This window comes from Dickeya undicola (genome assembly GCF_000784735.1).
Classification (GTDB): Bacteria; Pseudomonadota; Gammaproteobacteria; order Enterobacterales; family Enterobacteriaceae; genus Dickeya; species Dickeya undicola.
The window spans coordinates 230687-287498 of sequence record NZ_JSYG01000009.1; the positions used below are offsets into that span (position 1 = coordinate 230687).

Annotated in this window: 50 protein-coding genes and 1 tRNA gene (1 of these 51 only partly in view); 34 read left to right on the top strand and 17 right to left on the bottom strand. The window is 54.5% G+C overall.

Annotated features, from left to right (window positions below; translation table 11 throughout):
* Both OB87_RS05450 and OB87_RS05455 read right to left on the bottom strand, forming a co-directional pair.
* Positions 1-28, bottom strand: partial view of a response regulator gene (locus OB87_RS05450; RefSeq protein WP_033568413.1) — the 5' portion only. 698 nt of this gene lie to the left of the window's left edge; only the first 28 of its 726 coding nucleotides appear in the window; its start codon is at positions 26-28; the stop codon falls past the left edge of the window.
* 23 nt (positions 29-51) lie between these two features.
* Positions 52-1647 (bottom strand): ATP-binding protein, encoded by a 1596-nt coding sequence (locus OB87_RS05455; RefSeq protein ID WP_033568414.1) that lies wholly within the window; start codon positions 1645-1647, stop codon positions 52-54.
* Between the two features lie 427 nt (positions 1648-2074).
* On the opposite strand from OB87_RS05455, the gene OB87_RS05460 reads away from it, so the two are divergent.
* The 10 genes from OB87_RS05460 (at position 2075) to OB87_RS05505 (ending at position 12605) form a co-directional block, all read left to right on the top strand.
* On the top strand, positions 2075-3442 hold the full coding sequence (locus OB87_RS05460) for a 2-hydroxycarboxylate transporter family protein (protein WP_033568415.1): 1368 nt from the start codon (positions 2075-2077) through the stop codon (positions 3440-3442).
* 64 nt (positions 3443-3506) lie between these two features.
* Positions 3507-4391 (top strand): fumarylacetoacetate hydrolase family protein, encoded by an 885-nt coding sequence (locus OB87_RS05465; RefSeq protein WP_033568416.1) that lies wholly within the window; start codon positions 3507-3509, stop codon positions 4389-4391.
* A gap of 75 nt (positions 4392-4466) precedes the next feature.
* Positions 4467-5510 carry a [citrate (pro-3S)-lyase] ligase gene (citC, locus tag OB87_RS05470; RefSeq protein ID WP_033568417.1) on the top strand — a complete coding sequence of 348 codons (1044 nt, stop codon included), beginning with the start codon at positions 4467-4469 and terminating at the stop codon, positions 5508-5510.
* 33 nt (positions 5511-5543) lie between these two features.
* Positions 5544-5834, top strand: a complete 291-nt coding sequence (gene citD, locus OB87_RS05475; protein ID WP_033568418.1) for a citrate lyase acyl carrier protein — start codon at positions 5544-5546, stop codon at positions 5832-5834.
* Positions 5834-6724 (top strand): citrate (pro-3S)-lyase subunit beta, encoded by an 891-nt coding sequence (gene citE / locus OB87_RS05480; RefSeq protein ID WP_033568419.1) that lies wholly within the window; start codon positions 5834-5836, stop codon positions 6722-6724. The genes citD and citE overlap by 1 nt, the downstream gene beginning before the upstream one ends.
* Positions 6725-6830: 106 nt before the next feature.
* Positions 6831-8360, top strand: a complete 1530-nt coding sequence (gene citF, locus OB87_RS05485; RefSeq protein WP_033568420.1) for a citrate lyase subunit alpha — start codon at positions 6831-6833, stop codon at positions 8358-8360.
* Entirely contained in the window at positions 8357-8899 is a 543-nt protein-coding gene (gene citX, locus OB87_RS05490) for a citrate lyase holo-[acyl-carrier protein] synthase (RefSeq protein WP_200884272.1), read from the top strand. The genes citF and citX overlap by 4 nt, the downstream gene beginning before the upstream one ends.
* The gene (citG, locus tag OB87_RS05495; RefSeq protein ID WP_033568421.1) at positions 8877-9785 is read left to right on the top strand and encodes a triphosphoribosyl-dephospho-CoA synthase CitG; all 909 of its coding nucleotides are present in this window, start codon (positions 8877-8879) and stop codon (positions 9783-9785) included. Before citX ends, citG begins: the two co-directional genes overlap by 23 nt.
* 225 nt (positions 9786-10010) lie before the next feature.
* Positions 10011-10763, top strand: a complete 753-nt coding sequence (locus tag OB87_RS05500; protein ID WP_033568477.1) for a flagellar brake protein — start codon at positions 10011-10013, stop codon at positions 10761-10763.
* Positions 10764-11246: 483 nt separating this feature from the next.
* The gene (locus tag OB87_RS05505; RefSeq protein WP_033568422.1) at positions 11247-12605 is read left to right on the top strand and encodes an APC family permease; all 1359 of its coding nucleotides are present in this window, start codon (positions 11247-11249) and stop codon (positions 12603-12605) included.
* 130 nt (positions 12606-12735) lie between these two features.
* Here the strand turns inward: OB87_RS05505 and sbcB are convergent, their stop codons facing one another.
* The gene (sbcB, locus tag OB87_RS05510; RefSeq protein WP_033568478.1) at positions 12736-14166 is read right to left on the bottom strand and encodes an exodeoxyribonuclease I; all 1431 of its coding nucleotides are present in this window, start codon (positions 14164-14166) and stop codon (positions 12736-12738) included.
* Positions 14167-14716: 550 nt separating this feature from the next.
* Here sbcB and OB87_RS05515 point away from each other — a divergent pair.
* Complete coding sequence (locus OB87_RS05515; protein WP_033568423.1) at positions 14717-15055, top strand: DUF496 family protein; 339 nt, start codon at positions 14717-14719, stop codon at positions 15053-15055.
* 71 nt (positions 15056-15126) lie between these two features.
* On the opposite strand, the gene OB87_RS05520 is transcribed toward OB87_RS05515, so the two are convergent.
* Positions 15127-15492 carry a hypothetical protein gene (locus tag OB87_RS05520; protein ID WP_033568424.1) on the bottom strand — a complete coding sequence of 122 codons (366 nt, stop codon included), beginning with the start codon at positions 15490-15492 and terminating at the stop codon, positions 15127-15129.
* 348 nt (positions 15493-15840) lie between these two features.
* Between OB87_RS05520 and OB87_RS05525 the strand changes: the two genes are divergently transcribed.
* The 7 genes from OB87_RS05525 to OB87_RS05555 all read left to right on the top strand — a co-directional run bounded on the left by OB87_RS05525 (position 15841) and on the right by OB87_RS05555 (position 24723).
* Positions 15841-18072, top strand: coding sequence for a ComEC family protein (locus tag OB87_RS05525; RefSeq protein WP_235425240.1), 2232 nt, complete (start codon positions 15841-15843; stop codon positions 18070-18072).
* A 38-nt stretch (positions 18073-18110) separates the two neighbouring features.
* Positions 18111-19859 carry a lipid A ABC transporter ATP-binding protein/permease MsbA gene (gene msbA / locus OB87_RS05530; RefSeq protein ID WP_033568426.1) on the top strand — a complete coding sequence of 583 codons (1749 nt, stop codon included), beginning with the start codon at positions 18111-18113 and terminating at the stop codon, positions 19857-19859.
* On the top strand, positions 19856-20869 hold the full coding sequence (gene lpxK / locus OB87_RS05535) for a tetraacyldisaccharide 4'-kinase (protein ID WP_033568427.1): 1014 nt from the start codon (positions 19856-19858) through the stop codon (positions 20867-20869). Before msbA ends, lpxK begins: the two co-directional genes overlap by 4 nt.
* Before the next feature lie 40 nt (positions 20870-20909).
* Positions 20910-21092, top strand: a complete 183-nt coding sequence (locus OB87_RS05540) for a Trm112 family protein (protein WP_033568428.1) — start codon at positions 20910-20912, stop codon at positions 21090-21092.
* The gene (gene kdsB / locus OB87_RS05545; RefSeq protein WP_033568429.1) at positions 21089-21841 is read left to right on the top strand and encodes a 3-deoxy-manno-octulosonate cytidylyltransferase; all 753 of its coding nucleotides are present in this window, start codon (positions 21089-21091) and stop codon (positions 21839-21841) included. The genes OB87_RS05540 and kdsB overlap by 4 nt, the downstream gene beginning before the upstream one ends.
* Positions 21842-22245: 404 nt before the next feature.
* Complete coding sequence (gene pelN, locus OB87_RS05550) at positions 22246-23565, top strand: pectate lyase PelN (protein ID WP_033568430.1); 1320 nt, start codon at positions 22246-22248, stop codon at positions 23563-23565.
* 261 nt (positions 23566-23826) lie between these two features.
* The gene (locus tag OB87_RS05555; protein ID WP_033568431.1) at positions 23827-24723 is read left to right on the top strand and encodes a YcbJ family phosphotransferase; all 897 of its coding nucleotides are present in this window, start codon (positions 23827-23829) and stop codon (positions 24721-24723) included.
* 40 nt (positions 24724-24763) lie between these two features.
* On the opposite strand, the gene elyC is transcribed toward OB87_RS05555, so the two are convergent.
* Positions 24764-25543, bottom strand: coding sequence for an envelope biogenesis factor ElyC (elyC, locus tag OB87_RS05560; RefSeq protein ID WP_033568432.1), 780 nt, complete (start codon positions 25541-25543; stop codon positions 24764-24766).
* A gap of 151 nt (positions 25544-25694) precedes the next feature.
* On the opposite strand from elyC, the gene cmoM reads away from it, so the two are divergent.
* The 6 genes from cmoM (at position 25695) to cueO (ending at position 36231) form a co-directional block, all read left to right on the top strand.
* On the top strand, positions 25695-26516 hold the full coding sequence (gene cmoM / locus OB87_RS05565; RefSeq protein ID WP_033568433.1) for a tRNA uridine 5-oxyacetic acid(34) methyltransferase CmoM: 822 nt from the start codon (positions 25695-25697) through the stop codon (positions 26514-26516).
* Positions 26513-27835 carry a chromosome partition protein MukF gene (gene mukF, locus OB87_RS05570; RefSeq protein WP_033568434.1) on the top strand — a complete coding sequence of 441 codons (1323 nt, stop codon included), beginning with the start codon at positions 26513-26515 and terminating at the stop codon, positions 27833-27835. Before cmoM ends, mukF begins: the two co-directional genes overlap by 4 nt.
* Positions 27816-28550 (top strand): chromosome partition protein MukE, encoded by a 735-nt coding sequence (mukE, locus tag OB87_RS05575; protein ID WP_033568435.1) that lies wholly within the window; start codon positions 27816-27818, stop codon positions 28548-28550. The genes mukF and mukE overlap by 20 nt, the downstream gene beginning before the upstream one ends.
* Entirely contained in the window at positions 28547-32986 is a 4440-nt protein-coding gene (gene mukB / locus OB87_RS05580; protein WP_033568436.1) for a chromosome partition protein MukB, read from the top strand. The genes mukE and mukB overlap by 4 nt, the downstream gene beginning before the upstream one ends.
* A gap of 97 nt (positions 32987-33083) precedes the next feature.
* Positions 33084-34397, top strand: coding sequence for an NAD(P)/FAD-dependent oxidoreductase (locus OB87_RS05585; RefSeq protein ID WP_033568437.1), 1314 nt, complete (start codon positions 33084-33086; stop codon positions 34395-34397).
* Between the two features lie 169 nt (positions 34398-34566).
* The gene (cueO, locus tag OB87_RS05590; protein ID WP_033568438.1) at positions 34567-36231 is read left to right on the top strand and encodes a multicopper oxidase CueO; all 1665 of its coding nucleotides are present in this window, start codon (positions 34567-34569) and stop codon (positions 36229-36231) included.
* 44 nt (positions 36232-36275) lie between these two features.
* On the opposite strand, the gene OB87_RS05595 is transcribed toward cueO, so the two are convergent.
* Positions 36276-36680 (bottom strand): winged helix-turn-helix transcriptional regulator, encoded by a 405-nt coding sequence (locus tag OB87_RS05595; protein ID WP_235425241.1) that lies wholly within the window; start codon positions 36678-36680, stop codon positions 36276-36278.
* A gap of 100 nt (positions 36681-36780) precedes the next feature.
* On the opposite strand from OB87_RS05595, the gene OB87_RS05600 reads away from it, so the two are divergent.
* Positions 36781-37893, top strand: coding sequence for an NADH:flavin oxidoreductase (locus OB87_RS05600; protein ID WP_033568440.1), 1113 nt, complete (start codon positions 36781-36783; stop codon positions 37891-37893).
* 50 nt (positions 37894-37943) lie between these two features.
* On the opposite strand, the gene OB87_RS05605 is transcribed toward OB87_RS05600, so the two are convergent.
* The 4 genes from OB87_RS05605 to OB87_RS05620 form a co-directional block, all read right to left on the bottom strand.
* A complete protein-coding gene (locus OB87_RS05605; RefSeq protein ID WP_033568441.1) occupies positions 37944-38432 on the bottom strand; it encodes an NUDIX hydrolase in 489 nt (162 codons plus the stop codon).
* Between the two features lie 213 nt (positions 38433-38645).
* Positions 38646-39284, bottom strand: coding sequence for a ribonuclease T2 family protein (locus tag OB87_RS05610; protein WP_033568442.1), 639 nt, complete (start codon positions 39282-39284; stop codon positions 38646-38648).
* Between the two features lie 452 nt (positions 39285-39736).
* Positions 39737-40342, bottom strand: coding sequence for a glutathione transferase GstA (gene gstA / locus OB87_RS05615; RefSeq protein WP_033568479.1), 606 nt, complete (start codon positions 40340-40342; stop codon positions 39737-39739).
* A 296-nt stretch (positions 40343-40638) separates the two neighbouring features.
* A complete protein-coding gene (locus OB87_RS05620) occupies positions 40639-41244 on the bottom strand; it encodes an NUDIX domain-containing protein (protein ID WP_033568443.1) in 606 nt (201 codons plus the stop codon).
* A 183-nt stretch (positions 41245-41427) separates the two neighbouring features.
* Here OB87_RS05620 and OB87_RS05625 point away from each other — a divergent pair, with 183 nt between their 5' ends.
* The gene (locus tag OB87_RS05625; protein ID WP_033568444.1) at positions 41428-42183 is read left to right on the top strand and encodes a DeoR/GlpR family DNA-binding transcription regulator; all 756 of its coding nucleotides are present in this window, start codon (positions 41428-41430) and stop codon (positions 42181-42183) included.
* A 136-nt stretch (positions 42184-42319) separates the two neighbouring features.
* Here the strand turns inward: OB87_RS05625 and OB87_RS05630 are convergent, their stop codons facing one another.
* Positions 42320-43222, bottom strand: coding sequence for a DUF6414 family protein (locus OB87_RS05630; protein ID WP_033568445.1), 903 nt, complete (start codon positions 43220-43222; stop codon positions 42320-42322).
* 596 nt (positions 43223-43818) lie between these two features.
* A tRNA-Ser gene (locus tag OB87_RS05635) sits at positions 43819-43908 on the bottom strand.
* Between the two features lie 272 nt (positions 43909-44180).
* On the opposite strand from OB87_RS05635, the gene OB87_RS05640 reads away from it, so the two are divergent.
* Both OB87_RS05640 and OB87_RS05645 read left to right on the top strand, forming a co-directional pair.
* On the top strand, positions 44181-44918 hold the full coding sequence (locus tag OB87_RS05640) for a phosphatase (protein WP_033568446.1): 738 nt from the start codon (positions 44181-44183) through the stop codon (positions 44916-44918).
* Positions 44919-44964: 46 nt separating this feature from the next.
* On the top strand, positions 44965-45540 hold the full coding sequence (locus OB87_RS05645; RefSeq protein WP_033568447.1) for a TorD/DmsD family molecular chaperone: 576 nt from the start codon (positions 44965-44967) through the stop codon (positions 45538-45540).
* A 45-nt stretch (positions 45541-45585) separates the two neighbouring features.
* On the opposite strand, the gene OB87_RS05650 is transcribed toward OB87_RS05645, so the two are convergent.
* The 3 genes from OB87_RS05650 to mdtH form a co-directional block, all read right to left on the bottom strand.
* The gene (locus tag OB87_RS05650; protein WP_033568448.1) at positions 45586-46149 is read right to left on the bottom strand and encodes a lipoprotein; all 564 of its coding nucleotides are present in this window, start codon (positions 46147-46149) and stop codon (positions 45586-45588) included.
* A gap of 134 nt (positions 46150-46283) precedes the next feature.
* Positions 46284-46931 (bottom strand): glutaredoxin 2, encoded by a 648-nt coding sequence (gene grxB, locus OB87_RS05655; RefSeq protein WP_033568449.1) that lies wholly within the window; start codon positions 46929-46931, stop codon positions 46284-46286.
* Positions 46932-47123: 192 nt separating this feature from the next.
* Positions 47124-48329 (bottom strand): multidrug efflux MFS transporter MdtH, encoded by a 1206-nt coding sequence (gene mdtH, locus OB87_RS05660; protein WP_033568450.1) that lies wholly within the window; start codon positions 48327-48329, stop codon positions 47124-47126.
* A gap of 309 nt (positions 48330-48638) precedes the next feature.
* On the opposite strand from mdtH, the gene rimJ reads away from it, so the two are divergent.
* The 3 genes from rimJ to OB87_RS05675 are packed head-to-tail and all read left to right on the top strand — an operon-like array spanning position 48639 to position 50843.
* A complete protein-coding gene (gene rimJ, locus OB87_RS05665; protein WP_033568451.1) occupies positions 48639-49223 on the top strand; it encodes a ribosomal protein S5-alanine N-acetyltransferase in 585 nt (194 codons plus the stop codon).
* 24 nt (positions 49224-49247) lie between these two features.
* Entirely contained in the window at positions 49248-49892 is a 645-nt protein-coding gene (locus OB87_RS05670) for a YceH family protein (protein ID WP_033568452.1), read from the top strand.
* 36 nt (positions 49893-49928) lie between these two features.
* Entirely contained in the window at positions 49929-50843 is a 915-nt protein-coding gene (locus OB87_RS05675; protein WP_033568453.1) for a Gfo/Idh/MocA family protein, read from the top strand.
* Between the two features lie 15 nt (positions 50844-50858).
* Here the strand turns inward: OB87_RS05675 and OB87_RS20820 are convergent, their stop codons facing one another.
* A complete protein-coding gene (locus tag OB87_RS20820; RefSeq protein WP_161783611.1) occupies positions 50859-51020 on the bottom strand; it encodes a hypothetical protein in 162 nt (53 codons plus the stop codon).
* A 30-nt stretch (positions 51021-51050) separates the two neighbouring features.
* Here OB87_RS20820 and murJ point away from each other — a divergent pair, with 30 nt between their 5' ends.
* The gene (murJ, locus tag OB87_RS05680; protein WP_033568454.1) at positions 51051-52586 is read left to right on the top strand and encodes a murein biosynthesis integral membrane protein MurJ; all 1536 of its coding nucleotides are present in this window, start codon (positions 51051-51053) and stop codon (positions 52584-52586) included.
* A gap of 120 nt (positions 52587-52706) precedes the next feature.
* Here murJ and argS read toward each other — a convergent pair whose 3' ends face one another.
* A complete protein-coding gene (argS, locus tag OB87_RS05685; protein WP_033568455.1) occupies positions 52707-54437 on the bottom strand; it encodes an arginine--tRNA ligase in 1731 nt (576 codons plus the stop codon).
* 702 nt (positions 54438-55139) lie between these two features.
* On the opposite strand from argS, the gene OB87_RS05690 reads away from it, so the two are divergent.
* Together OB87_RS05690 and cutC are read left to right on the top strand one after the other, a co-directional pair.
* A complete protein-coding gene (locus OB87_RS05690; RefSeq protein ID WP_033568456.1) occupies positions 55140-55712 on the top strand; it encodes a VOC family protein in 573 nt (190 codons plus the stop codon).
* Positions 55713-55914: 202 nt separating this feature from the next.
* Positions 55915-56679 (top strand): copper homeostasis protein CutC, encoded by a 765-nt coding sequence (gene cutC, locus OB87_RS05695; protein WP_033568457.1) that lies wholly within the window; start codon positions 55915-55917, stop codon positions 56677-56679.
* The last annotated feature ends 133 nt before the right edge of the window (positions 56680-56812 follow it).

The following is a 56812-nucleotide window of genomic DNA, read 5'->3' on the forward strand; positions in this document are numbered from 1 at the left end:
CAGTCGGCATGGTGCTCGCAATCGGCATGTGCTCGTATTCCCTGTTTTTGGTTATATGGTGGTTTTCGGAATGAAAATAGAAAAAATAGCGCCGTGAGGCGAATTGTCAGAAACCTCGATCACACCCTGTGCCTGGCTGACATAGCTGGAAACCAGATGCAGGCCCAACCCGTGATCGCCTTCCTGTTTGCTGGTGACACCCATTTCAAATACCCGATCTGCAATGGTGGGGTCAATCCCTGTACCTTGATCGGCGACTTCAATGACCAGTTCCTGCTCACCATCGTGGATATACACTTCGACCGGATGATAAGTCGGGGTGCTAGCCAGCGTGGCTTCGACGGCATTATCGATTAAATTTCCAATAATTGACATCAACTCGGTTTCACTGAGGGAAGAAGGGATGCCACTGAGCTGGCAGCGTGGATCAAAGTGCAGCTCGATGCCTTTTTCTCGGGCGCTGGCGTATTTACCCAGCAGCAGGCCGCAAAGCGCCGGGGAGCAAAAGCGGCTGGAGATGAAATCCAGCACCACCTGCGCGCCTTCGGACTGTGCCTCTATGTAACGTATGGCTTCATCATAGCGGCGTAAATGCAACAGCCCGGCCAGTGTAGCGGTCCAGTTTAGCTGTTCGTGGCGCAGGATGCGTAGGCTGTTGGCGTAGCGTTTGACCTGGCTGAGCTGCATACTCAGGGTGTGGAGGTCATTTTTGTCGCGAAAGCTGATGACCCAGCCTTGCAGTTCGTCTGCCAGCATAATGCGTACACGGCTGGCAATGACCGTAATCTGGTTGAAACGGCAGATCTCGTCATGAGTATCGTTGAACCAGATATCTTTATTGGAGAAGAACGGCACCGGCGCAATGACATCATCGATAGGTTTGCCGCGTAACTGATATGAGGGCGTCGTCAATCCAAGCAAATCTTTTGCTGCATGATTGATCACCGCGATGTTGCGCTGTTTGTCGATGGCGATCACGCCTTCATAAATGGACTCCAGTAGCGCCTTTTGCTGCCTGACCAGCAGCCTGATTTCCAGCGGTTCCAGTCCGAACATCTGCTTTTTCAGGTTGCGGGAGAACCACCAGGAGAAAAAAAACAGGGCAACCAGCATGGCGACGATCGCCAGGCCGACATGGGCGACTTTGCTGAGTGTCAGGTTGTCGATACGCTTTTTCAGATACCCCACCGAGACAATGCCGATAACCTGGTCGCCTTCCATGATCGGCGCTTTGCTGCGCAGCGAAATGCCGATGGCACCACGGCGTAGCGTGATGGTGCTTTGACCTTCCAGCACTTCTTTGTTATCGCCGCCGATCATTTCGGTGCCGAGCAGCGAGGGCTCTACCGAATGGTAAAGGTGGGTAGCGTTGCGATCACCGATGACAATAAAGCTGGCGTCGCTGCGAGCTTTGATTTGGTCGACCAGGTCATCAATGGTGGCGGTATCGCGGCGTTTTACTGCTTCAATCAACGAGGGAATAATGGCGATTTCACGCGCCTGAATCTGCGCCCGGCTACCCAGCTCATCGTAGAGCTGCAGGTCTACCGCCCGGTAATAGTAAAGCCCTGCGGTGATAAGCAGCAGAGAAAAAAAGATCATCAGGTAGATGAACAGCTTGAGATGAAACGGTAGCCTGACAGTCATAATGTGCTAATCACCGGTCAACCACAGAAACGAAGATGGCTAATTTATCATGAAAGGCGTACAAGAAAGGGGATAAAAAATAGTCTTGTGAAGCGCTCCGCGTAAATTGTGAAAGAAGTATTTTAATTTCTGTGTTTTTAAATAAAGCGTAAATTAAGCATCACGAAGAGAAGACATTTTAATTACTTTTTTTCAACATATAATTCCATTGGCGAAATTGGTGCCATTTGTTCCATAAAAACCATAAAAACCGCAAAAATAACTCCCGCCTCATGTGTTTTTATATTATTGATTTATAGATTAAATTTAATAAAAACCATAAAAACCATAAGTGCCATTAAAACTCATTTTTTAATTTGAAGATTGTCACATAATAATTGGTGTTGACCTCTTACCATGCCTGGGAAAATAACAAGGGGAGAAGGTTATGAGTACCACTGATGATTCTTATATCGTTGTAAAAGATGAGGCCTCTGGGAAGGTTTCATTAAAAGAAAAATGGTGGCATGTTCTGGATAACTATAAAATTGGCGTTATTCCAGTGCCGCTGTTTATCCTTGCCGGGCTATTGATTGCACTGGACTGCTTTGAAGGGAAACTGCCCAGCGATATCGTGGTGATGGTTGCCACGTTGGCGTTCTTCGGTTTTGCCTGTGGTGAGTTCGGTAAACGTTTGCCGCTTATCGGCAAAATGGGTGCGGCGGCCATCTGCGCCACCTTTATTCCGTCCGCACTGGTGTATTACGGCCTGCTGCCGCAGGTGGTTGTGGACTCCACTACCAAGTTCTACAAATCTACCAACATTCTGTATCTGTATATCTGCTGCATTATCGTCGGTAGCATCATGAGCATGAACCGGCAGACGCTGATTCAAGGCTTCCTGCGTATTTTCTTCCCCATGCTGTGTGGTGAAATCGTGGGCATGATTGTCGGTATGGGCGTCGGCATTACGCTGGGTATGGACCCGTTCCAGATCTTCTTCTTCCTGGTACTGCCGATTATGGCGGGCGGTGTCGGTGAAGGGGCGATTCCACTCTCTATCGGTTACGCCACGCTGCTGCACATGGAACAAGGTGTCGCACTGGGCCGCATCCTGCCAATCGTTATGCTGGGCAGCCTGACGGCTATCGTTCTTGCTGGTGTCCTGAATCAACTGGGTAAACGTTATCCGCACCTGACCGGTGAAGGCGACCTGATGCCGAACAAGGCAAACGGCACCGAACAGACGCCGGCCACACTCACCAGCGCACTGAGCGGCAAAATGGACCCGGCCAATCTGGCGGCGGGTGCTCTGCTGGCTATCCTGCTCTACATGATCGGTATGCTGGGCCACAAACTGATTGGTCTGCCTGCACCGGTTGGCATGTTGTTCGCCGCGGTGATCGTAAAATTGCTGAATGGTGCCTCTCCGCGTCTGCTGGAAGGTTCCCAGGTTGTGTATAAATTCTTCCAGACATCAGTAACTTATCCAATTCTTTTCGCAGTAGGTGTTGCTATCACTCCGTGGGAAGAGCTGGTTCATGCGTTTACTCTCACTAACCTGGCCGTCATCGTGTCCACTGTCGTGGCACTGGTTACCACAGGTTTCTTCGTTGGCAAGAAAATCGGTATGCACCCGATTGATGTTGCCATCATCTCCTGCTGCCAGAGCGGGCAGGGCGGTACTGGTGATGTGGCTATTCTCACCGCTGGTAACCGCATGGTGCTGATGCCGTTCGCTCAGATTGCTACTCGTATCGGTGGAGCAATCAACGTCTCCGTGGCCTTGCTGGTTCTTGGCAAGTTCCTGGTGTGACGGTTGTATGACAAAAACAAATAACGCCGCGATAGCACGCGGCCTTATTTAAACGGGAAAGATTATGAAACTTGCAAGTTACCGCCATCACGGCAAAAACAGCTACGGCATCCACACGCCTGCGGGCCTGATTGATTTGGGAAGCCGACTTGGCAACCGCTATCCGGACCTGAAAGCGTTGCTGGCTGGCGATGCGCTCCAGGAAGCCGCGGCTTTCCAGAGTGAGACGCCGGACGTCGCCGTAGCAGACGTGACCTTCCTGCCGGTGATTGTGGCTCCGTCCAAAATCCTGTGTGTCGGCATGAACTACGCCGACAAACGTAAGGAATTTAACGAACAGAACCCGGCACCGACACTGTTTGTGCGCTTCGCCGACTCGCAGACCGGCCACGGCACTCAGGTGCTCAAGCCGCACTACTCCAGCGAGTTCGACTATGAAGGCGAGCTGGCCGTGATCATCGGTAAAGACGGCCAGAACATCAGCCGTGATGAGGCGCTGTCATTTGTCGCCGGTTACAGCTGCTACATGGACGGCTCTGCTCGTGACTGGCAGCACAGCTGGTTTACCGCCGGTAAGAACTGGCAGAAAACCGGTGCATTCGGGCCTTATCTCACTACCCGTGATGAAATCCCGGACCCGCACGCTCTGGCTATTCGTACCTACCTGAACGGCCGCATGGTGCAGGACGACAATACCGCCAGCATGATTCACAAAGTGGCGGACCTGATTGAGTACATCAGCACCTTCACCGCGTTGAGCGCGGGTGATGTGATCATTACCGGTTCACCGGGCGGTGTTGGTAAGAAACGTACTCCGCCGCTGTTTATGAAGCCGGGCGACAGTATTGAAGTGGAAATTGAAAACGTGGGTCACCTGCGAAACACCATTGGTGAAGTCGCCCAGCCGGTGAAAGCCCAGCGAGCGGCACCCGCCGCTGTGGGGCACTGACCGGTATCGCCTCCGGTTCGCCGGAGGCGTCGACCCCATGTGTTATGTGGTACAGCAAATAGCAGGATAACCGTTATGTACGCCGATGAGAGTTTTACGTTTTCCACGCTGGATGTTCGAGTCCAACCCCGTGAAGTGGCTGAAGTTAGTCAATTTCTCGGGATGTGCCAGTTGGGCATGGACAAGGATATCGAGTTCTTTGTGGTGGGCAGGCATAACGGCCAACTGGTTGCCTGTGCCGGGTTGTGTGCAAATACCATCAAGTGCGTGGCGGTAGATCCCGATTATCGTGACCTCAATCTGGGGGTGAAAGTGGTGAACGAGGTGGTACAGTTTGCCGCCGAACGTGGTCAGTTCCATCTGTTTCTCTACACCCGCCCTTGCAATATCACGGTTTTCCGCGGCTGTGGTTTCTACCCGCTGGCTTGTTATGACGACAAGGCCGTACTGATGGAAAACACACCTATCGGCATTAAACAGTATTGTCAGTCTCTGGCGTCGCAGGTCAAACCGGGTCGGGATATCGGCGCCATTGTGATGAACGCCAACCCGTTCACACTGGGGCACTGTTATCTGGCGGAGCAAGCTGCCCGCGCCTGTGACTGGCTGCACATTTTCGTGGTGCGGGAAGATGTGTCTTTTTTCCCGTTCACTGAACGGCTGGACATGGTACGTCAGGGGGTAGCACACATCCCGAATCTGACGGTTCACGCCGGGTCGGAATACATGATCTCCAAAGCGACGTTTCCGGGCTATTTCCTGAAAGAAGAGCAGTTGATTACTCAGGCCCACGCGGCGCTGGACCTGATCATCTTTCGCCAGTACATCGCACCAGCGCTCGGCATTACCCGACGCTTTGTCGGTACGGAACCCTTCTGCCCGGTAACACACCGCTATAACCAGGATATGCATCACTGGCTGGAACAGGCTGGGCAGGTTGCCGCCCCGGCGCTGGAAGTGGTGGAAATTGAACGCACTCGCGAACACTCCGGCCTGGCGATTTCCGCCTCTGAAGTGCGCCGGTTACTGAAGCTGCGTCAGTTTGAACATATCCGAGAGATCGTTCCGGTGACTACGTTTGCACATTTACAACGCTATGGCGAACTCGCCTGTGCGTAACGTGTTTTTAAATGTATTAAGCAGGTAAACAACATGAAAATTATCAAGGAGGCCCTGGCGGGGACCTTTGAATCCAGCGACTTGCTGGTCAAGGTAGCACCGGCGGAAGGCCAGTTGACCGTGGTGATAAACAGTGAAGTCATCAAGCAGTTTGGCGCACAGATCAAGCAAGTGGTGAACGACACCCTGAGCACGCTGGGCGTAGAGTCCGGCACCATTGTGGTTGAAGACAAGGGTGCGCTGGATTGTGTGATCCGTGCCCGAGTGCAGAGCGCCGTGCTGCGTGCCGCCGATGTTGATCAGATTGACTGGGAGAAACTGTGATGAGCACCACTCAGCCGAAAAAATTGCGCCGTAGTATGTTGTTCCTGCCAGGCGCGAATGCTGCCATGTTGTCTAATGCTTTCATCTACAAACCAGACTCCATCATGTTTGACCTGGAGGATGCCGTTTCCCTGCGTGAGAAAGATACCGCACGCCTGCTGGTCCACCATGCATTGCAGCACCCGATGTATCAGGACATCGAAACTGTAGTGCGCATCAATCAGCTCAATACGCCGTTCGGCCTTAAAGATCTGGAAGCCTCTGTACGCGGTGGTGCGGATGTTATCCGTTTGCCGAAAACCGACTCTACCGACGATGTTGCTGAACTGGAGCACCATCTGGCGCGCATCGAAAAAGAGTGCGGCCGTGAAGTCGGCTCGACTCGCATCATGGCGGCGATTGAGTCTGCCGTCGGCGTGATCAACGCCGTATCTATCGCCCGCTCTTCTGAACGCATGATCGGCATCGCGCTGGCGGCGTTTGACTACGTGATGGATATGCAAACCGAACGCGGTGATGGCACCGAGTTGTTCTATGCCCGTTGTGCGGTGCTACATGCCGCTCGTGCTGCCGGTATCGACGCCTTTGACGTGGTGTACTCCAACGTCAACGACGAAGAAGGGTTCCTGAAAGAAGTGGATCTGATCCGCAAACTGGGCTTTAACGGCAAGTCGCTGATCAACCCGCGCCAGATCGAACTGCTGCACAACGCTTACGCGCCGACTCAGGATGAAGTGGACTACGCTCATCTGGTCATCAAGGCGGCGGAAGACGGTGAACGTGCTGGTCTGGGGGTGATTTCGCTGAACGGAAAAATGATCGACGGCCCGATTATCGACCACGCCCGCCGAGTGGTGGAACGTGCACTGGCCTCCGGCGTGCGCAAATAAAGGCAGGCCGGTAACCGGATGGAGTCTGGTTTGTAATAGTTTCCGCACTGGCCAGCTGGCGGCGTGATGTCGCGCTAGCGGGCCTTCGCAATGACAGGATTGGATCATGAGTAACTTTATTGAAGCACTGCAGAAGCAATATCCAGAAAAAAGCCATCTGCAACCGTTCGTCAATGCCAACCACAGTACCCCCTGGCTGAATGACGTTACCGAAAAACACCAGCGTAAATTGTGCGCCGATCTGGAAGAAGCCATTCGCAAAAGCGGGTTGCAGGACGGCATGACGATTTCGTTCCACCATGCGTTCCGTGAAGGGGACAAGGTGATTAACCACGTGGTGGATACCCTGGCCCGTCTGGGTTTTAAAAACCTGACGCTGGCTTCCAGTTCGTTGATGACCTGCAACGCACCGCTGATCGAGCATATCCGCAATGGCGTGATTACCCGCATCTATACCTCCGGTATGCGCGGCAAGCTGGCGGATGCCATCTCTCACGGCCTGATGAAAGAGCCGGTTCAGATTCACTCTCACGGCGGCCGCGTACATCTGTTGCAGAGCGGCGAGCTGAAGATTGACGTTGCTTTCCTCGGGGTGCCGAGCAGCGACGAATTCGGCAACGCCAACGGCACGTCGGGTAAATCCCGCTGCGGTTCGCTCGGCTACGCGATGGTCGATGCCCAGTACGCAGGTAAAGTGGTGCTGCTGACCGAAAGCCTGGTGCCGTTCCCTAATATGCCTGCCAGCCTGGTGCAGGATCAGGTGGACTTTGTGGTGCCGGTGGATGAAGTAGGTGATCCGGCGAAAATCAGCGTAGGTGCAGCTCGCGTCACCAGTAACCCGCGTGAACTGCTGATTGCCCGCAGCGCTGCGGATGTGATCGAGCACTCCGGCTATTTTAAACCGGGCTTTTCGATCCAGACCGGTTCCGGCGCAGCCTCTACCGCCTGTACCCGTTTTCTGGAAGATCGTATGCAGAAACAGGGCGTGGTGGCGAGCTTCGCACTTGGCGGCATCACCGGCAGCATCGTCGACCTGCATGAAAAAGGGTTGATTGAAAAACTGCTGGATACCCAATGCTTCGACGCCAATGCGGCGGCATCGCTGGCGAAGAACCCCAATCACGTAGAAATCTCCACCAACGTTTACGCGAACCCTAGTTCCAAGGCTGCCTGTTGCGACCAACTGGACGTGGTGATTCTGAGTGCACTGGAGATCGATACTCAGTTTAACGTCAACGTGATCACCGGTTCCGACGGCGTGATGCGCGGCGCGTCTGGCGGTCATTGCGATGTGGCGACGGCGGCGAACCTGACCATCGTCGTTGCGCCGTTGATTCGCAGCCGTATTCCAACGGTAGTACGTCAGGTCACGACCTGTGTAACGCCGGGCAGTGCTATCGACGTATTGGTGACCGACCACGGTATCGCTGTTAACCCGGCACGTCCGGATGTGGCGGAACGCCTGGTCAAAGCCGGTCTGAGCGTGATGTCGATTGAAGAACTGTATCAACGTGCGATTCAACTGGTGGGCGAACCTAAAGCCATTGAATTCCACGATCGCATCGTCGGGGTGATTCGCTACCGTGATGGCAGTGTGATTGACGTGGTACGTCAGGTTAAAGAGGACAACGAGTGAGCGATATTGCGATAGATTCAACGGTCGCTGTCTCACTGGAAAGCCTGTTAGCGGCGAAGGATCGCCGCTGTGCTCGCCAGCAGCAATTGCTGGCGCGACACCAGTCTACACTGGTGTCGTTAACGCTGGTGACGCCGGGGCCGGTTAAAGACTCGCCGCTATATCGCCGTGCGATGGTGGAAGCGGTAACGTCGTTCAATGACCTGTGCCTGGCTCGCGGTTGGGAAGCGCTAGAGCAGCAAGTGCATTGGTTGGATACCGGTGCAGAGGCATTCTGGGTCATCACCAAGGATGCATTGAGCGTTAAGGCGGCGGCTATTGCGCTGGAAGATCAGCACCCGCTGGGACGGCTGTGGGATTTTGACGTGTTTTGTCCGCAGGAAGGTTCTATCAGTCGAACACTACTGGCGCACGATCGTCGCCAATGTATACTCTGTGATGAATCAGCGCATGTCTGCGCGCGTTCGCGCCGCCATGCGTTACCGGACGTGATTGAAAAAATCGAGAGTATCCTCCATGCCTGGTTTAACGCACACTGAGTCGAGTGTTTCCTCACCGCTACTGACAACGCTATTTCCTGATGCCACCGGTGCGCTGGTGGCGATACCGACAATTCACCAGCAGGTGGCTGCTGCCCTGACTATTGAGGTGATGCTGACACCAAAACCCGGTCTGGTGGATCGAGACAACAATGGCGCTCATCGCGATATGGATGTGCCGTTGTTTCAGGCCAGTATCGCGGCGTTGGCTCCCTGGTTTTCACGTTTTACCGAAGCGGGCATAGCGCATAGCACCTTGCCGATAACCCAACTTCTGCCACAGGTGCGGCCTATCGGCATCGCCGCCGAGCAGGCGATGCTGGCTGCGACGGGTGGCGTGAATACGCACAAAGGTGGCATCTTCGCCTTTGGATTACTATGCAGTGCGGCAGGCTGGCTGGCGGGGCGTCGGCAACGGTTAACGCAGAATAGTTTATGTCACAGTGTGGCGCAGATGAGTGCCGATTTAGTGCGCAATGAGCTGGAGAAAAGCCAGCACGCGGCTACGGCGGGAGAACATCTATTTCGGCGTCACGGCTTGACCGGTGCCCGTGGCGAAGCTGCCAGTGGTTTTGCTACCGTTCGTCAGTATGCGCTGCCCGCTTACCTGCGCGCTCGCGCACAGGGGCAGGACGATGAATCTGCCTTGCTGCAGACGCTAGTGGTCTTAATGGCCCATAACCCGGATACCAATGTCGTTTCCCGTGGTGGAATAGAAGGGCTGGCGTTCGTTCAGTCGAATGCGCGGGCATTATTGTCCGGCGGTGTCACTCGCCAGGGGCTGCAGGACATGAATCAGGCGTTAGTTGAGCGCAATATCAGCCCCGGTGGTAGTGCCGATCTGCTGGCGTTGACCTGGCTGCTTTCTCACTATCCTCTCGACTGAACCTCGTCTATTATTGGCAAACAGTCCCCCCATTCTTTTCGTCCGTTTTCGCCTCGCGCTTGCGGGGCTTTGCTGTGTGCCAGTGGTTCCATGCGCACAGTGATAAGCGAATGAACGGATAAAAACCCTAAAGTTGATGGCATGAGTGTCGATATTAATGCCATGCTGTATCCTGGGGGTTCTGGGACACTGAATGACGCATTGACCATTCAATTGACGGTGGGGATGGATGTAGTGGATAACAATATGAAAGAGCAGTACGCCAGGCGCAATAAAATGGCTATTTGCGCCACATTACGCGGACTGCAAAAGCAAGACACCACAGTAATGGTGTATCACACGCACGGTCAGTTCATCAGCAAGATCCTTGAGGTTGATTCGGACGAAGAGGAATTCCTGTTTGACCTCGGCGCGCTGGAGCGTGAAAACAGTCGGGCACTGTTTGCCGGTGAACTTGAGTTTGCGGCAGAAACGGCTGGTGCCAAGGTCGAATTTCGCTCCACGATCATCAGAACGGTCGAACATGACGGTCTTCCTGCTTTCTGCGCAGCCGTTCCCGACGTGCTGTACTATATCCAGCGTCGTAATTTTTTCCGCATTAATTCACCGGCCTGGCCACCGATGTGCTGTCGGGGAGAGCTGCCGGACAACACCCATTTCGAATTTAACCTGAAGGATTTGTCGCTGGGTGGCCTGTCCATGTATACCGACGATAAAACCGTAGCCGAGCTGTTTGAGCCGGGTATGCTTCTGAAAAACATTGATGTGGATCTCGCCAGCTACGGACAATTCTGCCTGGACCTGCATTTTGTTAATCATGCCACTACCAAGGTTGTTGACAGTAAAGGCGAGGTGAAGCAGATCGAGCGCCTAAGCTTCAAGTTTTCAACGCTAAGTGCGGCGCAGGAACGAGGATTACAGCAGGTGATCACCGAACTGGAACTGGATCAAAACGAAAAGCGTAAACGGCTTCGCTAAGTCGTTTGATCCGTACTGGCGACCGCGTTAACCGTACAAGCAATACACGACTGGCTTCATAGGTCTTGTCTCTGCTTGTCACCTAGGGCAGAATACGCGCCCTGAAAAACCGACGCATACCTATCGCGTCGGTTATTTTTTTGTATTTCTTATAAGAGGCTGGCGCTATTGATGGTGCCGGACAGATATCGGTAAAACGCACGCTACAGGCTGCGCAGAGTTAATAGAGAGACATAATGGGGCAATCAGTGGTTTTGGAGCCGGTGCCCGCCGGCTGGTGCGACAAGGGCGCCATGTTGGCGTACCTGATCTCGGGTGGCGTATCGGCTGCTCACCTTGGCTACGGCGACACCGCTCGCCCGTTCGCTTGTGGACGTTCTGGATACCTGAAACACCGCCGCACGACGTCTTCGTCATTCATTGCAGGAGCATGGATGGTGAGTGGTGCTGGTAGGGTCGCTGTCGGTAAAGGAGGTCTGCGTCATGACTGATTCCACTGTTTCCACGCCGCGCGTACAACTGCGTAAAACATTGACCCTGGTTCCTGTCGTGATGATGGGCCTGGCCTACATGCAGCCGATGACGCTGTTTGATACCTTCGGTATCGTTTCCGGTCTGACCGATGGTCACGTTGCTACCGCATACGCGTTTGCACTGATTGCCATTCTGTTTACCGCGCTTAGCTACGGTAAGCTGGTGCGTCGCTTCCCGTCCGCTGGCTCAGCTTATACCTATGCCCAGAAAGCGATTAGCCCAACAGTCGGCTTCATGGTGGGATGGTCGTCGTTGTTGGATTATCTGTTCATGCCGATGATCAACATCCTGCTGGCGAAAATCTATTTTGAAACGTTGATCCCAGGTATTCCGTCGTGGATCTTTGTGGTGCTGCTGGTTGGTTTCATGACGCTGTCCAACCTGCGCGGCATCAAAACCGTTGCCAACTTCAATAGCCTAATCGTTGTGCTGCAGGTCGCCGTGATGGTGGCTATCACCGGCATGGTCATTTATGGCGTGGCGCATGGCGAAGGTGCCGGTACGCTGACCAGCAGCCGTCCGTTCTGGTCTGATAATGCCCATGTGGTGCCGATGATCACTGGCGCAACGATCCTGTGCTTTTCGTTCCTCGGCTTTGACGGCATTAGTTCGCTGTCTGAAGAAACTAAAGACGCAGGCCGGGTGATTCCGAAAGCGATTTTTCTGACGGCGTTGCTGGGTGGTGTAATTTTCGTGCTGGTGTCCTACTTCCTACAGCTCTACTTCCCGGATATTTCACGCTTTCAACATCCGGATGCCTCCCAGCCTGAAATCATGCTGTACGTGGCGGGTAAGACCTTCCAGTTTGGTATTCTGATTTTCTCCTGTGTCACTGTGCTAGCGTCTGGCATGGCCGCACATGCTGGCGTATCTCGCCTGATGTATGTCATGGGGCGGGACGGTGTCTTCCCTGAGCGCTTCTTCGGCTATGTCCATCCGCGCTGGCGGACTCCGGCGCTGAACGTACTGCTGGTCGGTGTTATCGCGCTGTCTGCCATCTCGTTCGATCTGGTGACTGCGACGGCATTGATCAACTTCGGGGCGCTGGTCGCTTTCACCTTCGTCAATTTGTCGGTGATTTCTCAGTTCTACATTCGTGAGCGCCGTAACAAGACGTTGAAAGACACCGTGAACTATCTGATTTTGCCGGTCATGGGCGCGTTGACTGTTGGGGCGCTGTGGCTGAATCTGGAAAGCACCTCAATGACGCTGGGGCTAGTGTGGGCCGCGATTGGCCTGCTATATCTGGCGTTTGTCACGCGCAGTTTCAGGCAGCCGGTGCCGCAGTACAACGAAGATCTGGCGTAATGCGCTGACTGATGATGACAGGCTCCCGCGGGAGCCTGTTTTTTATGTGTTAAAGCAACAGCAACGGAGAGATCGGTGTCACCGTGGCAGTAAGCACATGCTGTGTGCCCTGTTGCGATGTTGCCATGCTTCAGGCGACCAGCTGTTGGGCATAGGCAACCAGCGCTTTGAGTAGCGCGGTTTTTTTCTCGTCATCCGCGTACTGCTGATACAAGCTCTCCAACAAATCTGAATAAGACTGCAACCGCTCGGGGGTAAAGACCTCTCGGCGATGCGCCAGCCAGCGCTGCTGCTCTTGCTCATCAAGCGTGCCGGGGAAATTGCGCGCCCGGTAGCGGAACAGCAATTCCTCCACCCGGCGATCGGCAAACTGAAGATTCAGGGCCGGAAGGTGCTGGGGGTCAGTTTTACGGATAATGTCCATGGCGGCCCGGTCGGCGTCGCTGAAAAAACCATCGTACAGTTTCAGGTCCACATCCGTCGCCGCTTCAAACGGCGGGGCATCAGCAAACAGCGCCACCACTTTCTCCCGTACGCTGCCATGCTGACGCAGCAACTGTAGATTGTTCAGGCAGTGCTGACGGTCAATACCCAGCCGCTCAGCATCTTCCGGGCGCAGTGTGCTGGCTGGTGCCAGAACCGGACATTTATTGATATGCACCAGTTTGACAGGCACCGGTGATTCATCTTCCGCCAGCAGCGCACGGCGGGTATAAAGCCGGGTGCGCAGTTCATCCGCATTCAGTTCCAGCAGTGGCTGAATGTCGCCTGCCAGATCGCAGACGATGACCGCGTTACGGTTATCCGGATGCCAGGCCAGCGGCACAATCCAGCTAGTATTACCGCGCGCTGCGCCAAACATGCCGGAAACGTGCACCAGCGGTTTCATTTGCGGAATATCGATTAACGCGCTGACTTTGTTCTTGTTACGCAACGTATAGAGATAGTCGAACAATTTCGGCTGCGATTGTTTGAGCAGGCGCGCCATGGCGATAGTGGCATACACATCCGACATGGCGTCGTGCGCCTGAGTGTGTTCAACGCCATTGGCGCGCGTCAGGTGTTCCAGCCTGAAACTGGGAAAACCGTCATCGTTTTCCGGCCAGACTATGCCGTCTGGGCGTAAGGCATAGCACGCCCGCAGCATATCCAGTAAATCCCAGCGGGAATTACCGTTTTGCCAACTATAGGCATAAGGGTCGTAGAAGTTGCGATAGAACAGATTCCGACTGACTTCGTCATCAAACCGAATGTTGTTGTATCCCATGATGCAGGTGCCCGGCACACTGAAGGCGTCATGGATATGACGGGCGAATGCCACTTCGCGCATCCCACGATTTTGCGCCACCTGCGGTGTGATGCCGGTAATCATCACCGCTTCCGGGTCGGGTAGATAATCGTCGGTTGGTTGACAGTAGATCACTACCGGCTCGCCAATCACATTAAAATTCAAATCGGTACGGACACCAGCGAACTGCGCTGGACGATCTTTGGCTGGATGCTTGCCAAAGGTTTCATAGTCATGAATGAAAAAAGTGGGTTCGGTGTGTTGATTTTGCACGGTTTCTCTCTGTTCAGCCTGGCGACGGCAAGCGCTGGTAAACCAGTCATACTGCCGCGAAGCACGTTTGTCACCGTCGGTTTTGCCCGGCGGAAAGGCCATGCGGAACGGCTCGCCAGTTTAAGGGCAACTCATCGTTCTTTCAGTAAAAACGGTGACGGACAACACAAAGCCGTCATGGTAAACCATCCTGTTGTCTGACAGAAGCTAGCATGTGTGATGCGATGTGGTGTTGAATCGAGTCAGGTGCAATCGGAGCGCGGGAGTGATAGGGTGCACATAAAGACAACGATTGCATCGATGATAGGGGAAAACCACCTTGTCGACGATAGTGGCTAACCTGTATGGTGAGTCTATGTTCCGCCATGATGTACGTCGCTGGTATCGCTCACACAGTGTTATCAGAGCAAAGATTGTTATCAAGGCAACGATTGTTATCAAGGCGACGATTGTTATCAGGGCGGAGGACGATGCGCATTATTGTGGGATATAGCCCGGAGTAGCGCGGTCTTCGCATAACGAATTTTGATCGTTAAGTAAGGGTAGAAAAATGGAGAAGGGTAACACTAAACCATGTTTCCAGGATGTGCTGGAATTCGTGCGTATGTTCCGTCGCAAGAACAAGTTGCAGCGTGAAATTGCGGATAATGAAAAGAAAGTCCGTGATAACCAGAAACGTGTGCTGCTGTTGGATAACCTGAGCGAGTACATCAAGCCGGGTATGTCGATTGAAGATATCCAGAACATTATTGCCAACATGCGTAGCGACTATGAGGACCGTGTAGATGAATACATCATCAAAAACGCGGAACTGTCAAAAGAACGCCGCGAACTGTCCCGTAAAATCAAGGAAATGGGTGAAATCAAACCGCCGGTAGAGGCGAAATAATTTCACTGACAATCAGGGCCGACTTCCGGCCCTGATGCTTTTGGCGGCGGGTGAGTATTCAGGCCGCCTGTCTATGATTGACTCATCACGATTTCTGACACCAGTGCGTTTTTCTGCTTCATGCAGTCGCGCCATGCGCTGCCTGTCTCGCCCTTATCCAGCGCGTCTGCGTTGATGGCGGGGATCTCTCGCACCTGTGTGTCGATGATCTTGCCCCCTCCAGTCGTGTCGATAGTCTGGTTTTTGATGTAATACCGCGTTATTACCCGATATTTCCCATCAAGGTGCTTTACCTGTGCCAGTAAATCGGTGGTGCACTCGTTGGCGGCAAGAGCCACATGCCGAAAGGCACTATCTGCCGGTTCGTTGCGTGGTGCCATTGAGCAGGCGGACAACGCCAATACACTGAAGATGAGAATGCTGTTTTTATCCGTCATAGGACAATGTTTCCTTCCATTTTTTGCCAATAGTTCGTGGCATATCCCTGTTTGAGCCACGACTAGTCATAACCGCCAGATGTGGTCTGATGCATACCATTCAATGAACCGCTTCTGCTTGTCAATACGAGAATCGACGGTCCGATGTCGTGCTCGTGTCACCTCGCAGCGTTATTGCAATAGATTGCAACCGTTGCGGTTGTTTGCGTAACCGATTCCGGGTTTTCCATGCGCTACTTTTGCCAGTGCATCGGGGTTGGCACACTGCATCCCAGTCAGGATGACCACCGGGAATCGGTAATAACGGGTGAGGGATAAGCCATCAGAATTTCATTGAATCAACTGGCTGTGACGTTGATAACGGGCCCGTTGTTATTGCTGATATTACCGACGTTACCGGATAGCGGCTCTTTGGTGTGGTGGCTACCTGTATTGTGGCTACTTAAGACGCGCTTCTATCCCGTTGGGTTGGTGGCGTTAGGGGTGATCTGGAGCCTCGACAGTGGCCGAGTGATATTGAATCAGGTGGAACAGTTTACCCAGCGACCGGTGACGGCAAGGGTTGGCGTCAGTAGCGTCCGATTTGCGCAGGCGGATGCCGGGCAAGTCGTAGTACGCGTGTGGGAGATCAACGGGCGTTGGGTGTTTCCACCGCTTTATGCGCGCTTGGATGCGCAACCGCAGATGGCAAACTGGTGCGGTGGGCAGCAGTGGGAGGCTCGGTTGCGGTTACGTCCGGTACACAGTCGGTTGAACGAGGGCGGTTTTGACCGGCAGCGTTGGGCGCTGGCTAAAGCACAGCCACTGACCGGTCGGATACTTTCCGCCTCCGTGCTGAAGGCAGAATGCGGTTTGCGCCAGCGTCTGGTTGCGCAGGTGGAACGGCAAACACGGTCGTTGCCGTGGCAATCGATAATACTGGCGCTGGCGATCGGTGAGATGACGCTGGTGGAGAATGACATTCTCGACGTGCTTCGGCAAACCGGCATCATGCACCTGATGGCGATATCGGGATTGCATATCGTGCTGGCGGCCTTGTCGGGCTGGGGCGTGGTTCGTGCGGTGCACTATTTGTTGCCGGTTCATTGGATTGAGCATCGTGTGCCGTTATGGTGTGGGTTGTGCTGCGCTTGGGGATATGTCTGGTTGTCGGGTGGGAACCCACCAGCGATAAGGGCTGCGTTGGCGTTATCATGCTGGACGTTGCTAAGGATACGCGGTGTCTCGGTTTCATCATGGCAGGTATGGTTATGGTGCGTAGCGCTGATTCTGGTGACTGATCCGTTGAGCGTGTTATCGGACAGCTTCTGGCTTTCTGCGCTGGCGGTCGCCGCCCTGATTTTCTGGTATCAGTGGGCACCGCTACCGACGCATCTGCAACGACCCAAACGTTGGGTATGGCTGCGCGGATTACATTTGCAGATGGGAATCACCCTGTTGTTGATGCCGCTACAAGTGTGGCTGTTTCACGGCGTCAGCTTGAGTTCACTACCGGCCAATCTGTGGGCGGTGCCACTGGTATCGTTTATTACTACCCCGTTAATTTTGCTGGCATTGCCACTGATGGTTATCCCGATGGCGGCACAAGGTGTGTGGTGGCTGGCTGATCGTTCGCTGGCACTGGTTTTCCTACCGTTGCAGGCGATACCGCCAGGCTGGTTGTCGCTGGGTGAAAATGTGGTGCCTTACAGTGTGGCGGGATGGCTGGCTGTCATCGTCTGGCGTTTTGCCTGGTGGCGAGCTTATCCGCTCAGTCTGCTGGCGCTGGTACTGATAGTGGCGTTGCGGCCTAAATCGCCTGCGCCATCCTGGCGGGTTGACATGCTGGATGTCGGTCACGGGTTGGCGGTGGTCATTGAACGACAGGGCAAAGCCTGGCTGTATGATACCGGTCCCGGCTGGGACGGCGGCAATATGGCTGACCGCGAAATCGTGCCTTACCTTAAATGGCGAGGATTACAACTGGAGGGGATTATCCTCAGTCATAGCCATCTGGATCACCGTGGTGGACTTGAGGCATTACAGCGCGCGTTTTCGCCTGTCCCGGTATACAGTCCGTTGCTTGAACCAGAGCACCGACCTTGCGTACAAGGTGAACGATGGCATTGGCAAGGGTTGACGTTCAGCGTTATCTGGCCGCCGTTGCGGGTGCGTGAAGCGGGTAATCATGATTCTTGCGTCGTAAGGGTGGACGATGGGCGCTATCGGGTACTGCTGACGGGCGATTTGGAGCATGAAGATGAAGCCATACTGCTGCGAACTCAACGTGAAATGCTGGCGGCGGATATCCTGCAGGTGCCGCATCATGGGAGTGCCACGTCATCATCACCACCATTTTTACGGGCGGTGGGCGCGGGGCAGGCACTGTCGTCCAACTCCCGCTACAATCCGTGGCGTTTACCGTCTGTCAGTGTCAGGCGTCGTTACCATCAGCGTGGGGATAATTGGCACGATACTGCCAGTGATGGGCAACTGAGTGTGCGTTTTTTCGACGAAGGCATCGAAATGTTGCGCTACCGGGGTGAAATATCTCCCCGCTGGTATCATCAGTGGTTTGGCGCTTACCGGGATAATGAGTAATAATAGACGGCTATTTATCAAAGGCTCAGGTTTATTGCATGATTAATGATAAAGATCTCTCCACGTGGCAGACGTTTCGTCGCCTATGGCCGATGATCTCCCCTTATAAGGCCGGGCTTGCCGTCGCGGCGGTGGCGCTGGTGATTAACGCCGCTGGCGATACGCTGATGCTGTCCCTGCTCAAGCCATTGCTGGATGATGGATTCGGCAAGGCGGATCGAAGTGTGATGGTGTGGATGCCGTTGGCTATTATCGGGCTGATGATTATGCGCGGTATCTCCAGCTATATTTCCAGTTATTGTGTGGCCTGGGTATCGGGCAAAGTGGTCATGAACATGCGCCGTCGCCTGTTCGGCCACATCATGGGGATGCCGGTTTCATTCTTCGATCAACAGTCTACCGGGACGCTGCTTTCCCGCATCACCTACGACTCTGAACAGGTAGCGTCGTCGTCGTCAAATGCGCTGGTTACCGTGGTCAGGGAAGGCGCATCGATTATTGGTCTGTTCGTGCTGATGTTCTGGTACAGCTGGCAGTTGTCACTGATTTTGATCGTCATCGCGCCGTTCGTTTCTTACAGTATGCGTGTGGTGTCCAAGCGTTTTCGCAGCATCAGTAAAAACATGCAGAACACGATGGGGCAGGTGACGACCAGTGCCGAGCAGATGTTGAAAGGGCATAAGGAAGTGTTGATTTTCGGCGGGCAGAAAGTCGAAGAAGGACGCTTCAACCAGGTCAGTAACCGTATGCGGCAGCAGGGCATGAAAATGGTGTCTGCGTCAGCCATTTCTGATCCCGTGGTGCAGTTTATCGCCTCGCTGGCGTTGGCCTTCGTGCTGTATGCGGCCAGTTTTGAGAGCGTGATGAAGGCATTGACGCCGGGTACTATCACGGTGGTGTTTTCCTCCATGTTCACCCTGATGCGTCCACTGAAGTCACTGACTAACGTCAATTCCCAGTTCCAGCGTGGTATGGCTGCTTGTCAGACACTGTTCGCCATTCTGGACACCGAGCAGGAAAAAGACAGCGGAACACGCGTACTGGATCGCGCTCAGGGCGATGTAGAGTTCCGTAATGTTAATTTTGCATACCCTGGCAAGGAAACTCTGGCGCTTAAAAACGTTAGCCTACGGATTCCACCGGGTAAAACCGTAGCGCTGGTGGGGCGTTCCGGATCAGGTAAGTCGACTATCGCCAACCTTATCACTCGGTTTTACGATATCCAGTCTGGTGAGATTCTGCTGGATGGGCATGACCTGCGCGATTACACGCTACCGTCATTGCGTAGCCAGGTTGCGTTAGTGTCCCAGAACGTCCATCTGTTCAATGATACGATTGCCAACAATATCGCGTATGCCCGTGGTGATCGCTATAGCCGCGAAGATATCGAGCGTGCCGCTCAAATGGCTCATGCGATGGATTTCATTGGCAAATTAGAGCAAGGCCTGGATACGGTGATTGGCGAAAACGGTGTGTTGCTGTCTGGTGGGCAGCGTCAACGTATTGCGATTGCCCGTGCACTGCTGCGTGATTGTCCGATTCTGGTATTGGATGAGGCCACCTCGGCGCTGGATACTGAGTCAGAGCGTGCCATTCAGGCGGCGCTGGACGAACTACAGAAAAACCGTACCGCATTGGTGATCGCCCACCGATTATCGACCATTGAGAAGGCAGACGAAATTCTGGTGGTGGAAGACGGGCAGATCATCGAACGTGGTCAGCACGCTGAATTGCTGGCCCGAAACGGGGCGTATGCCCAGCTGCACAAATTGCAGTTTGGCGCATGATTGAACGCATCTGGTCGGGGCGCTCCCCGTTGTACTGGCTGTTGCTGCCGTTATCGTTACTTTATGGCCTGATTAGCCATCTTATCCGGCTGAGTTACCGTTGCGGCTGGCGGAATGTGTGGCGAGCACCTGTGCCGGTGGTCGTGGTAGGCAACCTGACCGCTGGTGGTAACGGCAAAACACCGGTGGTGATCTGGCTGGTAGAGCAGTTACAACAGCAAGGGTATCGCGTCGGGGTGGTATCGCGTGGTTATGGCGGTAAGGCCGAGCGCTATCCGTTGCGGGTTACCGATGAGGTGACCACCGCACAGGCTGGTGATGAGCCGGTGCTGATTTACCAGCGTACTGGTGCGCCGGTCGCTGTAGCACCCAATCGGCGTGATGCAGTATCAGCGTTGCTGACACATCAGCCGCTGGATGTCATCGTGACCGATGATGGCTTGCAACATTACGCGCTGGCACGGGATATGGAGCTGGTGGTGGTGGATGGTGTGCGCCGCTTTGGCAATGGCTGGTGGCTGCCAGCCGGGCCGATGCGGGAGCGGGCTTCGCGTCTGCGTTCGGTTGATGCTGTTATTGTGAATGGCGGTGAGGCACAAAGTGGTGAAATCGCTATGCAGCTCACGGCGGGAGACGCGGTTAATCTGCTGACCGGAGAACGCCGTCTGGTATCAACACTGCCTCCGCTAGTCGCCATGGCGGGGATCGGCCACCCACCGCGCTTTTTTGCTACGCTGAAAGCGCTGGGAAGCACCGTGGTGCGTGAAGTGGCGTTCGCTGACCATCAGCATTGGCAACCGGAAGAATTACAGGCACTGACCGATAATGACCAGCAGCCCCTGATCATGACGGAAAAGGATGCGGTGAAATGTCGCACTTTTGCTTGTGCCAACTGGTGGTATTTACCGGTTGATGCCGTATTGTCAGCACCAGAGTCGGCGTTACTGTTACAGCGTCTGACGCATCTGATTGATGCACATCGCGTGTCGCGTCAGACTGAAACCGGTTGAACGGCTATATTTTTGATAATCGCTTCTTGATGGAGGAAGCATGGATCATCGTTTGCTTGAAATCGTGGCTTGCCCAGTGTGTAACGGGCGGCTGATTTTTGACAAAGAAAAACAGGAACTGATTTGCAAAGTCGAAGGGTTGGCTTACCCGGTGCGGGACGGCATTCCTGTTCTGCTGGAAAATGAAGCCCGCACGTTGGCACCGGATGAGATCGCACAATGACGTTTACCGCAATTATTCCTGCCCGCTATGCCTCCACCCGGTTACCGGGTAAGCCGCTGGCGGATATTCATGGCAAGCCGATGGTGGTGCACGTGATGGAGCGCGCCCGCGAGTCCGGTGCCAGCCGTGTAGTGGTGGCAACCGATCACCCCGATGTTGCTCGTGCTATTGAACTGGCGGGGGGTGAAGTTTGCCTGACTAGCCCGGACCATAACTCAGGTACTGAGCGGTTGGCTGAGGTTATCGACCGTTACGGCTTTGCGGATGATGAAATTATTGTCAACGTACAGGGCGATGAGCCGCTGATTCCGCCGGTGATTATCCGTCAGGTTGCCGATAATCTGGCAGGTAGCCGTGCGGGTATGGCTACGCTGGCGGTGCCGATTACCACCAGTGAAGAAGCGTTTAATCCGAACGCGGTAAAAGTAGTGACGGATGCCGAAGGGTATGCGCTTTACTTCTCGCGAGCCACGATTCCGTGGGAGCGGGATCGGTTTGCCGAATCCCGTGACGCTATTGGCGATCATTTCCTGCGTCATATCGGGATTTATGCCTACCGTGCTGGGTTTATTCGTCGCTATGTAGGCTGGGCACCCAGCCAACTGGAGAAAATCGAAATGCTGGAGCAATTACGTGTGCTTTGGTATGGCGAAAAAATTCATGTGGCCGTCGCCAAAGAAGTGCCGAGCGTAGGGGTGGATACACCGGAAGATCTGGCTCGTGTTAGAGCGGTGATGTCGGCAGACTGATTTCGGAATTTCACGAGTCTTCTCGATAAGCGTATTCGCGGTTGGCGTATACGCTTTTTTTTATCTCACAGATTGCCGGCTATCAGTAAAGCCGGGAAATACGCTACTCACCCGCCGCTATTGTTATGCTACCCATGGTATATACCCATCATACTTCAAGTCGCTGGTCTGTTGGCTGCGTTACAAGGCTCATTCTGCGCCTTGCCCTAAAGGGCCAACGCGTCGTGTTGTCCCGCAACTCGAATTATTTAGGGTATCGCTTGATGAATAAATTTATTAGCAGGAATAATAAAATCCCGTGGCGCAGGTGCACAATTATTAATCATGACTTATTATTGAACGGCATTTTATCCCATGGTGGTAAATGCTCTGGGTTTTGTTTTACTTAAGGATGGAGTGACACAATGAAAGTGAATAAGAAATTTTTACCCGCAATAATTGGATGTGTGTTGGCCGGGACGGCGGCACAAAGTCTGGCTGCTGAATATTATCTGGCACCGAATGGCAGTGATTCAGCCAGCGGTAGCAAGAGTGCCCCCTGGAAATCTTTTGCTCGGGCGCAGCAAACCCTCTCTCCTGGTGACCGGCTGTGGGTTCGCGGTGGTACTTACACCTTCACCGCCGGGCTTAACAGCTGCGCCAGTCAGACGGATATCGTGAACGCCATTACCCTAAATAAGAGTGGTACTTCGGGTAAACGCATCGAATATGTTGCTTATACTGGTGAAACACCGGTGTTTGATTTTAGCAAGATGAAAGACGATTGCCGCGTTAAAGGATTTAACGTCGTCGCAGATTGGATCACCCTTAAAGGGCTTGAAATAAAAGGGGTGCCGCAAAACAACAATAAAAACCACGAGTCATGGGGTGTGTGGATCAAGGGCAGCAACAATCGGTTTGAGCAGCTCGATATCCATCACATCATGGGGACGGGGCTGTTCTTACAGAATGGTGCATATAACACCGTTCTTAATTCTGACTCGCACCATAACTATGATCCGCTGACGTCTAATGGCGCGGGTCAGAGTGGTGATGGTTTTGGCGCGCATATTGCCGCTAATATGCCTGGCAACATTTTCAGCGGTTGCCGTGCCTGGGCTAACTCGGATGATGGTTTTGATCTGATCAACGCTTACTCGGCAGTCACGATTGAGAACTCCTGGGCCTGGTCGCACGGGTATCTGCCGGGCACCACGACGTCGTTACCGGCGGGTAACGGCAACGGCTTCAAAGCTGGGGGATATGGCGCGAAATACGTGAGCAATGCGCCGAAGCACATAGTGCGGAACTCGGTAGCGTTCCTGAATAAAGCCGCGGGTTTCTATGCCAATCATCACCCAGTGGCGAATGATTTCTTCAACAACACATCGTTCAAAAATACCATCAATTACAGCATGAGAGGGATTGATGCGAACGGTAACGCCATCGCGTTAGGTACGCTGCGTAACAACATTTCTTATGCTGCACGTTCGCAATCGCTGGCCTATACCGATGGTGCCAACATGCGTTACAACTCCTGGAACTTCAGCAACGTGATTTCCGATGCTGAATTCCAGAGTGTGTCAACGACGGGTTGGGATGCAGCGCGTCAGGCTGATGGCAGTTTGCCGGTGCTGAAAAACCTGCGTCTGGCATCAGACAGCTGGATGATTGACAAGGGCGGTGACGTCAAGATTGCTTATAAAGGCGCGGCACCAGATCTGGGGGCGTTCGAGCTGAAATAAGCGGTGAAAGTGCTGCTATCCACGGTATTTATCGGAAAACCGCTGGATGATATAACCGGTGCCCGCCTCGGCGGGCATTTTTCTGCCTACAACGATGGCAGTCGCCATATGAGCGACCCGCTCAGGCTGACTCCCGCATTTCGTTAACCGGTATGCACTATGACATATCCCGTTTTCTTTGATCTGTATTGGGGAAATTGTTGTGTGCTGCTCGCATGATAAGTGTAAGAATCTGCCTGTAACAGCGAGATTTTATCGCCTATGGAACTGTTAAAAGCTGAGTTGAGTACGGTGCTGGGCGAATCGCTCAGCCGTCTTGAACGCATCAGTGAACAACCTTATGCGCATCTGTATGCTTTGTATGACCGCGCGGGCAACGCGATGCCGTTGCTGGCGAAAAGTTATATCTGTCAGGGCATTGCCGGACAGGAAGCCTACAAGCTGACCATGCTGGCTCGGGAAGGTGAAGTCAGGCTGCCGACCGTCTACGGGATGGTGATGACCCATCAGGCACCTTACAAAGAGCTGCTGCTTATCGAGCGTTTGCGCGGCGTGTCGGTGGAAGCGCCATCTCGTTCGCCTCAACGCTGGACGCTGCTGATGGACCAGATTGTCGAAAGTATGTTGGCCTGGCATCGAATTGATAGCCACGGCTGCGTCGGCACGGTGGACAGCACGCAGGAGAACAGCTGGCCGAACTGGTATCGCCAACGGCTGGAGGTGCTGTGGGCTACGCTGATGAATGTCAACGCTACGCAGTTGACGCAGCAGGACCGCGCCGTGCTGTACCGTTCCCGGCAGAGTCTGCCCACGTTGTTTGAGGATTTCGATGACAATAGCGTGCTGGTGCATGGCAACCTGACGCTGCGCAGTATGCTGAAAGACCCGCGTAGCGATCAACTGCTGGCGATGATCAATCCCGGCATGATGTTGTGGGCGCCACGTGAGTACGACCTGTTCCGTTTATGTGAAGAACCGGGTATGCCGGAACATCTGTTTTACCATTACCTGAAGCAGGCACCACTGTCTGAGTCCTTTGTTTGCCGCCGTTGGTTGTACATCCTGTGGGCGGCGGTTTCCCGCTACATCCATACCGGCCAGTTGGATCGCCCATTGTTTGATACCGCCACCCGCGAATTACTGCCCTGGCTGGAATAACCGATGACGCGGGCGAACATGGGTCACCCGCGTGAAGATATCAGGATTCCGGCGGTGGAGTAATGCCTTTCATTTTTTGCCAGATCAGACCAAGCCCTTCATACCAGGCGCGCTCGCTGTGCGATAGATAGAGTGCGGACGGAAATACCCGTTCCCACGGATTCAGCGGCGAGGTGATAGCTAATTGGTTGGCGGGTGCCGGAATCGGGTGTAACCCGCGCGCCTGGAAAAAGCGGATGGCGCGAGGCAGATGATTGGCGGACGTCACCAGCAGGAATGGCTGTTTGCCGACCAGTGCTTCGGTTCCGGCCGCCTCCTCTTCGGTGTCACGTGCCTGATCCACCAACAGGATATCCTGCGCCGGGACACCGAGACTTTCGGCGACACGGGCCGCGGTGCTGGCACTGGTAACCGGGTTACCCTGCGCGGCTGCGCCGGTGAAAATAAGCTTAGCACCAGGGTTAGCACGCCATAGTCTGATGCCTTCGGTGACACGAGACAGACTGTTGTTGATAAGGTTAGCGCTGGGGGGCCAGTCGGGATTGAAGGTGTAACCACCACCCAGTACCACGATGTAATTTGCCGTGGGGAAATTCGGCGTCCAGGTCGGATAGCGTGATTCCAGTGGTAACAGCAGCCGATCGGCTACCGGCTGCAAACTCAGCAACAGCAATACCAGCCAGCCTCCGGTCAGCAGGATCCGGGCGGTTTTCTGCCAGCGAGTAAACCACAGCAGCGCGAGGGCAAACCCGATGATCAGCATCAGCAACGGTAGTGGCAGCAACAGACTACCGATGTATTTTTTGACGGCAAACAGCATAAAATAGCGTCCCTTTTGAATGAAAAAACGCCATACGGGTGAAAATAGGCGTTCAGACCATTTATTCTAGGCCAGCCTGTGACAGAATATCAGGTTCAGAGAAAAACCAGTTGTTCAGGTAGTGCAATCACCCATCATACGGAACCGTGGAATGCAGGATCGTAATTTTAACGATATCGCTGACAAGTTTGCCCGAAATATTTATGGCACCACCAAGGGGCGATTACGTCAAACGATATTGTGGCAGGATCTGGAGATCCTGTTGACACGCCTGCCGCCGCGGCCGTTACGCATCTTGGACGCCGGTGGCGGCGAAGGGCCGATGTCCCGCCGTCTGGCTGCCTTAGGGCACCAGGTGTTGTTGTGCGACCTGTCCGATGAGATGATTGCGCGCGCCCGTGAGGCGGCGCAGGAAGCGGGTGTGGCTGATAATATGCGCTTTGTGCGCTGCGCGGCGCAGGATGTCGGCGCGCATTTGTCACAGCCGGTGGATCTGGTGCTGTTTCACGCGGTGCTGGAGTGGGTGGCGGAGCCGCAGCAGGCGTTGCAGGCGCTGACCGACTGTCTGGCACCGGGCGGGGCGATGTCGCTGATGTTTTACAACCACCAGGCGCTGGTAATGCGGAACATGGTGCTGGGTAATTTTGGCTATGTGGACGCCGGTATGCCCAAGCGCAAGCGCCGTTCGCTGTCGCCGGATCACCCGCTTGACCCACCACAGGTCTATCAGTGGCTCGACGAACTGGGGCTACAGCTGAGCGGCAAGACTGGCATTCGGGTGTTTCACGATTATCTACAGAACAAGCAACAACAGATTGACGATTTTGACCTGCTGCTGGCGCTGGAACAGCGTTATTGCCGACAGGAACCCTTTGTCAGCCTGGGGCGCTACATTCATGTTATGGCACACAAGCATATTATGGCACACAAGCATGTCATGGCGCACAAGCCCCCTATGAAGGATGCATTATGAGTGATTTTTCCCAGACCGTACCCGAACTGGTTGCCTGGGCGAGAAAAAATGACTTCGCCATTACGCTACCCACCGAGCGTCTGGCGTTTTTGCTGGCTATCGCCACCCTGAATGGTGAGCGAATGGACGGCGAAATGAGCGAAGGGGAACTGGTGGACGCCTTCCGTCATGTCAGTAAGGGGTTTGAGCAGACCAATGAAACCATTCCGGTGCGCGCCAATAATGCGATCAACGATCTGGTGCGTCAGCGGTTGATCAACCGTTTTACCAGCGAACTGGCGGACGGCAATGCGATTTATCGCCTGACGCCATTGGGTATCGGCATCACCGACTATTACATTCGCCAGCGCGAGTTTTCCGCGCTGCGCTTGTCGATGCAACTGTCGATCGTGGCACAGGAACTGGGCCGGGCGGCGGAAGCGGCGGAAGAGGGCGGCGACGAGTTCCACTGGCATCGCAATGTTTTCGCGCCGCTCAAGTATTCGGTGGCGGAGATTTTCGACAGTATCGACCTGTCACAACGTGTGATGGATGAGCAGCAGCAAGGGGTGAAAGAGAACATCGCCGGGCTGCTCAATCAGGACTGGCGCGCGGCGATTTCCAACTGTGAAAAGTTGCTGACGGAAACGTCCGACACCCTGCGGGAATTGCAGGACACGCTGGAAGCGGCGGGCGATAAGCTACAGACCAGCCTGCTGCGTATTCAGGACGCCACGCTCGGCCAGGCGGCGCTGTCGTTTGTCGACAATCTGGTATTCGATTTGCAGGGTAAGCTCGACCGCATCATTAGCTGGGGCCAACAGAGCATCGACCTGTGGATTGGCTATGACCGTCACGTACACAAATTTATCCGTACCGCTATCGACATGGATAAAAACCGGGTATTCGCCCAGCGGTTGCGCCAGTCGGTACAGAGCTATTTTGAGGCCCCGTGGGCGCTGACCTACGCCAATGCGGATCGCTTGCTCGATATGCGCGATGAGGAACTGGCGTTGCGTTCCGAGGAAGTCACCGGCGAATTACCGCCGGATCTGGAGTATGAAGCCTTTAGCGAAATTCGCGAGCAGATCGCCGCGATGATCGAGCAGGCGCTGCAAAAATACAAACAGCAACAAATACCGCTTAATCTGGGCGATGTCGTGCGGGAGTACCTGACGCAGTATCCGCGCTCGCAGCATTTCGACGTTGCCCGAATCGTGGTCGACCAGGCGGTTCGCCTGGGCGTGGCCGAAGCTGATTTCACCGGATTGCCTGCGCTGTGGCAGGCAATCAATGATTACGGAGCCAAGGTGCAGGCCCATGTCATCGATAAATATTGATCAACACGTTTCCGTGCGGCTGATGACCGCGCTCTCCAACACATTGTTTCCGGCGCTGGACAGCCAGTTGCGTGCTGGCCGCCATATTGGCGTGGAAGAGCTGGAGAATCACGTTTTCCTGATGGATTTTCAGGATGAGCTGGAACAGTTCTACGGCCGCTACAATGTGGAACTGATTCGCGCGCCGGAAGGCTTTTTCTACCTGCGACCGCGCTCCACCACGCTTATCCCGCGTTCGGTGTTGTCTGAGCTGGACATGATGGTGGGCAAGATCCTCTGTTACCTCTACCTCAGCCCGGAACGGCTGGCGCACGAGGGGATTTTCAGCCAGCAAGAGCTGTACGAGGAACTACTGAGCCTGGCGGACGAAAACAAACTGCTGAAACTGGTGAACCAGCGTTCTACCGGGTCTGACCTCGACCGTCAGAAACTGCAGGAGAAAGTCCGCACCTCGCTCAACCGGTTACGTCGTCTCGGCATGATTTATTTCATGGGCACCGACAGCAGCAAATTCCGCATTACCGAGGCAGTGTTCCGTTTCGGCGCGGATGTGCGCAGTGGCGACGATCCGCGCGAAGCACAACTGCGGATGATCCGTGATGGCGAAGCCATGCCGATAGACGGCAGCCTGTCGCTGGATGATAGCGATGAGGGGGATGGTACTGGTGATAACGCTTCCAGTGATGACCAACGTGCTGAGGATGAACAGGAATGATTGAACGCGGTAAGTTTCGCTCACTGACGCTGGTTAACTGGAACGGTTTTTTCGCCCGCACCTTTGATCTGGACGAACTGGTGACTACTCTGTCCGGGGGCAACGGTGCCGGGAAATCCACCACCATGGCGGCGTTTATCACCGCCCTGATTCCAGACCTGACGCTGCTGCATTTCCGTAATACCACGGAAGCCGGGGCGACCAGCGGTTCCCGTGATAAGGGGCTGCACGGCAAGCTGCGCGCTGGCGTGTGTTACTCGGTGCTGGATGTGGTCAATTCGCGGCATCAGCGCGTGATGGTCGGGGTCAGGTTGCAGCAGGTTGCCGGGCGTGACCGTAAGGTCGACATCAAACCCTTTACCATTCAGGGGCTGCCGGTCGCCGTCTCGCCAACGCAGATCCTCACCCAGACGGTTGGAGATCGTCAGGCGCGGGTGTTGTCGCTACAGGAAGTGAAAGACCGGCTCGACGAGTACGAAGGCGTCCAGTTCAAGCAGTTCAACTCTATTACCGATTACCACTCGCTGATGTTTGACCTTGGTGTGGTGCCGCGGCGTCTGCGTTCGGCATCGGACCGTAGCAAGTTCTACCGCCTGATCGAAGCCTCGCTGTACGGCGGGATCTCCAGCGCTATCACCCGGTCGTTGCGTGACTATCTGTTGCCGGAAAACAGTGGTGTGCGTAAAGCCTTCCAGGACATGGAAGCCGCGCTGCGTGAAAACCGCATGACACTGGAGGCGATTCGTGTTACCCAGTCGGACCGCGACCTGTTCAAACACCTGATTTCCGAAGCCACCTCCTACGTGGCGGCGGATTACATGCGTCATGCCAACGAGCGCCGTATTCATCTGGATGGCGCGCTGGCGCTACGTCGTGAATTGTTCTCCAGCCGCAAGCAGCTGATTACCGAGCAGACCCGTCATGTAGAAATGGCGCGGGAACTGCAAGAACAGAGCGGTGCTGAAAGCGATCTGGAAACCGATTATCAGGCCGCCAGCGACCACCTCAATCTGGTGCAGACCGCGATGCGTCAGCAGGAGAAGATCGAACGTTACAATGCCGATCTGGAAGAGCTGAGCTACCGTCTGGAAGAGCAAAACGAGGTGGTGGAAGAAGCGCGCGATCAGCTGGAAGAGAGTGAAGCCCGCGCCGATGCCGCCGAGCAGGAAGTGGATGAACTGAAAAGCCAACTGGCTGACTACCAGCAGGCGCTGGATGTACAGCAGACGCGTGCTATTCAGTACAACCAGGCGCAGCAGGCACTGGAGCGCGCTCGTAGCCTGTGCCAGGTGCCGGAACTGACGCCGGACAATGCCGATGAATGGCTCGACAGTTTCCAGGCTAAAGAGCAGGAAGCCACCGAACTGCTGTTGATGCTGGAGCAGAAATTGAGCGTGGCGGATGCCGCCAACAGCCAGTTCGAGCACGCGTACCAACTGGTGTGCCGTATCGCTGGCGCTATCAGCCGCAGCGACGCCTGGGATGTGGCCCGAGATGTACTGCGTGACAGTTCTTCCCAGCGCTATCTGGCCGAGCAGGTGCAGCCGTTACGGATGCGGTTATCAGAGCTGGAGCAACGTCGGCGTGAGCAACAGGACGCCGAGCGCCTGTTGCAGGAGTTCGTCAAGCGTAGCGGTCAGGATTACCAGCCAGAAGATCTTGATAGCTTACAGCAGGAGCTGGAAGCCCGTATCGAGGACTTGTCCGTCCGTGTATCGCAAGCGGGCGAACATCGTTTGGCGCTGCGTCAGGAGTTGGAGCAGATCCAACAGCGCATCACACAGTTGACCGCCCGTGCGCCAGTATGGCTGGCAGCACAGGAAGCCTTGACCCAGCTTGGCGAGCAGAGCGGTGAAAACTTCGTTGACAGCCAGCAGGTCACCGAATTTATGCAACAACTGTTGGAGCGCGAGCGTGAAACCACGGTGGAACGCGACAGCGTGTCGGCACGCAAACAACAGGTGGATGCACAAATTGAGCGCCTGAGCCAGCCGGGTGGTTCCGAGGACCCGCGTCTTAATGCGCTGGCGGAACGGTTTGGCGGGGTGTTGCTCTCCGAAATTTATGATGACGTTACGCTGGATGACGCGCCGTACTTTTCCGCGTTATACGGTCCATCACGCCACGCCATCGTGGTGGCAGATTTATCGCTGGTGCGTGAACAACTGGCTGGTTTGGACGATTGCCCGGAGGATCTCTACCTGATCGAGGGAGATCCACAATCGTTCGACGACAGCGTATTCGAAGTGGAAGAGCTGGAAAAAGCGGTGGTGGTGAAAATCGCCGAGCGCCAGTGGCGCTACTCGCGTTTCCCAGACGTGCCGCTGTTCGGCCGTGCCGCTCGTGAGCAGCGGCTGGAGAGCTTGCGTGAAGAGCGCGAGCAACTGGCTGAACAGTACGCCACGTTGTCGTTTGACGTGCAGAAGGTTCAGCGTCTTCACCAGGCGTTCAGCCGTTTTATCGGCAGCCACCTGGCGGTGGTATTCGAATCGGATCCGGAAGCGGAGATTCGCCAGATCAGCACCCGGCGCGGCGAGCTGGAACGCGCCATCAGCAATTTTGATAGTGAAAACCAGCAGCAACGTCAGCAGTATGAACATGCCAAAGAGCAGGCTGGCATGGTGAACCGTCTGATTCCACGTATCAGCCTGTTGTGCGACGACGCGCTGGCGGATCGGGTGGAAGAACTGCGTGAAGAGCTGGGTGAAGCCGAAGAGGCTGCCCGGTTCATGCAGCAGCATGGCGCATCGCTGGTGAAACTGGAGCCGCTGGCGGCGGTGTTGCAGAACGATCCGCAACAGCATGAGCAGATGCGCGAAGATTACGCGCAGGCACAGGCGGCGCAGCGCGCTGCCAAGCAGCAGGCATTTGCCCTGACCGAAGTGGTACAGCGCCGCGCGCATTTCAGTTATACCGATTCGGCGGGGATGCTTAACGCTAACGCTGATCTTAACGACAAACTGCGTCAGCGGCTGGAACAGGCGGAGCAGGAGCGTACCCGCGCCCGCGAACAACTGCGCCAGCAGCAGGCACAACTGACGCAATACAGCCAGTTGCAGGCGTCGCTGAAGAGCTCTTATGACGCCAAGCGCGACATGCTCAAGGAATTGACGCAGGAGCTGTCGGACATCGGCGTGCGCGCTGATGCGGACGCCGAAGCGCGTGCTCGTGCACGTCGCGATGAGCTGCACGCCGCGCTGAGTGCTAACCGTTCCCGCCGTAATCAGTTGGAGAAACAGATCACCTTCTGTGAAGCAGAAATGGACGGTTTGCAGAAGAAATTGCGTAAGCTGGAGCGCGATTACCACGTGATGCGCGAGCAGGTGGTGACCGCCAAGGCGGGATGGTGCGCGGTGATGCGGCTGGTGAAAGACAATGGCGTCGAACGCCGTCTGCATCGCCGTGAACTGGCGTACATGAGCGGCGACGAACTGCGATCCATGTCGGATAAGGCGCTGGGGGCGTTGCGTCAGGCGGTGGCGGACAACGAACATCTGCGCGATGTGCTGCGCATGTCGGAAGATCCGAAACGGCCGGAACGCAAAGTGCAGTTCTACATTGCGGTGTACCAGCATCTGCGCGAGCGTATCCGTCAGGATATTATCCGCACCGATGACCCGGTGGAAGCCATCGAACAGATGGAAATCGAGCTGAACCGGCTGACTGAAGAACTGACCGCTCGTGAGAAGACGCTGGCAATCAGTTCCCGCAGCGTGGCGAACATCATCCGCAAAACCATTCAGCGTGAGCAGAACCGTATCCGTATGCTCAATCAGGGATTGCAGGCGGTCGCGTTTGGGCAGGTGAAGAGCGTGCGGCTGAATGTCAACGTGCGCGAAACCCACACTACGCTGCTTAATGTGCTGTCTGAGCAGCAGGAGCTGCATCAGGACCTGTTCAACAGCACTCGACTGACCTTCTCCGAAGCGTTGGCGAAGCTGTATCAGCGCCTGAACCCGGAAATCGACATGGGGCAGCGCACGCCACAGACCATCGGCGAAGAGCTGCTGGATTACCGCAACTATTTGGAGATGGAAGTGGAGGTCAACCGCGGTGCTGACGGCTGGTTGCGGGCTGAGAGCGGGGCATTGTCTACCGGTGAGGCTATCGGCACCGGGATGTCGATTCTGGTAATGGTAGTGCAGAGCTGGGAAGAAGAGTCCCGTCGCCTGCGTGGTAAGGATATTTCACCGTGCCGACTGCTGTTCCTCGATGAAGCCGCACGTCTGGATGCCAAGTCTATCGCCACCTTGTTCGAGCTGTGCGAACGGCTGGAAATGCAGCTGATTATCGCGGCACCAGAGAACATCAGCCCGGAAAAAGGCACCACCTACAAACTGGTGCGAAAAGTGTTCCAGAATCACGAGCATGTACATGTGGTCGGGCTGCGCGGGTTTGGCGGCGAACCAACAGAAACGACGCAACAAGCGTCGTAAGTAAGGTTGTTTGTTCCATTAATGCCCGCGACATCGCGGGCATTTTTTTGCCCGTCGCACTATCGCAGAAAATACGCATTAAATTAGGGAGAACATTTTGAACATCAATGCATTACCGCTGGATGCCAATATCAACGGCTGGTCGGCGATGTTGCCGTCACGTGAAAGCCGACCCGCTCTGCGCCGGTCAATCACCGCTGATTGGTTGGTGATTGGCGCGGGTTACGCCGGGCTGGCGTTTGCCCGCCGGATGGCGGAGAACCGCCCGCATGAGCAGGTGGTGGTGCTGGATGCCATCGACATTGATGACAGCGCGTCCGCACGGAATTCCGGCTTCGCCATCGACCTACCGCACAATATCGGCAGCTCCACTGCCGAGCTGGAAAAAGCCGCCAACTACCGCCGGTTGCTGCACGCCGGTCTGGCGCAACTGGAAACATTGATCGCCCATCATGGTATTGATTGCGACTGGAACCGCCACGGCAAGTATCATTGCATTGTGCGACCTGAACTGAATGGATTGCTGGACCAGTACGCCCACGAATTGCAGGCGCTGTCGGAACCGTACCAGTTAGTGCAGGGCGATGTATTGGCCCGCAAGCTAGGTACGTCCTATTACCATGCGGCGATCTATACGCCGAATTGCGTGCTGCTCAACCCGGCGGCGCTGGTGCGGGGGCTGGCGGATAGTCTGCCCGATAACGTGACGCTGTATGAGCGTTCGCCCGTGCTGGAGATTCAACCGGGTAAAACAGTACAGGTGCGCACGCCCTACGGCGAAGTGCGGGCCCGGCATCTGATGGTGGCGACCAATGGCTGCGCCCGACAGCTCCCTATGTTCTCGCGTCAGGTAGTGGGGCTGTCGACGTTTGCCACACTCACTGAACCGTTGACGGCGGAACAGCAACAGCGGATCGGTCAGATTGACGAGTGGGGGATGACACCTGCGAATGCTATCGCGGGTGCGACGTTGCGTTATACCCGTGACCATCGTTTCCTGATTCGCCAGCATGTAGCGTATGTGCCAGGTTACACTGTCACTACTCGCCACACGGCAGAGATTACGCGACAGCATCAGGCGATTTTCCTGTCTCGCTTCCCGCAACTGGCGGATGTCTCGCTTGACCATACCTGGTCCGGCATGATTAGCGTCACCCGCAATGGGGCTCCGGGCTGGGGAAAATATAGCGACAATATGTATGCCGCTGTGGGATGCAACGGTGCTGGTATCTCCAAGCAGACCGTAGCAGGCAGCACGCTGGCCGATCTGGCTATCGGTGCTGACAACCCGCTGATTGCTGATATGCAGGCGCTGGGGCGACCTGGTTATATCCCACCGCGTCCATTGCTGGATATAGGTATACGCGGAAGCATTCTGAAAGAGCGCTGGCTGGGCCGGAAAGAGTATTAGTCTCGCGCGAATTGGCTGCGCCAATCACAGGTATCCCGGTAAACGCGCCGTCATAAACGGCGTATTCCATCATCAGATAAAGCGCTTGACCTTCCCGTTACGGGAAGGTGCAGTCTGCCAGTGATTATCCCTCATTTCTCTGAATGATACCCACATGGAGGAGAGACGTATGCGTCGCCGCGAGTTTATCAAATTGAGCGCTATGCTGGGAGCGGCCAGTGCCTTGCCCTGGTGGAGCCGTTCCGCCAGGGCCGAAGAACGCCCGACTTTGCCGGTGCCGCCGCTGCTGGCACCGGATGCGGGCGGTAATATCGCCCTGACGTTGCAGACCGGCAATATGCGTTGGCTGGCTGGGCAGCAAACCGCTACCTGGGGCATTAACGGCGGATTTCTGGGGCCAGCGCTGCAACTTGAACAAGGGCAGGCGGTGACGCTTAATGTCACCAACACCCTACCTGAAACCACAACACTGCACTGGCACGGGATGGAAATTCCGGGTAATGCGGATGGTGGCCCACAGGCGGAGATCGCGCCGGGTAAAACCTGGACCGCCGCATTTCGGGTTGAGCAGCCAGCGGCGACAGCGTGGTTTCACCCACATACCCACGGGGTGACCGGCCGCCAGGTGGCGATGGGGCTGGGTGGCTTGATTTTGATTCAGGATGCCGCCAGCCGGGCATTATCGCTGCCGTCGCAATGGGGTGTGGATGATATTCCTCTGATCTTGCAGGACAAACGGCTGGATGCGAAAGGGCAAATTGATTATCAGCTGGATGTTATGTCGGCGGCGGTCGGCTGGTTTGGCGACTTGATGCTGAGCAACGGTGTGCGTTATCCACAACATGTCGCGCCACGCGGATGGTTGAGACTACGGGTATTGAACGGCTGTAACGCACGTTCGCTGACGCTGGCGGCCAGCGATGGGCGACCGTTGTATGTGATTGGCAGCGATGGTGGCCTGCTGGCGGAACCGGTGGCAGTGAACGCCCTGAACGTGCTGATGGGTGAACGTTTTGAGGTGCTGGTGGATGCGCGGGATGGCAAGGCGTTCGATGTGGTAACGCTACCGGTGACACAAATGGGAATGAGTGTGCCGCCGTTTGATCAGCCCTTGCCGGTATTACGCATTCAGCCGACCCTGCAACCCGGCACCGGCATACTGCCAGAAACGCTGGTGACACTACCGGCGTTGCCGTCAACCACAGGGCTGAAAACGCGTCAGCTACAGCTATCAATGGACCCGCAGCTCGACATGCTGGGGATGCAGGCGTTGATGCAGCGCTATGGCATGACAGCGATGGCAGGCATGAATATGGCGGGGCACGGCGCGATGCAGGGAATGTCGCATAGCGGTATGGGGATGTCGTCATCCGCGTCGCCCGGAATGCAGCACGGTGGCATGGGCATGAATCATGGCGACATGCCTCAAGGTGGAATGAATCACGGCGGTATGAACCATCAGGCGGGGCAGGCGTCGGCACCGTTGGATATCCTGTCCGCCAACCGTATCAATGGTGTAGCGTTCCAGATGGGCCAGCCCTTGTTTGATGTCCGACGTGGTGACGTCGAGGTGTGGAACATTTCCGGGCAAGGCGACATGATGCTGCATCCCTTCCATATTCACGGCACCCGTTTTCGCATTCTGTCCGAAAATGGCAAACCTCCCGCCGCACACCGGCGTGGCTGGAAAGACATTGTGCACGTGGAAGGCGCTCGCAGCGAGGTACTGGTGCAGTTTAATCATCCGGCACCTAAAGAACGGGCATTTATGGCGCATTGTCATCTGCTGGAGCATGAAGACACCGGCATGATGATGTCGTTTACTGTGTCCTGACCCGGCTCGCTTGAAAGGCGATGTCCACGCACTGATGCCGTTATTTAGGCGTAGCTGTCGGACATCGCTTTGTTTTGCTCTTCCTGCCGTTGGTCAAAGACTTCCCGCGCCCGCGCCACCTGCGGCAGATATTCCACCGTCCAGTGATAAAGCGCCTGAAAGGGCTCCTTCAAGGTGTGCCCGAGTGGCGTGATGTGGTATTCCACGGCAATCGGTGAGAACGTCAACACCCGCCGCTCCACAATGCCGTTGCGTTCCAGCTTGCGCAGACATTGTGTTAGCGCTTTTTGCGTAATGCCTTCCAGACTGCGTTTTATTTCGTTAAATCGTAACGGTTTCTCGCATAACGCACCCAGCACCAGCACCGACCATTTATCGGCGATCTGTTCCAGCAGAAAACGGCTGGGGCAGTTGGCATGAGAGAACGGGGCGATGCAGGGTTTCAGCATAGTGGTTTCCTTTAGGCTACCTGGTAGCATTCGTGTGCCTGATTGACACCAAGTTTACATTGTATACCATCACGAGTTCATGCCCAAGGAGATGAGTAACATGGCTAATACTGAAGTGCTGTTTCGTCCTTTTACGCTAAAAACGCTGGAATTAAAAAACCGTATCGTGATGGCACCGATGACCCGGAGCTTCGCGCCGGAAGGCATTCCGGGTGATGATATTGCCGCCTATTATCGCCGTCGGGCGGAAGGCGAGGTCGGCCTGATTCTGTCTGAAGGCACGGTAGTAGACCGCCCCGGTTCACGTAATCATCCTGGTATTCCGTTTTTCCACGGCGAACGCGCGCTGAATGGCTGGCAGAAAGTGATTAACGAAGTTCACGCCGCAGGCGGCAAAATGGGGCCGCAGATATGGCATGTCGGTTCGGCACCGCTTAACGGCGTAGAGTGGGAGCCGGATTACATCGAAAGCCCGTCCGGCTTGTTCTCGCCAGAGGTCGAACGCGGTCATGCTATGACCGATGAAGATATCGCCGATACCATTTCCGCCTTTGGCCGCGCCGCTGCTGATGCGAAACGCCTGGGGTTTGATACCTTGGAACTGCACGGTGCACACGGCTACCTGATCGACCAATTTTTCTGGGGCGGCACCAATCAGCGCACCGATGCGTTCGGTGGTGCGACGGTTAAACAACGCGCGCGGTTTGCTGCTGAGGTGGTGAAGAGTGTTCGCGAAGCGGTAGGGCCGGATTTCCCGCTGATCCTGCGCGTCAGCCAGTGGAAACAGCAAGATTACAGCGCCCGTCTCGCACCGACCCCGCTGGCGCTGGAAGACTGGCTGGCACCGCTGGTATCCGCCGGTGTGGATATTCTGCATTGTTCTCAGCGTCGTTTCTGGGAACCGGAATTCCCGGATGTGGATGGTGAAAACGGTTTGAACTTTGCTGGTTGGGCTAAGAAAGTGACCGGTGCCGCCACGATCAGTGTGGGTTCCGTCGGGCTGTCGGATGAGTTCTTCGGTGCTTTTGCCGGTAAAGGCGCTAGCCCGGCCAGCCTCGATAAGCTGCTGGAGCGCATGGCGCGTGATGAGTTTGATTTGATCGCGGTAGGGCGTGCGCTGCTGACCGATCCAAACTGGGCTGCCAAAGTTCATCAGCAGAAACTGGAAACCCTTAAAGGGTTCGAGCCTGCTTCCCTCGGCGAGCTGGTGTAAGTATTACCTGGCCCCGGCTTGCCGGGGTCATGGCTTGCTGTTATCGCGGTTTATAGCATCCGAATCGCGGCGTTGACGACAAAGCGGCTCTCTTCACTGATCGGGCAGTCTTCCGGAATATCCGCAGGTTGACGCACAATCTGCCACGCATCGTGCGCGTGTTCATTCAAACACACGTCCTCCTGCATCACATCGACCAGAAAGTTCCACTGACGAACCTTTTCATCCGCTGGCGTCAGATAATCGAAAAAACCCAGATAATGACGGATATAGCGTAACCGCAGACCGGTTTCTTCCTGTAACTCTCGCATCAGCGTGGCAAGCAGGTTGTGGTCGCCAGGCTCGCGGCTACCGCCGGGGATCTCCCAGTGGCCGGGTAACAATGTATCGTTGGCGCTACGGCGCACCAGCAGAATCCCGCCACGGAATGCGACTGCGGCAGCCATGGTCTGACGGGTAATCCCTTCCTGCTGCGCCTGAAATTCAAACTGGCACAACATCCTGGTGTAGGTGCTGTCCTGGGGTGAAAACAAAAACATGCTGTGTACCTGCACTGGGGTGAATAGGGTATGTCCAGCCGGTCATGCTAACGATCTCGGATGACAGTGATATTTCACAGTCAGAATAAATACAATTGAAATCTTTACAAAAGTAAATATTGTTATTCAATGTATCTACATTAATTGACATAAGCCCGCCATCAGACGGGCTAAAAGAGGCACGCTACCTTGTGATAGACGCAGGATTGCAGGTTAACGCACGTTAGGAACACGGATGTTACCGTCGCGACACTGCGTTTTTACCGCTTTGCCACAGGACTGGAAGTTCAGGTTTTTGTCCATGCAGACGCGGATTTCAGACAGCTCCGCACCACTGCAAATGGCGACAATACTCTCTTGCGGCAGAGCCGGATTACTCTGGTGAAACGCTGTCAGAATCTGTTGCGCTGTCAGTTGTAGTGGCTTAGTTGGTGCCTGGAAACTGGCCGGGATTTTTACCTTGGTCAGCGCATTATCTGCCGTTTGCAGGTAACCGTTCGCCCCCAGCCCGCTACAGGTGCCGTGCTTGCTCCACTCGTGGGTGAGTAACGCATCAGTGGGGAACAGGGTATTGCCGTATTTGCGCTCCTGCGCGGTCAACGCGGTGATGGGGGGGCAGTCCTGCGGCCAACCGCCATTGGTATATTGCGGCCATAAACCGTGCAACACAAAGCCATATCCTTTGGTGCACTGTTCATTATTGGCGTGAGTCAGGCAGAACGTGGGTGACCAGGATAAGGTCAGCAGATAGTAATCAAAAACACCCGCCTGGCCTTTGGCCTGAACGGCGGGACTGGACATGACACCAATAGCCAGCAGCAATCCTGCCAGTAATGAACTTATTTTCTTCATAACCCTCTCCTGTCGTGCATTTCTGTGTTTCAGGCACGCATTATCGCGCCCAAATTGTGCTGATGTACGCATCCAGATGTGATGAACACACACCCGATACGGATAAATAACCAATGACTTTTGCCATTGTGTTTATTTTTCAAAATTTAATTGGGGAATTAATAACCAAAACCTGTGCGATAACCGCTGACAGGTGTAATAGTGTATGAATATAAAAGCGCAAAATGTCAATTTTCAGAAAGGTTTTTATTAAAAAAGTATTTTTAATTAATGGGTTAGCGAGCTGCGAATGTAAGAGAAAATGTGCAATGGACTGCCTTTCTAAAAAACAAAGCCGTGTAATAATCGAGACGAAATAAATAAGAATGACAAGTAATTCTTTAGCTAATTATTATTTTTCGCCGTTGGGTGAAGAAAAGAACATGTGCGCGATACGCGCACATGAATAAGCATTAGTCGCGGTGTTCCGCTGCCAGTGTCGCTTTTACTGCGGGGCGTTCGGCGATGCGCGCCATATAGGCGTTAAGCGCGTTCAGAGCGGTCAGATCAATACCGACGTAACCAGCCCAGCGCGTCACGGTGAACAGGTAGGCGTCCGCTACACTGAAACTGTCGCCGCAAAACCAGGGCTGCGTGCTCAGGCGTTGGTTAATTCGGTTAAACAGGGTGTGCAGACGCTCACGCGCCGTGGCCTGCGTACTTTCGTGCGTATTCGGGCGAAAGAGCGGCGAGAAGGATTTGTGCAGTTCGGAACTGATGAAGTTCAGGGCTTCTTGCAACTGGTAGCGGCCCAACGTGCCATTCTCCGGTGCCAGTGCCTTGGCAGGAGCCTGATCAGCCAGATATTGCAGGATGGCGACGCCTTCACTCAGGCGAGCACCGTTTTCCAGCTCCAGTAACGGCACTTGCCCGGCGGCATGGATGTGGTAGTAATCGGTGCCGTCTTCCAGCGTATGCGTGGCAAGGTTCACGGGGAGTGCGGTAAACGGCAGTCCAGATTCGTGCAGAATGATATGAGAAGCCATGGAGCAGGCACCGGGGGAGTAATACAGTTTCATCATGATGATTCAGTCATCCACTATTACGTTCAGGATTATATACCCGTCATACTTCAAGTTGCAGATGCGTTGGCTTTCCTCGCTCACCCTAGTCACTTACCTGAGTAAGCTCCTGGGGATTCTCTGCGTCGCCGCATTACAAGGCTCATTCTGAGCCTTGCCCTAAAGGGCCAACGCGTTGCGTTGTTCAACACGCGAGCGTGTTGTCCTGCAACTCGAATTATTTTGGGTATATTCAGGGGAGCGGCGAGTGATTACACTCGCCGAAAAACTTATCAAATTTCAGTAAATTGGCATTAACGCTTTGTGCCGTCGAACGGCAGGCAGCGATGCAATGCGACGTATTGCACCAGCATGATGGTTTTGGCGTCCATAATGGTGCCATCATCAATCGCCGCCAATGCCTGCGGCAGAGTCATTTCCAGTGTTTCGACGTCTTCGCCCTCATCCTTCACGCCGCCCCCCGTGCTGATACGGGAATGGTCATCGTATTCGCCCAGAAAGAAATAGAGCTTTTCCGTTACTGAACCGGGGCTCATGTACGACTCCATCACCTTACGGACATTACATACCCGGTAGCCGGTTTCCTCTTCTGCTTCGGCGCGAATGCGCACCTCGGGTTCTGCGTGGTCGAGCAAACCGGCGGCGGCTTCAATCAGCATTCCATCGTGTCCGTTGACAAACACGGGGAAGCGAAACTGGCGAGTCAGCAGTAGCGTCTGTTTTTGGCGATGGTATAGCAGGATGACAGCACCGTTGCCGCGATCATAGGTTTCCCGGCTCTGCCGTTGCCAGGTGCCATCCCGGCGCAGAAAGTCAAAGGTGGTTTTTTTCAGCAAATACCAGTCGTTAGCCAATACAACACTGTCGATAATGCGTATCCGTTCTTGTGTGGCAAGCATCATGACTCTCCTGAACAAGTAGTGAGCAGTTATCCTAGCGTAACTTTTCGTGCACTATCAAATAATATCATGCGATTTCGTGCAGTTTATCGCGCGGAAAATACCGAAAATAACGATGAGGCGTGCAAAAACAGGCAGTTTCAAGTAAAAGGAGTGATGCCACGGACTTATTCGGAGAACACCATGCTGACCACGCAGCGTAAACAGCGAATTCTGGAACAACTGGCCGCCGAAGGGCAGGTGCTGGCGAAACAATTGAGCGAGGCATTTGGCGTATCGGAAGATACCATCCGGCGTGATTTGCGGGAGCTGGCCAGCGAGGGCCGATTGCAGCGGGTACACGGCGGCGCGCTGCCTGCGTCGGGCACGGTGGTCAGCTTTGAAGCGCGCAGCCGAATGGCGACAGGTGCCAAGCATCAGCTGGCGCGGGCTGCGGCCGCCATGATTCTGCCGGGGCAGGTGGTGATGATCGACGGCGGCACCACCAGCGGCGAGCTGGTGAAATCTCTGCCGCTTTCGCTGGCCGCTACGGTGGTGACCCACAGCCCGAGCGTGGCGGTGGCGCTGGTAAACCATCCCGGCATTGAGGTGGTGTTGATTGGGGGTCGCCTTTACAAGCATTCACTGGTCGCGGTAGGTGCTGCGGCGGTGGAAGCATTGGCAACGATCCGCGCCGATGTCTTTTTTATGGGCGTGACCGGCGTACATCCGCAAGCGGGGTTCAGCACCGGCGATCTGGAAGAAGCGTATATCAAACGGGCGCTGGCGGCGCGCGCGGCGGAAACGGTGGTCATGGCGACGCAGGATAAGCTGAATGTCGCCTCCCGCTATGCGATTGGCGAACTCACCATGGCCAGCACGCTGATTGTGGAATCTACGGTGCCCGATGAAGTGACCGCGCCTTTTGTACAGGCGGGGGTGAGTGTGGTTCGGGCTTAGGCTCGGTAATAATACATATTGCCGGAATCACCCCATCGCGTTATCGTGGCGGAAGACAGGTGTATAATTGTTGCTGAATTTACCTTGTTGTGACTGATAATAGTGAGTTTATGTCTATAATCAATTCCATAGTATGCTAAATACAAATAGACATAGCCATAATTCGAACAGCAGGCCCTGGCAATGAGAGTTGACAAATTTGCTGAGCGATCTGACGAGCTTCCCCCATATTTTCCCTATATTTCTCGATACTACTACTCACTGCGACGAGTTTCTCTACAATCTGTAAAGCAGATGACAATACTGTTCTTTGAACAAGGCTGATACTTTCTTTCTCATTCACGTGTCTGGATATTCGGCCGATGACCTTAAATTTTCCGTCAGTAAGCTTAGCTTTAACAGAAAGTGGCTCCATATCGTTTACATCGATATCAACAACCCCGATTTGTCTACCTGTTTGTGGTTCTACCATTATCATTTCAAGCTGCCCGGATTTCAGATAGTCATTCTCTAATTCAGACAGGACGTTGGTAATTAGCTGCTCGTATTTTACGAGTTCAATCTTCATGGTTTTGGTAAATACTTTAGGATTGAACTTGTCACCAAAGTTTTGAAGTAACTGAAAAATCAGGGGGGATGCAACTTTCAAAGATTCGATGATTGAATAAAAGTCAATCGGTTTAAGAATAACGTTCATCTCTACATAATGTTCATAACTGTTCACTGATGCTAAGTCTTGAGGTCTTTCCAAATGTTTACTTTCGCTGAGTGCATCAATTAAAGACATATGTAGTCCACCAAGTGTATAGCGCCTTGCAGTTTTTGTTGCTATTACTTTCTCTTTCTGCAGATCTGCGGATACAGAAATTGGTGATAAAAGGTCTTGTAGAAATTTGAATCCAAGGTTAAGGTTACTTTTCTTCTTTGATGTGTCCCCTTCCGAAACTTCAGTTTCCATTGCAACGCCTTTAAATACGTATGCGGCACAATTTAGAACCATTTTTTCGTTTAAGTACACCGGCTCAACATAGAAATTCATAAGGATACCTATAGCTTTAACTGGGTTAATATATTTTGTCTAAGAGTGGGCTGCTTTTTTACAATTAGCTTAATAGTGCTCATCTTTATTTATGGAGATAAAAGATTTGATTAGTAAAATAAATTTATATTGTCAATTTCTGGAGTGACTTTTATTTTTCAAAAAATATAGTGAGAGAGTGATAATATATATAACACTGCCTCTCTTATTTAGAAATAAATAATCAACAGGGATTCTTTAGTGCCTGCTATGATATTTAATTTTTTATGGTATATCAAATTCTTATTTTTGGCAAAAGATATTGTTTGGTCAGGATAGCGGTGATTATTACCCTGCGGCAGCTATTTGTTTTGGTTCATCACTAACTTCGAGTAACTCAATGTTTTGCTTTGATTCGTTGATGATTTGGTCTGGAGGAACTCTGTCGAGTTAGCCCGGTCGGGATTGACTCGCGCGTTGCGCTCGCCCTGCGGGCCGCCTGCGGCGGTCCAAAACGGCAAGCCGTTTTGTCGAACCCTGTCGAGGCTTCTCATCCGTCCCGTCACCGGTTAAAAACAAAAACCCCAGACGAAAGTCTGGGGTTTTTGTTTTTAATCTGGCGGTGAGGGAGGGATTCGAACCCTCGATACGTTTTCACGTATACACACTTTCCAGGCGTGCTCCTTCAGCCACTCGGACACCTCACCGGATCGTCGCCGTCAGGGGCAACGGGGCGCTACTCTAGGGAAAATCCGCAGCAGCGTCAACACACTTCTTTCATAAAAACGTGCGTTTAGCCAAACTTAGCGCAATATGCTGCTTTACTCGCCAGTTCGTGTTGTTGACCGCGGGTTCGGGCGTGCAACGCGGCGGCGTATGTTTCAGTTCTGTTAATTTGCGCTTGTCGTGCCGACGCCTCGGCTGTGTCGGTGCGGGATAAATGCTATGCTGGCTTATCAATGCCGAGTCAGGAGAAACCATGTATCCCGTCGATTTACACATGCACACCGTCGCCAGTACCCACGCCTACAGCACCCTGCATGACTACGTGGCTGAAGCCAAAGCCAAACAGATCCGCCTGTTTGCGATTACCGATCACGGCCCGGATATGGCGGATGCACCGCATTACTGGCACTTCATCAATATGCGCGTCTGGCCGCGCGTTGTGGACGGTATCGGCATCCTGCGTGGCATTGAAGCCAACATCAAGAATCTGGCGGGCGATATTGATTGTACCGGGCCGATGCTGGACTGCATGGACCTGATTATCGCCGGTTTCCACGAGCCGGTGTTTCCTCCGCAGGACCGCGATACCCATACCGAAGCGATGATTGCTGCGATGGCACAAGGCTCGGTGCATATCATTAGTCATCCCGGCAACCCGAAGTTCCCGATCAATATCCGTGCGGTGGCGCAAGCTGCTGCCAAATATAATGTGGCGCTGGAACTGAATAATTCGTCTTTTACCCATTCCCGTAAGGGGAGCGAGGCGAATTGCCGTGCGGTTGCTGAAGCGGTGCGCGATGCTGGCGGTTATCTGGCGCTGGGGTCGGATTCGCATATCGCCTGGGCGCTGGGTGAATTTCCGCATTGTGAACGTATCATGCGGGACGTTGATTTTCCGCAGGATCGCGTGTTGAATGTCAGCCCGCGCCGGGTGCTGGATTTTCTGGAACTGCGCGGTAAGCCCGCGATTCCGGAGTTTGCGGATTTGTGACGTTGTCACCTAAACACGCTGTTATGTCTTTTTACAGGTTGATAAAATGAACGAATTTTCCGTCGTGTGCCGTATTCTCGGCACGCTGTTTAACCGCCCGCCGCAGGATCCGCTGTTGGCTCCGCTCTTTAATCTGATTGCGCAAGGCAAGCTGGCGCAACAATGGCCGCTGGCGCAGGATGAACTGATGGCGCGCTGGCAACGCAGCGTTGATTTGTCGGCGATGAGCGCGGATTATGACGCATTATTTGGCGCGCAGCCGTCGGTGCCGCCGCATCGTTCCAGTTGGGACCCGGCAGAACAAGAGGCCGACGTGCGTGCGTTTTTACAACAGCGTGGTATGCCGTTGGGCGATGCCCCCGTGGACCATTTCGGTGCTTTGTTGCTAGCGGCGTCCTGGCTGGAAGATCAAGCTCAGGAAGACGAAATCGCCGCGCAGTCGGCATTTTTTGACCGTTATCTGCTGACGTGGAGTGATCGTTTTCTGGGTAAGGTGGAAAGCCATGCCACTACCGCGTTTTATCGCACGCTGGCGATCATTTGCCGTGAAGCGCTGGAAGCAATGCGGGATGAGCTGGCGGAAGACGACGAAGAGCCGGATGACGAGGCGTCTGAACAGTAAAAAGCAGGTGGCGAATGCCACCCGTTTGTTTCTTATTGGTCAACATTAGTCGGTCAACATGATCACCAGTTGACCGGGTTTCACTTCGATGCCTTTGGCCAGTTTCTTCGCCAGTGCTTCTTTGTTGCTGTGCTCAGGGTTCAGCACGTAAGCGGGTTTCTGGTCAAAGTAGCTTTTCAGCGACTGATTCAGGTAGGGCGTCAGCGTTTGCAACACCGTTTGTAATTTCTCCGGTTGCACACTGTAATCCACCAGTTCCATGTCTTTCAGATAGATGGCGCCCTGGTCCTTGTTGAACACCGGCTGGGCTTTCAGCGTCAGTTTCATGTCGGCCTGCTGTTTACCCAGCAATGAGCTGATATCGACCTTGGCGTTGCCGCTCAGCGTCACTTTGCCGGGCTCTGCACGGCCAATCTGGCTGGTCAGTTCGGTCAGCGTAATTTGTGCATCCAGCACGCCGGGAACGCCCAGTTGCTTCTGGTAGTCATTATGCTGTTGTAAATACTGATTGATTTCCTGCTCGCTCAGGCTGTATTGCGCTAACTGGTTGCAACCGCTTACCAGCAGTGTTCCCAACAACGCCAGAGCGGCCAGTCCCGATTTTTTCATTGTTATAACCTCTTGTTCTACATAATTTCCCTCGCCGGGCGAGGAATGTCGGCAGGGTGCGTTATTCCGGTAATATCGCCAATCGGAATAGGCCTAAACGCCACCGTCAGCCAACAGTGACAGCGGCACAAGGGTTATTGCGCCTGCTCGATCAGCAAATCGATATCGGCATTCTGGGACAGCGTGTTGCAGTAGGCCGCAACGGCCGGTGGGACATTGACATCAGCGACGATGGTCAGTGAGCGCAGCAGAGCGAACAGATTGATGTCATCCAGCGACAGCGTACCGTTGCACGCCTGTGGCGCAACAATCAGCGGCACCAGTGCTTGCAGGTCACCTTCCAGTTGGCTAATCAAGGTGGTCGTCTGGTTGAAGTGCTCATCGAAGCTGCCGATTTGCCCCTCTTTTTTGTGAATAAAGTAGTTACGACCGGCGTCAGTGGCGAACTCTTCAAAGTCGGCACGGGAGAAACGCGGAATCAGCAGGCGCGGCGCGTATTCATATACCTTGCGGATCCAGGCGTCGATGGCCGGGTTGACAGGGCCGGTCAGCACCGGTTTGCCGTCCAGGGCGTCGACGTATTTCACGATATCCAGACTTTCCGGCATATAGCTGCCGTCATCTTTTTGCAGAATCGGCACCATTTTCTGACCCACCATCGAAATCGGCGTGGCTTCGTCCTCGTTGGACAATACGCGTAATTCCACCGGCAACTGCTTCAGGCCGAAAATCATGCGTGCCTTCACGCAGAAAGGACAATGCTCATAGACAAACAGTTTCATACCGGAACTCCTTGGGTTGAGTGGCGTCGTATCAGACGCTACCGTGATCATGATGTCGTGCGGAATTATCCATGCTCAGTGCGGGCTCGTCCATGAGCAATCTACGTTGTAGCAAGGCACGCCGCAATCGTTGGAAATCGAAGATAAAAGCGGGGCGGTGATAGCGCCCCGTGGGATGACAGGAAAAAAGGATCAGTGCTCGCTCAGCATGGCGGGTTCGATACGTTTTAGGTGGAACTGCCAATACAGTGTCGCCAGGGTCAACATGCCGATGATGCCCAACATGCACCAGGGTAAGGCCGGTTGGCCGAGCGCTTTTCCGGTATCGAACAACCAGCCACCACCGCTGTAGCCGAGTGCGCCGCCCAGCGCCAGGCCCATGCGGCTGAACCCCATATAGCTGCCGCGGGCGCGGGCGTCGGCCAGTGATGCGCCCAGCGTTTCCCGTGCCGGTTCGGCGATGATGGAACCAATGTAAAATAGCCCGATCAAACTCAGCAGCCATTGCAGGCTGGTGACCATACCCATCGGAATCAGGCTCAGGGTCATGATGAATAACCCGAACATCAGCCGCTGTTCCAGGCGGAAGCGTTTTTCGCTCCAGCGAGCGATGGGGTACAACAGCGTTAGCGATAACGTGGCTTCAATGGCGTACATCCATTTCACCGCCGATGGTGTTCCCGCCAGCTCGTTCACCATGATCGGCATCATCAACAGTACCTGTACGCCCAGCATGAAGTAACCGGTCAGCGTCAGTACGTAGACGACAAAGCGACGATCACGCATTACCCGCATCATTCCTTCACGAATCGGCGTGCGAATGGTGGAAATGCGGTAGGCGGGCAGCAGCAGGGCGTTCAATGCCGCCGCCAGCACGAAGACTGCTGCGCCTGCCCAGCACACCACCGAGAAGTTGTACTGCATCAGCCAGCTACCGATCAGCGCACCGATCACCGCACCAGCGTTATCCTGCATCATTAACAGCGAAAAAAAGCGGCTGCGCTCATGTGGCCGGGTCAGTTTGATGACCATCGCGTTACGTGGGGGTTCAAACAGCGTGCCGCCCAGTGCCGATAGCACGCAGGAGAGCATCAGCATCAGTGGTGTTGTCGCCAGCGCCATGAACACGAAACCGGAGGCGCGCAGTAACATACCGGTGACGATCATCGGCTTGGCACCGAAGCGGTCAGCGATGGCACCGCCAAAAATGCCGAGCCCTTGCTGAGTGAATTGACGCAGGCCAAGTGCTATCCCGACCGTCAGCGCCGCCCAGCCCATCTGGTCGACAAAACGAATGGAAATCAACGGAAATACCACGAAAAAACCCAATACCACCAGCATGTTATCCAGCAGTAGAAAATATTTACCCAGGCTGCGGGCCTGCGTCATCAATGACATGTTTCACCACGAGGAAAAGAAGAAAGGATGCAACCTGTTTATTCTCTCGCCGATCGAGCTTTTGCGATAGGGGATCCTGCTAATAAATTTTTTTATCGTTCAATTGTTATCTGACGGGCAGTTTGAGAAAAAAAATCAGTATGACGTGTCGATTGTGCAATAACTCGGCGGTCATGATTTTACGCTATGGAATTTATGTGGTTATAGTAAGCGCTATTGGTGATTTATCCTGATAGGCGGCCGTCGAGTCGGCGTTGACCGCATCAATAAAATTTATTCATCGACAATCCGTCACCTGAGGGGGAAGGCATGTTTGGCTATCGCTCAACGACACCCAGGGTCCGTCTGACCACGGATCGGCTGGTGGTCCGTCTGGCGCACGAACGCGATGCCTGGCGTCTGGCTGAGTATTACGCGGAAAACCGTGATTTTTTGAAACCCTGGGAGCCGGTACGCGACGCCAGCCACTGTTACCCTTCTGGCTGGCAGGCGAGACTGAGCGTGATCTGCGATATGCACAAGCAGGGTAGCGCTTACTATTTTTTGCTGCTGGACCCGGATGAAAACGAAGTGCGGGGTGTCGCCAACTTCAGCAACGTGCTGCGCGGTTCTTTTCACGCCTGTTACCTTGGCTATTCGCTGGGTGAAAAATGGCAAGGGCAAGGGATGATGTATGAGGCGTTGCAGTCGGCGCTGCGCTACATGCAGCGTCAGCAACATATGCATCGCATCATGGCTAATTATATGCCGCACAATCAGCGCAGCGGCAACCTACTGGCCCGGCTCGGGTTTGAAAAGGAAGGTTATGCCAAAAACTACCTGTTGATCGACGGCAAGTGGCAGGACCACGTGCTGACCGCCCTGACCAATAATGAATGGACGCCGATGCGCTGAGCATACGGTTAATGAGGATGAGCCATGAAATACCAACTGACGCCCCGCGAAGCGCGGATAATCGGGTGCCTACTGGAAAAACAGGTGACCACCCCAGAACAGTACCCGATGTCCCTGAACGGCTTGACCGCCGCCTGTAATCAGAAAACCAACCGCGAGCCGGTGATGGACCTGACCGAAAGTGAGGTGCAGCAAACGCTGGACCTGTTGGTCAAGCGGCATTTTCTGCGCACGGTCAGCGGTTTTGGCAACCGGGTAATGAAGTATGAACACCGTTTCTGCAACTCCGAATTCGGCGACCTGAAGTTTTCGACAGCCGAAGTGGCGCTGGTGACGACGTTGCTGCTGCGCGGTGCACAGACGCCGGGCGAGCTTCGTACCCGAGCTGCTCGCTTACATGACTTTGCCGATATGGAGGAGGTGGAAAATGTGTTGCAGCAACTGCAACAGCGCGAGGACGGGCCGTTTGTGGCGAGACTGGCACGGGAGCCGGGCAAGCGTGAAAGCCGATTCATGCATCTGTTCAGCGGTGAGGTAGCGGATGTTACGCCCTCTGAACCTGTCGATGAGCCTGCTGAAGGCGGGCTGGCCGCACGGGTTTGCGCACTGGAAAACGAGGTCGCCGAGTTACGGGCGCAGTTAGCCGATTTACAGGCGCGCCTTGCCTGACGGCAGCCTGGTGCAACTGTTACCGGGAGCGAGAGCATGAAATCATTACGTATCGGTGTCGCCGGGTTGGGCGACATTGCCCGCAAAGCCTATTTGCCTATCTTGTCACACGCCGAGCACTGGCAACTGGTGGGTGCCTGGTCGCCGGGGCAGGAACGGGCCCGACCGCTGTGTCAGCAGTATCGTATGCCTTGCTTTTCCTCTTTGGAGGCGTTGAGCAGCCAGTGTGATGCGGTGTTTGTGCACAGCAGTACCGCCAGTCATTACGAGGTTGTCAAAGCGTTGCTACTGGCAGGCAAACACGTCTATGTGGACAAGCCGCTGGCGGAAACGCTGGCCCAGGCGGAAGCGCTGGTGGCGTTGGCGGCCAGCCGTAATCTGCTGTTGATGGTGGGGTTCAACCGTCGTTTTGCGCCGCTTTATCAACGGCTCCGGCAACTGCGGCCTTTGCCTGACAGCCTGCGCGTGGAAAAACACCGCATCGATAATATCGGGCCACATCCGCTGGCGTTTACGTTGTTGGATGATTATCTGCACGTGGTAGACACCGCCTTGTGGCTGGCGGACGCACCGGCCGCGTTGTGTGGTGGCGTGCTACGTTGCAACCCGCAAGGGCAACTGATTTATGCCGAACACCAGTTCCAGACGGATCATGGCGTGATTACCACCAGTATGCATCGTCAAGCCGGTAGTCAGCGCGAAAGTGTGCAATGCGTCAATGATGGCGGCTGGTATCAGGTGGATAACCTGCGGGAGTGGCGTGAAGAGCGCGGCGGCACGGTGTCGCTGCATCCGGCGCCGTCCTGGCAGAGTACGTTGGAACAGCGTGGTTTTGCAGGCGCGGTGCGGCATTTTATTGACGCGGTGGTTGCGCACACGCCGCCGTTAACCTCCGGCGATCAGGCGTTGCACGCGCAACGGGTGATCGAGATGTTGTTGAGAAAACGCTGAAAAAAGCGGCGACCATCAGGTATCCGTGTGGCTATTGGCGGTGCAATCGACTAGGCTGTGTGCCGCGATAGCTGCGGCGGCGTTACAGTCCAGACCCAGTACTTCTGTTATCGGCTCGGGCATCGCGGGCGGTTTGGCCGCCGTGGGCATGGTGGGCGAGCCGATTTTCCCCGCCATCTCTCTCTTTCCCATAGTCAGAATAATCGAATGAATCTACTGAAATCACTGGCTGCGGTCAGTTCCATGACCATGCTTTCTCGTGTACTGGGGTTTGTGCGTGATGCGCTTGTCGCCCGCGTGTTCGGTGCCGGTATGGCGACCGACGCGTTTTTTGTGGCGTTCAAATTGCCGAATCTGTTGCGGCGTATTTTTGCCGAAGGCGCGTTTTCACAAGCGTTTGTGCCCATCCTGGCGGAGTACAAGAGCCAGCAGGGCGAGGAGGCGACGCGCACCTTCCTGGCCTATGTATCCGGGATGTTGACGCTGGTATTGGCGCTGGTGACGGTGGCCGGGATGCTGGCCGCGCCCTGGGTGATTATGGTGACGGCTCCGGGGTTTGCTTCAACACCGGAACGCTTTGAGCTGACGTCGGCGCTGTTGCGAATTACCTTTCCCTATATTTTGCTGATTTCGCTCACATCAATGGCGGGGTCGGTGCTGAATACCTGGAACCGTTTTTCGGTGCCCGCGTTTGCGCCGACGTTACTGAACATTAGCATGATTGGTTTTTCGTTGCTGGCGGCTCGTTGGTTTAATCCGCCGGTGATGGCGCTGGGTTGGGCGGTGGTGGTAGGCGGCGTGCTGCAATTGGGCTACCAACTGCCGCACCTGAAGAAGATCGGTATGCTGGTGTTGCCACGCATCAAGTTCCGTGACCCCAGTGTCAGCCGGGTGATGAAGCTGATGGCACCGGCGATCCTCGGTGTGTCGGTCAGCCAGATTTCACTGATCATCAATACCATTTTTGCGTCGTTCCTCAGCCAGGGGGCCGTATCCTGGATGTACTACGCCGACCGGCTGATGGAGTTTCCCTCCGGCGTGCTGGGCGTGGCGCTGGGGACAATTCTGCTGCCGTCGCTGTCGAAAAGTGTCGCCAGTGGTGATCAGCAAGAGTATTCCCGGCTGCTGGATTGGGGGCTGCGGCTCTGTTTTCTGCTGGCGTTGCCCGCTACGGTCGCGCTGGGGCTGCTGGCGAAGCCGCTGACCGTGGCATTGTTTCAATACGGTAAATTCAGCGCTTTCGACGCGTTGATGACGCAACGTGCGCTGGTCGCTTACTCGATTGGGTTGATGGGGCTGATTCTGGTAAAGGTGCTGGTGCCGGGGTTTTACGCGCGGCAGGATATTAAAACGCCGGTGAAAATCGGTCTGGCAACGCTGGTGATGACCCAACTGATGAACCTGATATTCATCGGCCCGCTGCAACATGCCGGGTTGTCGCTGTCGATTGGTCTTGCGTCCTGTATCAACGCCGGGTTGTTATTCTGGCAGTTGCGTCGTCAGCGTATTTTTGAGCCCCAGCAGGGGTGGACCGCGTTTCTAAGCAAGCTGGTGGTTGCGGTCATTGTGATGTCGCTGGTTCTGGTCGCCTTGTGCCTGTGGATGCCGCCGTGGGATCAGGGCAACATGACCTTACGGTTGTTGCGCTTGTCAGCAGTGGTTGTTGCCGGTGCCAGCAGTTATTTTGCCATGCTAGCCTTGCTGGGTTTTCGCCCGAAGGACTTCTCCCGCCGTAGTATTTGATGCCTTTATTCCGGAGGCTTGATTGCACCTGAATGGATGACGTTTGAGCGGTGCGGGTAGAAAAAAGCCAGTCAGTTGTTTAACTGACTGGCTTTTTTAGTGCGATGTAGGCGTGGTGGGTTACATCTTCTCGACGGTTTGGATGCCGAGCGTATCCAGGCCGGTTTTCAGTGTTTTGGCGGTCAGCAACGCCAGTTTGAGTCGGCTTTGGCGCGCGCTGTCACTGTCAGCGTTGAGGATCGGGCAGTTTTCGTAAAAACCGGAGAACAACCCGGCCAGATCGTACAGGTACGCGCACATCACATGCGGCGTGCCGTCGCGGGCCACCGTGGTAACGGTTTCTTCGAACTGCAACAGACGGGTCGCCAGTGCTTGTTCATGCTCAGCGGTCAGCGTAATCGGCTGTGTCAGACTGGCTTCTTCCACCCCGGCGCGTTTAAAGATGGACGAGACGCGGGTGTAGGCATACTGCATATAGGGCGCGGTATTGCCTTCAAACGCCAGCATGTTATCCCAATCGAAGATGTAGTCGGTGGTGCGATTTTTCGACAGGTCGGCGTATTTGACCGCACCTACCGAGACGACCTGAGCCAATTGTTCCAGCTCGGTGCGATCCATCTCCGGGTTTTTGCCGACAATCAGCGCCAGCGCGCGCTCATAGGCTTCATCCAGCAGTTCGGACAGCTTGATTGTACCGCCCGCACGAGTTTTAAACGGCTTGCCGTCTTTACCCAGCATCATGCCGAACATGTGATGTTCCAGGCTGACGGACTCTGGTACATAACCGGCCTTACGCACAATACTCCAGGCTTGCATCAGGTGTTGATGCTGGCGGGAGTCGATATAGTACAGCACACGGTTGGCACCCAGCTTTTCATAACGGTATTTGGCGCAGGCGATATCGGTGGTGGTATAAAGGTAGCCGCCATCCTTCTTCTGGATGATGACACCCATCGGTTCGCCTTCTTTGTTTTTGTACTCGTCCAGATAGACTACGATGGCACCTTCACTTTCCACCGCCAGCCCTTTGGCTTTCAGGTCGGCGACGATTTCCGGCAGCATGGCGTTGTAGAGGCTTTCGCCCATGACATCATTCTGGGTCAGCGACACGTTAAGGCGGTTATAGCTATGCTGGTTCTGGACCATGGTGATATCCACCAACTTGCGCCACATCGAGCGACAGTACTCATCACCGCTTTGCAATTTAACGACGTAACCGCGGGCGCGTTCAGCGAAGACGGCATCGTCGTCGTAGTGTTTTTTCGCTTCACGGTAGAACGCTTCCAGGTCCGCCAGTTCCAGATCGCTGGTGTTGTCGTTTTGCACATCTTCCAGATGCGCAATCAGCATACCGAATTGGGTGCCCCAGTCGCCGACGTGGTTAGCGCGAATCACGTGATGACCGAGGAATTCCAAGGTACGAACGGCGGCGTCACCAATGATGGTCGAGCGCAGGTTGCCAACGTGCATCTCTTTAGCCACGTTGGGGGCCGAGTAATCCACAACGATAGTTTGCGGTTCAACGGCGGCAACGCCCAGCTTCGGTGCGCTCAGCGCGTGTTCCAACTGGCCGGATAGCCACTGAGGGTCGAGAAAAATATTGATGAAACCGGGACCGGCAATTTCCGTTTTAGCTGCAATGCCATCCAGTTGCAGCGTCTGTACAACTTTCTCGGCAAGCTGGCGTGGGGGCATACCCAATTTCTTGGCGGCCGCCATGATACCATTTGCCTGATAATCACCAAATTGCGCTTTTGCTGACTGGCGAACCATTGCTTCGCTGTCAGCGGGCGCGCCCGCCGCAATCATTGCCTGATGGACTTTTTCTGAAAGAAGAGCCTGAATATTCACCGGTTTACCCTAAATGACGAATCAAGCCTTTCTTTATACCATATTTGGGCTGTGTAGTCAGCAGAGCACCATGACAAGCGCCCCTGGCGGGGCGTCAATAAAAATAAAGCAATGCGTCTGATAATGCGGCGAGATGACTGCTGCCATTATCAATAATAAATTTTAAGATTAAAAGCGCGGCTTTCCGGCAAGCCTGAATAGCGGAGAGGGGGTATTAATAAAAATTTAACGTCGTTTGTGCCGACGGTCCGTGCTCAGTCGCGTGCTCTGCATCGTTTTAAAATGACGGAACAGTGAATAACCGGCAATGACAACTAGCATAGAGAAGGTTATTAGCAACATGGTAAATGCCCTTTGGTCATTTAGTGGAGGTTGGGTAGTTTCGAAGTTATCCGTTTTTTGTTTATTTCTCAATGTTACAGAGGATATTTAAGAATACTCTCATCGGGTTTTTAAATTCATTTAAAATCAATGTATTGTAATTTTTTATTATATTCCTGTCATTTTGTTAACAGTATTTGTTGTTATTATTCTTTGATTGAAATGAAGTTTGTCCACAGTTGCAAATAATGGCATGAAAAGACAAGTATGCCCGGCTAATGCCAGCACAGTATGATACCTATCTCGTAAAAAGATGGAGGTTATTTCTGTCTATGTTAAATTAGACTGGATAAACTATTTATTCAGGTTAATGAGGAAATAATGACCGCTTTGTTACCGTCGATGCTTCCCCCCTCCTTAATGAATGACCTTTCCCGTTTTGAAACCGAACTTCAGCAACTCGCCCAGCAGCTCGAACTTGACCTTGGTGCGTTTGAGGCCGACCACATTTCTCTGCGTTGTCATCAGAATAGCACGGCGGAGCAATGGCGTACGGCGCTGCTGGCTTGCGGGTCATTGCTGTCGGAAAACATGATCAACGGTCGGCCTATCTGTTTGTTTACCCTTCATCAACCACTCGCAGTGGGGCCGTGGCAGATTGATTGCGTAGAGCTGCCGTGGCCAGGGAGTCAGCATTATCCGCACGAAGGGTGGGAGCACGTGGAATTGGTATTGCCTGGTGATCCGGCGACGTTACATCCTCGTGCATTGGCCTGCCTGCCAGATGCGGCGTTGACCACTCCCGGTATTAAACTGAAATTCAGTCACCCTCAGGGGGCGTCAGAACGCCTGCCTAATCCAACGCTGGCAGTAACTAACGGACGCGTCACACTGAAATTTCATCCCTACCGCATTCAGGAGATCGTAGCCAGCGAACAGTTGGCAGGTCAGTAGGTTAGCGTAGCTACTTAAATTGTGTGGCATGTCATATTCCAGGCGCAAATCCTGTCGCCAGTGTGACACGCCTCTCCCCGCCGCTGGCAAGGGAGTGCCAGTATTAGGAGTGCCTCTTGTCAGCATTTGATGATGAGCGGGCAATGCTTTCGGAAATGCGTGTTTTTTCCGGTTTCGTTATTTCTTTATAAGGGAGGCGGGTATGCCAATGCTGGAGGTCTGCTGCTATAGCCTGGATTGCGCGCTGACGGCGCAGCAGGCGGGGGCGGATCGGATAGAGCTTTGTGCCGCGCAACGTGAAGGTGGTCTGACGCCTGGGTATGGCGTATTACGACAGGCACGTGAAACGATCTCCATTCCTGTCCACCCGATGGTTCGCCCGCGTGGTGGGGATTTTTGTTACAGCCAGCAGGAATTTACCGCGATGCTGTACGACATCGACCAGATCAGGTCGATGGGATTTCCAGGATTAGTCGTAGGCGTACTGGATGAGGAAGGCCATATTGATATGGCGCGTATGCGGCAGGTTATGGCGCGGTGCGAAGGGCTAGCCGTCACATTTCACCGCGCGTTCGACATGTGTCTGAACCCACGCCTGGCGCTGAATCAGCTGGCGGATTTAGGTATTGCCCGCGTGTTGACCTCCGGCCAGCAGCAAAGCGCCGAAAATGGGTTAACGCTGTTGCGGGAACTTAATGCGGTCAGTTGTGGTCCAATCATCATGGCTGGTGCGGGCGTCAGGCTGACCAACTTGCACAAATTCCGCGCCAGTGGGATTCAGGAATTACACACCTCGGCAGGGCAATGGTTGCCATCGCCGATGCGTTATCGCAAGTTGGGCGTTACGCTTTGTTCCGAAACGGATATGGATGAATTCCAGCACTATTGTGTTGATGGTGATGTGGTGGCGGCGATGAAGAACGCGTTGAGCCCGGAACCGGCTCCCTCCGCGATATCCACCTCCTAGATTGTGCCTGCACGGGGCATTAGCTCTGTCTGGCATCCCTCATGCCCTTTGCCGCGCAGCATTCCCTTTATCGGTTTGCTTGCGAGTACCAGGCCCCGACGCCTTGTCGGGGCTTTTTTGTCTATAGAAAACC

Bases quoted from the DNA above. Each gene is read 5' to 3' on its own strand.
- OB87_RS05455 (WP_033568414.1), bottom strand. From the start codon at position 1,647: ATGACTGTCAGGCTACCGTTTCATCTCAAGCTGTTCATCTACCTGATG.
- OB87_RS05460 (WP_033568415.1), top strand. From the start codon at position 2,075: ATGAGTACCACTGATGATTCTTATATCGTTGTAAAAGATGAGGCCTCT.
- OB87_RS05465 (WP_033568416.1), top strand. From the start codon at position 3,507: ATGAAACTTGCAAGTTACCGCCATCACGGCAAAAACAGCTACGGCATC.
- citC (WP_033568417.1), top strand. From the start codon at position 4,467: ATGTACGCCGATGAGAGTTTTACGTTTTCCACGCTGGATGTTCGAGTC.
- citD (WP_033568418.1), top strand. From the start codon at position 5,544: ATGAAAATTATCAAGGAGGCCCTGGCGGGGACCTTTGAATCCAGCGAC.
- citE (WP_033568419.1), top strand. From the start codon at position 5,834: ATGAGCACCACTCAGCCGAAAAAATTGCGCCGTAGTATGTTGTTCCTG.
- citF (WP_033568420.1), top strand. From the start codon at position 6,831: ATGAGTAACTTTATTGAAGCACTGCAGAAGCAATATCCAGAAAAAAGC.
- citG (WP_033568421.1), top strand. From the start codon at position 8,877: ATGCCTGGTTTAACGCACACTGAGTCGAGTGTTTCCTCACCGCTACTG.
- OB87_RS05500 (WP_033568477.1), top strand. From the start codon at position 10,011: ATGGATGTAGTGGATAACAATATGAAAGAGCAGTACGCCAGGCGCAAT.
- OB87_RS05505 (WP_033568422.1), top strand. From the start codon at position 11,247: ATGACTGATTCCACTGTTTCCACGCCGCGCGTACAACTGCGTAAAACA.
- OB87_RS05515 (WP_033568423.1), top strand. From the start codon at position 14,717: ATGGAGAAGGGTAACACTAAACCATGTTTCCAGGATGTGCTGGAATTC.
- OB87_RS05520 (WP_033568424.1), bottom strand. From the start codon at position 15,492: ATGACGGATAAAAACAGCATTCTCATCTTCAGTGTATTGGCGTTGTCC.
- msbA (WP_033568426.1), top strand. From the start codon at position 18,111: ATGATTAATGATAAAGATCTCTCCACGTGGCAGACGTTTCGTCGCCTA.
- lpxK (WP_033568427.1), top strand. From the start codon at position 19,856: ATGATTGAACGCATCTGGTCGGGGCGCTCCCCGTTGTACTGGCTGTTG.
- OB87_RS05540 (WP_033568428.1), top strand. From the start codon at position 20,910: ATGGATCATCGTTTGCTTGAAATCGTGGCTTGCCCAGTGTGTAACGGG.
- kdsB (WP_033568429.1), top strand. From the start codon at position 21,089: ATGACGTTTACCGCAATTATTCCTGCCCGCTATGCCTCCACCCGGTTA.
- pelN (WP_033568430.1), top strand. From the start codon at position 22,246: ATGAAAGTGAATAAGAAATTTTTACCCGCAATAATTGGATGTGTGTTG.
- OB87_RS05555 (WP_033568431.1), top strand. From the start codon at position 23,827: ATGGAACTGTTAAAAGCTGAGTTGAGTACGGTGCTGGGCGAATCGCTC.
- elyC (WP_033568432.1), bottom strand. From the start codon at position 25,543: ATGCTGTTTGCCGTCAAAAAATACATCGGTAGTCTGTTGCTGCCACTA.
- cmoM (WP_033568433.1), top strand. From the start codon at position 25,695: ATGCAGGATCGTAATTTTAACGATATCGCTGACAAGTTTGCCCGAAAT.
- mukF (WP_033568434.1), top strand. From the start codon at position 26,513: ATGAGTGATTTTTCCCAGACCGTACCCGAACTGGTTGCCTGGGCGAGA.
- mukE (WP_033568435.1), top strand. From the start codon at position 27,816: ATGTCATCGATAAATATTGATCAACACGTTTCCGTGCGGCTGATGACC.
- mukB (WP_033568436.1), top strand. From the start codon at position 28,547: ATGATTGAACGCGGTAAGTTTCGCTCACTGACGCTGGTTAACTGGAAC.
- cueO (WP_033568438.1), top strand. From the start codon at position 34,567: ATGCGTCGCCGCGAGTTTATCAAATTGAGCGCTATGCTGGGAGCGGCC.
- OB87_RS05595 (WP_235425241.1), bottom strand. From the start codon at position 36,680: ATGCTGAAACCCTGCATCGCCCCGTTCTCTCATGCCAACTGCCCCAGC.
- OB87_RS05600 (WP_033568440.1), top strand. From the start codon at position 36,781: ATGGCTAATACTGAAGTGCTGTTTCGTCCTTTTACGCTAAAAACGCTG.
- OB87_RS05605 (WP_033568441.1), bottom strand. From the start codon at position 38,432: ATGTTTTTGTTTTCACCCCAGGACAGCACCTACACCAGGATGTTGTGC.
- OB87_RS05610 (WP_033568442.1), bottom strand. From the start codon at position 39,284: ATGAAGAAAATAAGTTCATTACTGGCAGGATTGCTGCTGGCTATTGGT.
- gstA (WP_033568479.1), bottom strand. From the start codon at position 40,342: ATGAAACTGTATTACTCCCCCGGTGCCTGCTCCATGGCTTCTCATATC.
- OB87_RS05620 (WP_033568443.1), bottom strand. From the start codon at position 41,244: ATGCTTGCCACACAAGAACGGATACGCATTATCGACAGTGTTGTATTG.
- OB87_RS05625 (WP_033568444.1), top strand. From the start codon at position 41,428: ATGCTGACCACGCAGCGTAAACAGCGAATTCTGGAACAACTGGCCGCC.
- OB87_RS05630 (WP_033568445.1), bottom strand. From the start codon at position 43,222: ATGAATTTCTATGTTGAGCCGGTGTACTTAAACGAAAAAATGGTTCTA.
- OB87_RS05640 (WP_033568446.1), top strand. From the start codon at position 44,181: ATGTATCCCGTCGATTTACACATGCACACCGTCGCCAGTACCCACGCC.
- OB87_RS05645 (WP_033568447.1), top strand. From the start codon at position 44,965: ATGAACGAATTTTCCGTCGTGTGCCGTATTCTCGGCACGCTGTTTAAC.
- OB87_RS05650 (WP_033568448.1), bottom strand. From the start codon at position 46,149: ATGAAAAAATCGGGACTGGCCGCTCTGGCGTTGTTGGGAACACTGCTG.
- grxB (WP_033568449.1), bottom strand. From the start codon at position 46,931: ATGAAACTGTTTGTCTATGAGCATTGTCCTTTCTGCGTGAAGGCACGC.
- mdtH (WP_033568450.1), bottom strand. From the start codon at position 48,329: ATGTCATTGATGACGCAGGCCCGCAGCCTGGGTAAATATTTTCTACTG.
- rimJ (WP_033568451.1), top strand. From the start codon at position 48,639: ATGTTTGGCTATCGCTCAACGACACCCAGGGTCCGTCTGACCACGGAT.
- OB87_RS05670 (WP_033568452.1), top strand. From the start codon at position 49,248: ATGAAATACCAACTGACGCCCCGCGAAGCGCGGATAATCGGGTGCCTA.
- OB87_RS05675 (WP_033568453.1), top strand. From the start codon at position 49,929: ATGAAATCATTACGTATCGGTGTCGCCGGGTTGGGCGACATTGCCCGC.
- OB87_RS20820 (WP_161783611.1), bottom strand. From the start codon at position 51,020: ATGGCGGGGAAAATCGGCTCGCCCACCATGCCCACGGCGGCCAAACCG.
- murJ (WP_033568454.1), top strand. From the start codon at position 51,051: ATGAATCTACTGAAATCACTGGCTGCGGTCAGTTCCATGACCATGCTT.
- OB87_RS05690 (WP_033568456.1), top strand. From the start codon at position 55,140: ATGACCGCTTTGTTACCGTCGATGCTTCCCCCCTCCTTAATGAATGAC.
- cutC (WP_033568457.1), top strand. From the start codon at position 55,915: ATGCCAATGCTGGAGGTCTGCTGCTATAGCCTGGATTGCGCGCTGACG.